55 protein-coding genes and 1 tRNA gene (2 of these 56 cut by a window edge) are annotated in these 54,510 nt (G+C 71.9%); 29 read left to right on the forward strand and 27 right to left on the reverse strand.

Going from position 1 to position 54,510, the window contains the following annotated elements; all coding sequences use genetic code 11:
• The 4 genes from acs to ACFYYJ_RS00795 all read left to right on the forward strand — a co-directional run.
• A protein-coding gene (acs, locus tag ACFYYJ_RS00780; RefSeq protein ID WP_389127535.1) for an acetate--CoA ligase crosses the window boundary here: on the forward strand, positions 1 to 303 show its 3' portion. It extends 1,695 nt beyond the left edge of the window; the window shows 303 of its 1,998 coding nt (coding positions 1,696-1,998); its start codon lies beyond the left edge, outside the window; it ends in the stop codon at positions 301 to 303.
• Between the two features lie 202 nt (positions 304 to 505).
• Positions 506 to 1,915, forward strand: a complete 1,410-nt coding sequence (gene nhaA, locus ACFYYJ_RS00785; RefSeq protein ID WP_389127537.1) for a Na+/H+ antiporter NhaA — start codon at positions 506 to 508, stop codon at positions 1,913 to 1,915.
• A gap of 72 nt (positions 1,916 to 1,987) precedes the next feature.
• On the forward strand, positions 1,988 to 2,446 hold the full coding sequence (locus tag ACFYYJ_RS00790; RefSeq protein WP_389127539.1) for a phage holin family protein: 459 nt from the start codon (positions 1,988 to 1,990) through the stop codon (positions 2,444 to 2,446).
• Positions 2,443 to 3,411, forward strand: a complete 969-nt coding sequence (locus ACFYYJ_RS00795; protein WP_384749751.1) for an alpha/beta fold hydrolase — start codon at positions 2,443 to 2,445, stop codon at positions 3,409 to 3,411. Before ACFYYJ_RS00790 ends, ACFYYJ_RS00795 begins: the two co-directional genes overlap by 4 nt.
• 354 nt (positions 3,412 to 3,765) lie before the next feature.
• Here the strand turns inward: ACFYYJ_RS00795 and ACFYYJ_RS00800 are convergent, their stop codons facing one another.
• The 3 genes from ACFYYJ_RS00800 to nth form a co-directional block, all read right to left on the reverse strand.
• A complete protein-coding gene (locus ACFYYJ_RS00800; protein ID WP_385126369.1) occupies positions 3,766 to 4,968 on the reverse strand; it encodes a MarP family serine protease in 1,203 nt (400 codons plus the stop codon).
• Between the two features lie 13 nt (positions 4,969 to 4,981).
• Positions 4,982 to 5,704, reverse strand: coding sequence for an NUDIX hydrolase (locus ACFYYJ_RS00805; RefSeq protein ID WP_385126368.1), 723 nt, complete (start codon positions 5,702 to 5,704; stop codon positions 4,982 to 4,984).
• Between the two features lie 106 nt (positions 5,705 to 5,810).
• On the reverse strand, positions 5,811 to 6,650 hold the full coding sequence (gene nth / locus ACFYYJ_RS00810; protein WP_385126410.1) for an endonuclease III: 840 nt from the start codon (positions 6,648 to 6,650) through the stop codon (positions 5,811 to 5,813).
• A 338-nt stretch (positions 6,651 to 6,988) separates the two neighbouring features.
• On the opposite strand from nth, the gene ACFYYJ_RS00815 reads away from it, so the two are divergent.
• Positions 6,989 to 7,663 (forward strand): Crp/Fnr family transcriptional regulator, encoded by a 675-nt coding sequence (locus tag ACFYYJ_RS00815; protein WP_003981529.1) that lies wholly within the window; start codon positions 6,989 to 6,991, stop codon positions 7,661 to 7,663.
• 124 nt (positions 7,664 to 7,787) lie between these two features.
• Positions 7,788 to 8,603 (forward strand): nucleotidyltransferase, encoded by an 816-nt coding sequence (locus ACFYYJ_RS00820; protein ID WP_389127543.1) that lies wholly within the window; start codon positions 7,788 to 7,790, stop codon positions 8,601 to 8,603.
• On the opposite strand, the gene ACFYYJ_RS00825 is transcribed toward ACFYYJ_RS00820, so the two are convergent.
• The 4 genes from ACFYYJ_RS00825 to ACFYYJ_RS00840 all read right to left on the reverse strand — a co-directional run bounded on the left by ACFYYJ_RS00825 (position 8,600) and on the right by ACFYYJ_RS00840 (position 11,239).
• On the reverse strand, positions 8,600 to 9,448 hold the full coding sequence (locus tag ACFYYJ_RS00825) for an MBL fold metallo-hydrolase (protein WP_385126364.1): 849 nt from the start codon (positions 9,446 to 9,448) through the stop codon (positions 8,600 to 8,602). The genes ACFYYJ_RS00820 and ACFYYJ_RS00825 overlap by 4 nt on opposite strands.
• Positions 9,445 to 10,401, reverse strand: a complete 957-nt coding sequence (locus ACFYYJ_RS00830; protein ID WP_385126363.1) for an NUDIX hydrolase — start codon at positions 10,399 to 10,401, stop codon at positions 9,445 to 9,447. Before ACFYYJ_RS00830 ends, ACFYYJ_RS00825 begins: the two co-directional genes overlap by 4 nt.
• A 209-nt stretch (positions 10,402 to 10,610) precedes the next feature.
• Entirely contained in the window at positions 10,611 to 11,081 is a 471-nt protein-coding gene (locus ACFYYJ_RS00835; protein ID WP_385126362.1) for a RidA family protein, read from the reverse strand.
• The gene (locus tag ACFYYJ_RS00840) at positions 11,078 to 11,239 is read right to left on the reverse strand and encodes a DUF4177 domain-containing protein (protein WP_007264966.1); all 162 of its coding nucleotides are present in this window, start codon (positions 11,237 to 11,239) and stop codon (positions 11,078 to 11,080) included. The genes ACFYYJ_RS00835 and ACFYYJ_RS00840 overlap by 4 nt, the downstream gene beginning before the upstream one ends.
• Positions 11,240 to 11,292: 53 nt before the next feature.
• Here ACFYYJ_RS00840 and ACFYYJ_RS00845 point away from each other — a divergent pair, with 53 nt between their 5' ends.
• Entirely contained in the window at positions 11,293 to 12,276 is a 984-nt protein-coding gene (locus ACFYYJ_RS00845; protein ID WP_385126361.1) for an ArsA family ATPase, read from the forward strand.
• Positions 12,273 to 13,562 carry an ArsA family ATPase gene (locus ACFYYJ_RS00850; protein WP_385126359.1) on the forward strand — a complete coding sequence of 430 codons (1,290 nt, stop codon included), beginning with the start codon at positions 12,273 to 12,275 and terminating at the stop codon, positions 13,560 to 13,562. Before ACFYYJ_RS00845 ends, ACFYYJ_RS00850 begins: the two co-directional genes overlap by 4 nt.
• Before the next feature lie 29 nt (positions 13,563 to 13,591).
• On the opposite strand, the gene ACFYYJ_RS00855 is transcribed toward ACFYYJ_RS00850, so the two are convergent.
• Entirely contained in the window at positions 13,592 to 13,942 is a 351-nt protein-coding gene (locus ACFYYJ_RS00855; RefSeq protein ID WP_030648100.1) for a WhiB family transcriptional regulator, read from the reverse strand.
• A gap of 397 nt (positions 13,943 to 14,339) precedes the next feature.
• Between ACFYYJ_RS00855 and ACFYYJ_RS00860 the strand changes: the two genes are divergently transcribed.
• Positions 14,340 to 16,601, forward strand: a complete 2,262-nt coding sequence (locus ACFYYJ_RS00860; protein WP_385365007.1) for a transglycosylase domain-containing protein — start codon at positions 14,340 to 14,342, stop codon at positions 16,599 to 16,601.
• Positions 16,602 to 16,685: 84 nt separating this feature from the next.
• Here the strand turns inward: ACFYYJ_RS00860 and ACFYYJ_RS00865 are convergent, their stop codons facing one another.
• Complete coding sequence (locus ACFYYJ_RS00865; protein WP_384596514.1) at positions 16,686 to 17,147, reverse strand: GatB/YqeY domain-containing protein; 462 nt, start codon at positions 17,145 to 17,147, stop codon at positions 16,686 to 16,688.
• Positions 17,148 to 17,214: 67 nt separating this feature from the next.
• Here ACFYYJ_RS00865 and ACFYYJ_RS00870 point away from each other — a divergent pair, with 67 nt between their 5' ends.
• From ACFYYJ_RS00870 to ACFYYJ_RS00880, 3 genes are all read left to right on the forward strand, one after another.
• Positions 17,215 to 18,153 (forward strand): metallophosphoesterase, encoded by a 939-nt coding sequence (locus ACFYYJ_RS00870; RefSeq protein ID WP_385367000.1) that lies wholly within the window; start codon positions 17,215 to 17,217, stop codon positions 18,151 to 18,153.
• 34 nt (positions 18,154 to 18,187) lie between these two features.
• On the forward strand, positions 18,188 to 18,895 hold the full coding sequence (locus tag ACFYYJ_RS00875; RefSeq protein ID WP_385126355.1) for a Pr6Pr family membrane protein: 708 nt from the start codon (positions 18,188 to 18,190) through the stop codon (positions 18,893 to 18,895).
• Between the two features lie 39 nt (positions 18,896 to 18,934).
• Positions 18,935 to 19,008: transfer RNA gene (locus ACFYYJ_RS00880), tRNA-Pro, on the forward strand.
• A gap of 136 nt (positions 19,009 to 19,144) precedes the next feature.
• Here ACFYYJ_RS00880 and ACFYYJ_RS00885 read toward each other — a convergent pair.
• Both ACFYYJ_RS00885 and ACFYYJ_RS00890 read right to left on the reverse strand, forming a co-directional pair.
• Positions 19,145 to 20,716 carry a M4 family metallopeptidase gene (locus ACFYYJ_RS00885; RefSeq protein ID WP_389128042.1) on the reverse strand — a complete coding sequence of 524 codons (1,572 nt, stop codon included), beginning with the start codon at positions 20,714 to 20,716 and terminating at the stop codon, positions 19,145 to 19,147.
• Positions 20,717 to 20,928: 212 nt separating this feature from the next.
• On the reverse strand, positions 20,929 to 21,969 hold the full coding sequence (locus ACFYYJ_RS00890) for a M4 family metallopeptidase (RefSeq protein WP_389127548.1): 1,041 nt from the start codon (positions 21,967 to 21,969) through the stop codon (positions 20,929 to 20,931).
• Between the two features lie 174 nt (positions 21,970 to 22,143).
• Here ACFYYJ_RS00890 and ACFYYJ_RS00895 point away from each other — a divergent pair, with 174 nt between their 5' ends.
• Genes ACFYYJ_RS00895 through ACFYYJ_RS00910 form a run of 4 tightly spaced genes read left to right on the forward strand, consistent with a single transcriptional unit; the run spans position 22,144 to position 26,429 of the window.
• Positions 22,144 to 22,839 carry an RNA polymerase sigma factor gene (locus ACFYYJ_RS00895; protein ID WP_385126351.1) on the forward strand — a complete coding sequence of 232 codons (696 nt, stop codon included), beginning with the start codon at positions 22,144 to 22,146 and terminating at the stop codon, positions 22,837 to 22,839.
• Entirely contained in the window at positions 22,836 to 23,696 is an 861-nt protein-coding gene (locus ACFYYJ_RS00900) for a hypothetical protein (RefSeq protein WP_389127550.1), read from the forward strand. Before ACFYYJ_RS00895 ends, ACFYYJ_RS00900 begins: the two co-directional genes overlap by 4 nt.
• Before the next feature lie 15 nt (positions 23,697 to 23,711).
• Positions 23,712 to 24,239, forward strand: a complete 528-nt coding sequence (locus ACFYYJ_RS00905) for a hypothetical protein (protein WP_389127552.1) — start codon at positions 23,712 to 23,714, stop codon at positions 24,237 to 24,239.
• Positions 24,240 to 24,281: 42 nt separating this feature from the next.
• A complete protein-coding gene (locus tag ACFYYJ_RS00910) occupies positions 24,282 to 26,429 on the forward strand; it encodes a bifunctional polysaccharide deacetylase/glycosyltransferase family 2 protein (protein WP_389127554.1) in 2,148 nt (715 codons plus the stop codon).
• On the opposite strand, the gene ACFYYJ_RS00915 is transcribed toward ACFYYJ_RS00910, so the two are convergent.
• The 3 genes from ACFYYJ_RS00915 to ACFYYJ_RS00925 all read right to left on the reverse strand — a co-directional run bounded on the left by ACFYYJ_RS00915 (position 26,426) and on the right by ACFYYJ_RS00925 (position 28,520).
• Entirely contained in the window at positions 26,426 to 26,929 is a 504-nt protein-coding gene (locus ACFYYJ_RS00915) for a DUF5956 family protein (protein ID WP_385364464.1), read from the reverse strand. The genes ACFYYJ_RS00910 and ACFYYJ_RS00915 overlap by 4 nt on opposite strands.
• Before the next feature lie 93 nt (positions 26,930 to 27,022).
• A complete protein-coding gene (gene codA, locus ACFYYJ_RS00920) occupies positions 27,023 to 28,324 on the reverse strand; it encodes a cytosine deaminase (RefSeq protein WP_389127556.1) in 1,302 nt (433 codons plus the stop codon).
• A gap of 28 nt (positions 28,325 to 28,352) precedes the next feature.
• Positions 28,353 to 28,520 carry a hypothetical protein gene (locus ACFYYJ_RS00925; RefSeq protein ID WP_385126342.1) on the reverse strand — a complete coding sequence of 56 codons (168 nt, stop codon included), beginning with the start codon at positions 28,518 to 28,520 and terminating at the stop codon, positions 28,353 to 28,355.
• 87 nt (positions 28,521 to 28,607) lie between these two features.
• On the opposite strand from ACFYYJ_RS00925, the gene ACFYYJ_RS00930 reads away from it, so the two are divergent.
• Positions 28,608 to 30,413, forward strand: a complete 1,806-nt coding sequence (locus ACFYYJ_RS00930; RefSeq protein WP_389127558.1) for a prolyl oligopeptidase family serine peptidase — start codon at positions 28,608 to 28,610, stop codon at positions 30,411 to 30,413.
• A gap of 107 nt (positions 30,414 to 30,520) precedes the next feature.
• Positions 30,521 to 31,321 carry an SURF1 family protein gene (locus ACFYYJ_RS00935; RefSeq protein ID WP_385364461.1) on the forward strand — a complete coding sequence of 267 codons (801 nt, stop codon included), beginning with the start codon at positions 30,521 to 30,523 and terminating at the stop codon, positions 31,319 to 31,321.
• Positions 31,322 to 31,397: 76 nt separating this feature from the next.
• On the opposite strand, the gene ACFYYJ_RS00940 is transcribed toward ACFYYJ_RS00935, so the two are convergent.
• The 7 genes from ACFYYJ_RS00940 to ACFYYJ_RS00970 form a co-directional block, all read right to left on the reverse strand.
• Positions 31,398 to 32,477, reverse strand: coding sequence for a hypothetical protein (locus ACFYYJ_RS00940; RefSeq protein ID WP_385126338.1), 1,080 nt, complete (start codon positions 32,475 to 32,477; stop codon positions 31,398 to 31,400).
• Positions 32,474 to 33,250, reverse strand: coding sequence for a SigE family RNA polymerase sigma factor (locus ACFYYJ_RS00945; protein ID WP_385126336.1), 777 nt, complete (start codon positions 33,248 to 33,250; stop codon positions 32,474 to 32,476). The genes ACFYYJ_RS00940 and ACFYYJ_RS00945 overlap by 4 nt, the downstream gene beginning before the upstream one ends.
• Positions 33,251 to 33,420: 170 nt before the next feature.
• Positions 33,421 to 34,494: an aspartate-semialdehyde dehydrogenase gene (locus ACFYYJ_RS00950; protein ID WP_385126335.1), complete on the reverse strand. Its 1,074-nt coding sequence runs from the start codon at positions 34,492 to 34,494 to the stop codon at positions 33,421 to 33,423.
• Positions 34,491 to 35,765, reverse strand: coding sequence for an aspartate kinase (locus ACFYYJ_RS00955; RefSeq protein ID WP_385126334.1), 1,275 nt, complete (start codon positions 35,763 to 35,765; stop codon positions 34,491 to 34,493). Before ACFYYJ_RS00955 ends, ACFYYJ_RS00950 begins: the two co-directional genes overlap by 4 nt.
• 138 nt (positions 35,766 to 35,903) lie before the next feature.
• Entirely contained in the window at positions 35,904 to 36,551 is a 648-nt protein-coding gene (locus tag ACFYYJ_RS00960) for a DUF5063 domain-containing protein (RefSeq protein ID WP_385126333.1), read from the reverse strand.
• On the reverse strand, positions 36,544 to 37,143 hold the full coding sequence (gene recR, locus ACFYYJ_RS00965) for a recombination mediator RecR (RefSeq protein WP_376656601.1): 600 nt from the start codon (positions 37,141 to 37,143) through the stop codon (positions 36,544 to 36,546). Before recR ends, ACFYYJ_RS00960 begins: the two co-directional genes overlap by 8 nt.
• Before the next feature lie 60 nt (positions 37,144 to 37,203).
• Positions 37,204 to 37,545, reverse strand: a complete 342-nt coding sequence (locus tag ACFYYJ_RS00970; RefSeq protein ID WP_376656600.1) for a YbaB/EbfC family nucleoid-associated protein — start codon at positions 37,543 to 37,545, stop codon at positions 37,204 to 37,206.
• Between the two features lie 255 nt (positions 37,546 to 37,800).
• Between ACFYYJ_RS00970 and ACFYYJ_RS00975 the strand changes: the two genes are divergently transcribed.
• Positions 37,801 to 38,547: an SLATT domain-containing protein gene (locus ACFYYJ_RS00975; RefSeq protein WP_389127563.1), complete on the forward strand. Its 747-nt coding sequence runs from the start codon at positions 37,801 to 37,803 to the stop codon at positions 38,545 to 38,547.
• A 252-nt stretch (positions 38,548 to 38,799) separates the two neighbouring features.
• On the opposite strand, the gene ACFYYJ_RS00980 is transcribed toward ACFYYJ_RS00975, so the two are convergent.
• The 3 genes from ACFYYJ_RS00980 to ACFYYJ_RS00990 all read right to left on the reverse strand — a co-directional run bounded on the left by ACFYYJ_RS00980 (position 38,800) and on the right by ACFYYJ_RS00990 (position 41,851).
• Positions 38,800 to 39,450, reverse strand: coding sequence for a hypothetical protein (locus tag ACFYYJ_RS00980; protein ID WP_385126330.1), 651 nt, complete (start codon positions 39,448 to 39,450; stop codon positions 38,800 to 38,802).
• Positions 39,451 to 39,684: 234 nt separating this feature from the next.
• Positions 39,685 to 40,350 carry a GntR family transcriptional regulator gene (locus tag ACFYYJ_RS00985; RefSeq protein WP_385126328.1) on the reverse strand — a complete coding sequence of 222 codons (666 nt, stop codon included), beginning with the start codon at positions 40,348 to 40,350 and terminating at the stop codon, positions 39,685 to 39,687.
• Positions 40,351 to 40,495: 145 nt separating this feature from the next.
• A complete protein-coding gene (locus ACFYYJ_RS00990; RefSeq protein WP_389127566.1) occupies positions 40,496 to 41,851 on the reverse strand; it encodes an aspartate aminotransferase family protein in 1,356 nt (451 codons plus the stop codon).
• A gap of 207 nt (positions 41,852 to 42,058) precedes the next feature.
• On the opposite strand from ACFYYJ_RS00990, the gene ACFYYJ_RS00995 reads away from it, so the two are divergent.
• The 9 genes from ACFYYJ_RS00995 (at position 42,059) to ACFYYJ_RS01035 (ending at position 51,167) form a co-directional block, all read left to right on the forward strand.
• Positions 42,059 to 42,712, forward strand: a complete 654-nt coding sequence (locus tag ACFYYJ_RS00995; RefSeq protein ID WP_385126326.1) for a DJ-1/PfpI family protein — start codon at positions 42,059 to 42,061, stop codon at positions 42,710 to 42,712.
• Between the two features lie 148 nt (positions 42,713 to 42,860).
• The gene (locus tag ACFYYJ_RS01000) at positions 42,861 to 43,340 is read left to right on the forward strand and encodes a MarR family winged helix-turn-helix transcriptional regulator (protein WP_389128044.1); all 480 of its coding nucleotides are present in this window, start codon (positions 42,861 to 42,863) and stop codon (positions 43,338 to 43,340) included.
• A gap of 176 nt (positions 43,341 to 43,516) precedes the next feature.
• A complete protein-coding gene (locus ACFYYJ_RS01005) occupies positions 43,517 to 44,545 on the forward strand; it encodes an alpha/beta hydrolase (RefSeq protein WP_389127569.1) in 1,029 nt (342 codons plus the stop codon).
• On the forward strand, positions 44,538 to 45,812 hold the full coding sequence (locus tag ACFYYJ_RS01010) for an acyltransferase (RefSeq protein WP_389127571.1): 1,275 nt from the start codon (positions 44,538 to 44,540) through the stop codon (positions 45,810 to 45,812). The genes ACFYYJ_RS01005 and ACFYYJ_RS01010 overlap by 8 nt, the downstream gene beginning before the upstream one ends.
• 115 nt (positions 45,813 to 45,927) lie before the next feature.
• Positions 45,928 to 47,190 (forward strand): sensor histidine kinase, encoded by a 1,263-nt coding sequence (locus ACFYYJ_RS01015; RefSeq protein WP_389127573.1) that lies wholly within the window; start codon positions 45,928 to 45,930, stop codon positions 47,188 to 47,190.
• On the forward strand, positions 47,187 to 47,858 hold the full coding sequence (locus ACFYYJ_RS01020) for a response regulator (RefSeq protein ID WP_385126320.1): 672 nt from the start codon (positions 47,187 to 47,189) through the stop codon (positions 47,856 to 47,858). Before ACFYYJ_RS01015 ends, ACFYYJ_RS01020 begins: the two co-directional genes overlap by 4 nt.
• Before the next feature lie 88 nt (positions 47,859 to 47,946).
• Entirely contained in the window at positions 47,947 to 49,299 is a 1,353-nt protein-coding gene (locus ACFYYJ_RS01025; protein ID WP_385126319.1) for a sensor histidine kinase, read from the forward strand.
• Complete coding sequence (locus tag ACFYYJ_RS01030; RefSeq protein ID WP_385126317.1) at positions 49,296 to 49,955, forward strand: response regulator; 660 nt, start codon at positions 49,296 to 49,298, stop codon at positions 49,953 to 49,955. The genes ACFYYJ_RS01025 and ACFYYJ_RS01030 overlap by 4 nt, the downstream gene beginning before the upstream one ends.
• Positions 49,956 to 49,964: 9 nt before the next feature.
• On the forward strand, positions 49,965 to 51,167 hold the full coding sequence (locus ACFYYJ_RS01035) for a cytochrome P450 (protein ID WP_385359808.1): 1,203 nt from the start codon (positions 49,965 to 49,967) through the stop codon (positions 51,165 to 51,167).
• A gap of 8 nt (positions 51,168 to 51,175) precedes the next feature.
• Here ACFYYJ_RS01035 and ACFYYJ_RS01040 read toward each other — a convergent pair whose 3' ends face one another.
• Positions 51,176 to 52,753 carry an ABC transporter permease gene (locus tag ACFYYJ_RS01040; protein WP_389127576.1) on the reverse strand — a complete coding sequence of 526 codons (1,578 nt, stop codon included), beginning with the start codon at positions 52,751 to 52,753 and terminating at the stop codon, positions 51,176 to 51,178.
• Positions 52,750 to 53,643 (reverse strand): ATP-binding cassette domain-containing protein, encoded by an 894-nt coding sequence (locus ACFYYJ_RS01045; protein ID WP_385126312.1) that lies wholly within the window; start codon positions 53,641 to 53,643, stop codon positions 52,750 to 52,752. The genes ACFYYJ_RS01040 and ACFYYJ_RS01045 overlap by 4 nt, the downstream gene beginning before the upstream one ends.
• Before the next feature lie 75 nt (positions 53,644 to 53,718).
• Here ACFYYJ_RS01045 and ACFYYJ_RS01050 point away from each other — a divergent pair, with 75 nt between their 5' ends.
• Positions 53,719 to 54,210 carry a GbsR/MarR family transcriptional regulator gene (locus tag ACFYYJ_RS01050; RefSeq protein WP_385126407.1) on the forward strand — a complete coding sequence of 164 codons (492 nt, stop codon included), beginning with the start codon at positions 53,719 to 53,721 and terminating at the stop codon, positions 54,208 to 54,210.
• A gap of 126 nt (positions 54,211 to 54,336) precedes the next feature.
• On the opposite strand, the gene ACFYYJ_RS01055 is transcribed toward ACFYYJ_RS01050, so the two are convergent.
• Positions 54,337 to 54,510: the end of a diacylglycerol kinase gene (locus tag ACFYYJ_RS01055; RefSeq protein WP_385126406.1), read on the reverse strand. Its footprint extends 651 nt past the window's final position; 174 of the gene's 825 nt are visible here — the last part of the coding sequence; its start codon lies off the right edge, out of view — the gene reads right to left on this strand; it ends in the stop codon at positions 54,337 to 54,339.

Consider the following 54,510-nt stretch of genomic DNA (forward strand, 5'->3'; position numbering starts at 1 on the left):
AACGACGAGACCACCGGCCAGGCCATCGTGGCCTTCGTCATCCTGCGCGGCAGCGCCTCGGAGACCGAAGGCCTGGTCGCCGAACTGCGCAACCACGTGGGCGCCACCCTCGGCCCGATCGCCAAGCCGAAGCGGATCCTGCCGGTCCAGGAGCTGCCGAAGACCCGCTCGGGCAAGATCATGCGCCGTCTGCTGCGCGACGTGGCCGAGAACCGCGCCGTCGGCGACGTCACCACGCTCGCCGACTCCTCGGTGATGAGCCTGATCCAGAGCAAGCTGCCGAGCGCCTCCAGCGAGGACTGAGACACGACGAAAGGGGCACCCGGCGCGCCGCGCCGGGTGCCCCTTTCGCGCATAAAGTGATGATCACCGGATATGCCCTCGCGTACACCCTGTAAAATCTGCAAAGCGTAAAACCAAGCATGAAAACCACAGGGTGCGCCGGGAAGTCTGGTCGGCAACGAGCTTCGCCATGCCGTCCAACCGACCCCGGAGGTGCCCCGCTGTGGCCACGCCCGACCGCACCGATCGCCAGAGCCGCAAGTTCCTCGGTCTGCTCTCGCTGCCCGAGCGGCGCTTCGTCGCCGATGCCCTGCGCACCGAGACAGTCGGCGGTGTGCTGCTGCTCGTGGCCGCGGTCGCCGCCCTGATCTGGGCGAACACCCCGGGCCTGGCGGAGAGCTACCAGACCGTCAAGAACTTCCACATCGGCCCCGCCGCCCTCGGCCTGGACCTCTCGATCCAGCACTGGGCCGCCGACGGTCTGCTCGCGATCTTCTTCTTCGTGGCGGGCATCGAGCTCAAACGCGAGCTGGTCGCGGGCGACCTGCGCGACCCCAAGGCGGCCGCCCTCCCGGTCATCGCCGCCCTCTGCGGCATGGCGGCACCGGCCCTGGTCTACGCCCTCGTCAACACCCTCGGCAACGGCTCGATGGACGGCTGGGCCGTCCCGACCGCCACCGACATCGCCTTCGCGCTCGCCGTCCTCGCGGTCATCGGCACCTCTCTGCCCTCGGCGCTGCGCGCGTTCCTGCTGACCCTCGCCGTCGTCGACGACCTCTTCGCGATCATCATCATCGCGGTGTTCTTCACCGAGCGGATCGACTTCCTGGCGCTCGGCGGCGCGTTCGTCGGCCTGGTCCTGTTCTGGTTCCTGCTGCGCCGGGGCGTCCGCGGTTGGTACGTCTACGTCCCGCTCGCGCTGGTCGTCTGGGGCCTGATGTACAACAGCGGGGTCCACGCCACCATCGCCGGCGTCGCGATGGGCCTGATGCTCCGCTGCCACACCAGGGAGGGCGAGCAGCACTCCCCCGGCGAACACATCGAGCACCTGGTACGGCCGATTTCGGCCGGCCTCGCCGTACCGCTGTTCGCGCTCTTCTCCGCCGGCGTGTCCCTCTCCGACAAGGCCATCGCCGAGGTCTTCACCCGGCCCGAGACCCTCGGCGTGGTCCTCGGACTGGTCGTCGGCAAGGCCGTCGGCATCTTCGGCGGCACCTGGCTGGCCGCCCGCTTCACCAAGGCCGAGCTGAACGAGGACCTCGCCTGGCCCGACGTACTGGCCGTGGCCTCGCTCGCCGGCATCGGCTTCACCGTCTCCCTGCTGATCGGCGAGCTCGCCTTCGCCGGCGACCCCGTGCTCACCGACGAGATCAAGGCCGCCGTCCTGATCGGCTCGCTCATCGCCGCGGTCATCGCCTGCGTCCTGCTCAAGCTCCGCAACCGCAAGTACAGGGCTCTCACCGAGGCCGAGGAGCGCGACGACGACCAGGACGGCATCCCGGACATCTACGAGGAGCACAACCCCGCGTACCACCTGCGGATGGCGAAGATCTACGAGGAGAGGGCCGCGGAGCACCGCCGCAAGGCCGAAGCGGCGGCCGGGGCCAGCAACGAGGCCGACCGTCCGGCATGATCTGACTGACGACGGAGGACAGCCGCCGGCGACACACGAAGCAGCCCGGCAGACGACAAGAGGGAGAGAGCGATGACCGCAGTGGACCAAGGGGCGCAAGGAGCCGAGCGCACGCTGGGCCAACTGGTCGCCTCGGCCACCGCCGAGATGTCCGCCCTGGTGCACGACGAGATCGCCCTCGCCAAGGTGGAGATCAAGCAGGACGTCAAGCGCGCGGGCATCGGCAGCGGCGCCGCGATCGTCGCCGGAGTGCTGCTCCTCTTCTCCCTGCCGGTGCTGAGCTTCGCCGCGGCCTACGGGATCCACAACCTCGGACTCGGCCTCGCATGGTCGTTCCTCATCGTCGGCGTGGCGTTCTGGGTGCTCGCGGCCGTGATCGGGCTGATCGCCATGTCCAAGTTCAAGAAGGTCAAGCCGCCGGTGAAGACCATCGAGTCCGTCAAGCAGACCTCCGCGCTCCTCGGAACCGTCAAGCCGCACCCGCGGCCGGTGAGTGACCAGGCCGTGGGTGTGGCACGCTCGTCCTCATGACAGCCCCCACGCCGGACCCGAGCACTCCCCCCACCGCCGCCACGGCGGTACGGCTCGACCTCCCCGGCGGCAGAGCGGTGACGCACCGGGACGTTGCGGCCAACGGCGCCCGCTTCCACGTCGCCGAGGTCGGCGACGGGCCGCTGGTGCTGTTGCTGCACGGCTTCCCGCAGTTCTGGTGGACCTGGCGGCACCAGCTGACCGCGCTCGCCGACGCCGGATACCGGGCGGTCGCGATGGACCTGCGCGGGGTCGGCGGCAGCGACCGCACCCCGCGCGGCTACGACCCCGCGAACCTGGCGCTCGACATCACCGGGGTCGTACGGTCCCTGGGCGAGCCGGACGCCGCGCTCGTCGGGCACGACCTGGGCGGCTACCTCGCGTGGACGGCCGCGGTGATGCGGCCGAAGCTGGTGCGCCGGCTCGTGGTCTCCTCGATGCCGCACCCGCGCCGCTGGCGTTCGGCGATGCTGTCGGACTTCGGTCAGACCAGGGCCAGTTCGCACATCTGGGGTTTCCAGCGGCCGTTCATCCCCGAGCGCCGGCTCGTCGCCGACGACGGGGCGCTCGTCGGGGAGTTGATCCGGGAGTGGTCGGGTCCCCGGCTGCAGGAGTCCATCACCGACGAGGACATCGCCGTGTACCGGCGGGCCATGTGCATCCCGTCCACCGCGCACTGCTCGGTGGAGCCGTACCGCTGGATGATGCGGTCTATGGCGCGGCCCGACGGGCTCCAGTTCAACCGGCGGATGAAGCGGCCGGTGCGGGTGCCGACGCTCCACCTGCACGGCTCGCTCGACCCGGTGATGCGGACGCGGAGCGCGGCCGGTTCCGGCGAGTACGTCGAAGCCCCGTACCGGTGGCGGCTGTTCGACGGGCTCGGGCACTTCCCGCACGAGGAGGACCCGGTGGCCTTCTCCACCGAGTTGGTGAACTGGCTCAAGGACCCCGAGCCGGATCGCTGACCGACCCTCACTTAACCGGCATAACCGGTATGACGAGCATTCAATTGCCTGGCGCATAGGCCAATTGGCTCCCGCATACGGGGTTACCGACCTTGGGGCACGGGCACAGCTCGGAGTATGGGCTGGACGCACGACTACGGTGACACCGCACACGAGGACCGCTCGGCGACCGCGCCGGGCACCCACGAGAGGGCCGGCCGGCACGGCCACGACCTCCGACTCGGGATTCCGCGCATCCTGCGCCGCCGGGCCATGTGGGTCTCGGCACGCCTGCGTCATCCACGGACGTAGAGGACGTGGAGTACGCGGAGGACGCAGGCGGCGTGGACGGCTCGGGGGCCGGTCAGCGGCGGGTCAGAGGGCGCAACCCTGGCTGTCGACCCTCTGGGCGGCGGTCTTGCCGACCCTGATGTCGTCGCGGATCTCGTCCACCGTCAGCGCGTAGCCGGTGTTCGGGTCGTCGAGGGACTTCGCGAAGACGACCCCGGCCACCTTGCCGTCCGGCGTCAGCAGCGGGCCGCCGGAGTTGCCCTGGCGGACGGTCGCGAACAGCGAGTAGACGTCCCGTCGGACGGTGCCCCGGTGGTAGATGTCCGGGCCGTTGGCGTTGATCCGGCCGCGGACGCGGGCCGCGCGCACGTCGTACGCGCCGTTCTCCGGGAAGCCGGCGACGATCGCGTCGTTGCCGCTCACCGCGTCCTTGTCGGTGAACTCCAGCGCGGGCGCCTTCAGCTTGGGCACGTCCAGGACGGCGATGTCGCGCGCCCAGTCGTAGAGCACGACCTTGCCGTCGTACAGCTTGCCCTCGCCACCGATCTGCACGGTCGGCTCGCCGACCCCGCCGACGACGTGCGCGTTGGTCATCACCTTCCCGGGCGCGAAGACGAAGCCCGTGCCCTCCAGCACCTTGCTGCAGCTGGGCGCGGTGCCGACGACCTTCACGATCGAGCCCTTGGCCTGCTCGGTGACGGGGCTCCTGACGAGGTCCGGGTCAGGCGCCTGCACCTCGGGGATCGGCTCGTTCGCGAACGGGGTGAACACCTGCGGGAAGCCGTTGCGCTCCAGGGTGGAGCTGAAGTTCGAGAACCAGGTGTTGGCCTGGTCGGGCAGCACCCGCGAGACGCCGAGCAGCACTCTGGAGGTGCGCACCTCCTTGCCCAGCGTGGGTATCGAGGTACCGGCGACCAGCAGGCCGATCAGCCAGGCCACCAGCAGCATCGCGACCACGTTGACCACGGCTCCGCCGGTCGCGTCGATGACGCGCGCCGGTGACCAGGTGATGCGGCGGCGGAGTCTGCTGCCGAGGTGGGTGGTCAGGGCCTGGCCGACGGAGGCGAAGACGATGATCACGACGACGGCGATCACCACGACCGTGGTGGACACCTGGCTGCCGTTGTCCGTCACCCGGTTCCAGACCAGGGGCAGCAGGGACACGGCGATGAGGCCACCGCCGAGGAAGCCGATCACCGACAGGACGCCGACGACGAACCCCTGCCGGTAGCCGACGATCGCGAACCACACGGCGGCGACCAACAACAAGATGTCCAGCACGTTCACGTGGGTCACCGTCTCATGCGTGCCAGTCGAGCGGGACCTGTCGTGACCGGTCCCACGGACGCTCCCACCCCGCGAAGTGCAGGATCCGGTCGATCACCCCGGCGGTGAAACCCCAGACCAGGGCCGATTCGACGGTGAAACCCGGGCCCAGGTGGCCGCGCGGGTGGACGGTGGTGACCCGGTGTTCCGGGTCCGTGAGATCGGCCACGGGGACCGTGAAGACCCGGGCCGTCTCGGCCGGGTCCACGGCGCCGACCGGACTCGGAGTACGCCACCAGCCGAGCACCGGGGTCACGACGAACTCGCTCACCGGGATGTAGAGCCGGGGCAGCACCCCGAAGAGCTGGACCCCGGAGGGATCGAGCCCCGTCTCCTCCTCGGCCTCCCGCAGGGCGGCGCGCAGCGGGCCGGTGGTGGCCGGATCGCCGTCCTCCGGATCCAGGGCGCCGCCCGGGAAGGACGGCTGGCCCGCGTGCGAGCGCAGGGTGCCGGCGCGCTCCATCAGCAGCAGCTCGGGACCGCGGGGGCCCTCCCCGAAGAGGACGAGGACGGCCGACTGCCGCCCGCGGCCGTCGGCCGGGGGCAGGAACCGGCTGAGCTGCGGCCCCTGCACGCTGCGGGCCGCCTCGACGACGGGGTCGAGCCAGGAGGGCAGGCCGTCGGTGCTCACGGCGACGTCGCCGCCCGCCCGGGCTCCCGTGGCCGTTTCGTCCCGAGTATCGCTACCGCGCGTCATAGGCATCCCCGTCCGTGATCTCCCACACCGCCAAACGCGATCCGGGTGCTGATTCGTTCCTACGGCCGCGGCGCCGTTGCCGGGGCTCCGCCCCGGACCCCGCTCCTCAAACGCCGGAGGGGCTGGATTTCGCCGAGGCTGAGCCGGACTGTGCCGGGGCCGGGAGGCCCGGGTAGTCCGCGGGCGGGGTCAGGCGCTGGCCCGGTTGGCCGCCCTTCTCGTACTTGAGCAGCTTCTTCGCCTTCTCCGGGTCGGTCTCCCCCTCCCCGTACGCCGGGCAGAGGGGGGCGATCGGGCACGCGCCGCAGGCGGGCTTGCGCGAATGGCAGATCCGGCGGCCGTGGAAGACGACCCGGTGCGAGAGCATCGTCCACTCGCTCTTCGGGAAGATCGCGCAGATCTCCGCCTCGACCTTCTCCGGATCCTCCTGCTCGGTCCACTTCCAGCGGCGCACGAGCCGGCCGAAGTGGGTGTCGACGGTGATCCCCGGGACGCCGAACGCGTTGCCGAGCACCACGTTCGCCGTCTTGCGGCCCACTCCGGGCAGGGTCACCAGGTCCTCGATCCGGCCCGGGACCTCCCCGCCGAAGTCGTCCCGCAGCGCCTGCGACAGGCCGAGCAGGGACCTGGCCTTGGCCCGGAAGAACCCGGTCGGCCGGATGATCTCCTCCAGATCCTCCGGAACGGCCGCGGCCATGTCCTCGGGGGTCGGGTAGGCGGCGAACAGGGCCGGGGTCGTCTGGTTCACCCGCAGGTCGGTGGTCTGGGCCGACAGCACCGTCGCGACCAGCAGCTCGAAGGGATTGCGGAAGTCGAGCTCCGGATGGGCGTACGGATAGACCTCGGCCAGCTCGCGGTTGATGCGGCGGGCCCTGCGCACCATGGCGAGGTGCGATTCCGGCTTCGCGGCGGCCCTCGGCTTCGGCGGCTGCGACGGCTTCGGCAGCTTCGGCGCTTTCTTGGCCGAACCTTTGCCCTCGGGGGCGGGTCGGGCCCCCGCGGACACCTTCCCGAGGGCTTGTTCGCCCACGGCTGAATTTTGGGGCGCCGTCACTCCTGAGGACCCCTTGGCCTGTGCTCTCACCGGCTTATTGGACACCCGGCCAGCCTAAGGCCGGGCGCCGACACCCGCCCGGACCTCAGGTAACACCACCCCGATTGGTCTCCCACCGCACAGCACGCGCCTGCGTCCGGCATCCTTGGTAGTGATTGATCGCACTGTTTGAGCCGTCCGGCAAAATGGGGGACCGGTCCCCTGAGCTGGTCGACATAGGAGAGAGACTCGTGGACGACGTTCTGCGGCGCGCCCCGCTCTTCGCGGCGCTCGATGACGAGCAGGCCGCGGAGCTCCGCGCCTCGATGGGCGAGGTGACCCTCGCACGCGGCGACGCCCTGTTCCACGAGGGCGACCCCGGCGACCGGCTGTATGTCGTGACCGAGGGCAAGGTGAAGCTCCACCGCACCTCCCCCGACGGCCGCGAGAACATGCTGGCCGTCCTCGGCCCCGGCGAGCTGATCGGCGAGCTGTCGCTCTTCGACCCGGGCCCGCGCACCGCCACCGCCACCGCGCTGACCGAGGTCAAGCTGCTCGGCCTCGGCCACGGCGACCTCCAGCCCTGGCTCAACGCCCGGCCCGAGGTCGCGACCGCGCTGCTGCGCGCCGTCGCCCGCCGCCTGCGCAAGACCAACGACCAGATGTCCGACCTGGTCTTCTCCGACGTTCCCGGCCGTGTGGCGCGGGCCCTCCTGGACCTGTCGCGCCGCTTCGGCGTCCAGTCCGAAGAGGGCATCCACGTCGTGCACGACCTCACGCAGGAGGAGCTGGCCCAGCTCGTCGGCGCGTCGCGCGAGACCGTGAACAAGGCCCTGGCCGACTTCGCGGGCCGCGGCTGGCTGCGGCTGGAGGCGCGCGCGGTGATCCTGCTGGACGTGGAGCGCCTCGCGAAGCGTTCCCGCTGACGCCCTCGGCTTCGTGAAGGGCCCCGCCCGTACCTCGGGCGGGGCCCTTCGTGCGTCGAGACGCGGCGCCGTCGCCGGGGCTCCGCTCCGGGCCCCCCGACGGGGGGACGTGCACAGTGGCCGTATGGAGCGCAGAGGCGTGGACGCGTACGGCTTCTTCGAGCGCGAGGGGTCGCTCGGACAGGTGCAGGACGGGTTCAGGGACGTCGTCGCGGCCGCCCGCGAGCGCATCACCGAGGCGTACGGGCGCCGGCTGCACAGCGCCTACCTGTTCGGGTCCCTGCCGCGCGGGACGGCCCGCCCCGGGCGCTCGGGCCTCGACCTGCTGCTCGTCCTGCACCACGAGCCCGCGCACGAGGACCGCGACACCACCGAGGTGCTGGCCCGCGGTCTCGACGAGGACTTCGCGGAGATCGACGGGGTCTACGTCCTGCTCCACGGCAAGGACCGGGTGCTCGACGAGGCGGAACGATTCGACCTCGGCTGGTTCCTCGCCTGCCTGTGCACCCCGCTTCTCGGCGCGGACCTGGCCGAGCACCTGCCGCGCTACCGGCCGGACGGCCTGCTCGCCCGCGAGACCAACGGCGACCTGGCCGAGCTGCTGCCCGACTGGCGCGCCAGGACCCGGGCCGCGTCCACCCCACAGGAGTACCGGAAGCTGAGCCGGTCCTTCGCACGGCGTCTCGTACGCACCGGATTCACCCTGGTCATGCCCCGATGGGGCGGCTGGACCAGCGATCTCGCCGAGTCCGCGGAGATCTTCGGCCTGTACTACCCCGAGCGCGCGGCGCAGATGCGGGCCGCGGCCGCCGTGGCACTGGATCCGGTCGACGACCCGGCGGTGCCGCGCTCGTACGTCGAGGACCTCGGGCCGTGGCTCGCGGACGAGTACGCGGCCCGGCACGGCACCAAGAGCCCCCGAGGGCCCTTGGAGACCTAGAGCTCCGGGCCGCCGGGGATCAGGCCGTGCTCCTGGAGGTACTCCAACTGCGCCCGGACCGACCATTCCGCCGCCGGCCACAGGGAGCGGTCCACGTCCGCGTAGACGTGGCGGACCACGGCGTCGGGGGTGACGAAGCCGTTCTCGACCGCGGTCTCGACCTGCGCGAGCCGGTGCGCCCGGTGGGCCAGGTAGAACTCGACGGCGCCCTGCGCGTCCTCCAGCACCGGCCCGTGACCCGGCAGGACGGTGTGCACGCCGTCGTCGACGGTGAGCGAGCGCAGACGGCGCAGCGAGTCCAGGTAGTCACCCAGACGGCCGTCGGGATGGGCGACGACCGTCGTGCCTCGGCCGAGGACCGTGTCGCCGGTCAGCACCGCCCGGTCGGCCGGCAGGTGGAAGCAGAGCGAATCGCTGGTGTGCCCGGGGGTCGGGACCACGCGCAGCTCCAGCCCGCCGGTGCGGATCACGTCCCCGGCCGCGAGGCCCTCGTCGCCGAGGCGCAGCGCCGGGTCCAGCGCGCGGACCTTGGTGCCGGTGAGCTCGGCGAAGCGGCCGGCGCCCTCGGCGTGGTCGGGGTGGCCGTGCGTGAGCAGGGTGAGGGCGATCCGCTTGCCCGCCTGCTCGGCGGCGGCCATGACGGCGCGCAGGTGCCCGTCGTCCAGTGGGCCCGGGTCGATGACCACGGCCAGGTCGGAGTCGGGCTCGGACAGCAGCCAGGTGTTGGTGCCGTCCAGGGTCATCGCGGAGGCGTTGGGGGCCAGGACGTTCACGGCACGGGCGGTCGCGGGCCCGGAGGAGACCACTCCGCGAGGCTGTCCGGGCAGCGCGCCGGCGGCGGTCATCCGGTGCTCCCGGGGCGGTCGGCGGGGCGATCGGCGGGACCGTCCGCGGGTCGGTCGGCGGGACCGAGGCCGACGCGCTTGGTGAACTCGTCGTGGCCCGGCCAGCTCAGGACCAGCTCGCCGTCCTCCATCGAGGCCCGCGCCAGCACCGGGCCGAGGTCCTTGCCGCCGGCCGCCGCGAGGGCGTCCGCGGCGCTCCCGTACGGCTCCAGGGAGCGCAGGGTGGAGATGGTGGGCGGCATCATCAGCAGCTCGCCCTTGTCGTATCCGGCGGCCGCGTCGGCCGGGCGGATCCAGACGGTCCGGTCGGCCTCGGTGGAGGCGTTGCGGGTGCGCTGGCCCTCCGGGAGGGCGGCGACGAAGAACCAGGTGTCGTAGCGGCGCTGCTCGAACTCCGGGGTGATCCAGCGCGCCCACGCCCCGAGCAGGTCGGAGCGGAGCCGCAGGCCACGGCGGTCGAGGAACTCGGCGAAGGACAGCTCCCGCGCCACGAGGGCCTCGCGGTCGGCCTCCCAGTCGTCGCCGGTGGTGTCGCCGACGACGGTGTCCTCGCTCAACCCGGCGAGCAGGACGCCGGCCTCCTCGAAGGTCTCCCGTACGGCTCCGCAGACGATGGCCTGGGCGGTACGGGTGTCCGTGCCGAGCCGCTCGGCCCATTCGGCCCGGCTGGGCCCGGCCCAGCCGACCTGGTGCTCCTCGTCGCGGGGGTCGACCCCGCCGCCGGGATAGGCGTACGCGCCTCCGGCGAAGGCCATGGAGGCCCGCCTGCGCAGCATGTGCACGGTGGGACCGGCGGGGGTGTCGCGCAGCAGCATGACGGTGGCGGCGCGCTTCGGTTCCACCGGGACGAGCAAACCGTCCGCGAGCGCGCGGATGCGGTCGGGCCACTCAGGGGGGTACCACTGGCCTCCGGCGGGGGGCGGGGTGGGCTGCGCCTGCTGCTGATTCGGCATGGCGGGATGCTACGACCATCCGGCCCGATGTTCGAGGGCCTCCGGGGCTCCACCCCGTACCCCGCTCCTCAAACGCCGGAGGGGCTTGATTTCGCTGCCGTCATTCGACCGGTGCCGGTCACTGCACGGCGCTCCGCGCCCGCGCCTCAAACGCCGGCGAGGCTGGATCTTCCAGCCTCGCCGGAGCGGAGGGCCCTCCCCGGAGGGGGTCAGGCTCCGGGGACCAGTTCGACCTGGATCTCGACCTCGACCGGCGCGTCCAGCGGCAGGACCGCCACACCGACGGCGCTGCGGGCGTGCACGCCCTTCTCGCCGAGGACGGCGCCCAGCAGCTCGCTCGCACCGTTCAGCACGCCCGGCTGGGCGGTGAAGTCGGGGGCCGAGGCGACGAAGCCGACGACCTTCACGACGCGCGCGATCTTGTCGAGGTCACCGATGACCGACTTGACGGCGGCCAGTGCGTTCAGCGCGCACGTGGCGGCGAGCTCCTTGGCCTGCTCCGCCGAGACCTCGGCGCCGACCTTGCCGGTGATCGGCATGCTGCCCTTGACCATCGGGAGCTGGCCCGCGGTGAAGACGTACGCGCCCGACCGGACGGCCGGCTGGTACGCGGCCAGCGGCGGGACGACCTCGGGGAGGGTGAGGCCGAGCTCGGCCAGCCTGGCTTCTACGGCGCTCATGCCTTCTCCCGCTTGAGGTAGGCCACGAGCTGCTCGGGGTTGTTCGGCCCGGGCACGACCTGGACGAGCTCCCAGCCGTCCTCGCCCCAGGTGTCCAGGATCTGCTTGGTGGCGTGGACCAGCAGCGGGACCGTCGCGTATTCGAACTTCTTGGTCATGGGAGCGAGGGTAGTGCCTGCGGTCCGGGGCGAAGGAATTAGGCTCGGACGCTGTGAGCAGGCTCCAGGTGGTCAGCGGCAAGGGCGGCACCGGCAAGACCACGGTCGCCGCGGCACTCGCGCTCGCCCTCGCACGCGAGGGCAAGCGGACTCTTCTCGTGGAGGTCGAGGGCAGGCAGGGCATCGCACAGCTCTTCGGGACGGAGGCGCTCCCCTACGAGGAGCGCAAGATCGCGGTGGCGCCCGGCGGCAGCGGCGAGGTCTTCGCCCTCGCCATCGACGCCGAACGGGCACTGCTGGACTACCTCCAGATGTTCTACAAGCTCGGCTCGGCCGGCCGCGCGCTCAAGAAGCTCGGCGCCATCGACTTCGCCACGACCATCGCCCCCGGGCTGCGCGACGTGCTCCTGACGGGCAAGGCCTGCGAGGCGGTGCGGCGCAAGGACCGGGCCGGCCGGTTCGTCTACGACCACGTGGTCATGGACGCGCCGCCGACCGGGCGGATCACCCGCTTCCTGAACGTCAACGACGAGGTGGCGGGCCTGGCCCGGTTCGGGCCCATCCACAACCAGGCGCAGGCCGTCATGAAGGTGCTCAAGTCCCCCGAGACGGCCGTCCACCTGGTCACCCTGCTGGAGGAGATGCCCGTCCAGGAGACCGCGGACGGGATCGAGGAACTGCGCGCGGCCGGGCTCCCCGTCGGGCGCGTCGTCGTGAACATGGTGCGCCCGCACCATCTGGACGAGGACACCCTGCGCTCCGCCGCCGAGGACCATCGCGCCGGGGTCGCCCGGGCGCTGTCCCGCGCGGGGCTCGGCGGCGCGCGCCGCGGCGGGCTCGCCGAGCGGCTGGTGGAGCCGCTGCTCACGCAGGCCGCCGAGCACGCGAGCCGGGTGGAGCTGGAGCGCGAGCAGCGCGTCGTACTGGGGGACCTGGGCATGCCGACGTACGAACTCCCGCTGCTCGGCGCGGGGATGGACCTGGCGGGGCTGTACGAGCTGGCCAAGGAACTGCGCAAGCAGTCGGTGGGCGAATGAGCGAGGGGGTGGACACGGTGGCGCTGGACTCTCCGCCGCGACTGGAGGTCGACGGACTGCTCGACGACCGGGGGACGCGGATCATCGTGTGCTGCGGCGCGGGCGGGGTCGGCAAGACCACGACGGCCGCGGCGCTCGGCGTACGGGCGGCCGAGCGCGGGCGGAAGGCGGTCGTGCTGACCATCGACCCGGCGCGGCGGCTCGCGCAGTCGATGGGGATCGACTCGCTGGACAACACCCCGCGCGAGGTCGGCGGCGTGGGCGCCGACGGCGGCGGGCTGCACGCCATGATGCTGGACATGAAGCGGACCTTCGACGAGATCGTCGAGGCGCACGCGGACGGCGAGCGGGCCCGGGCCATCCTCGCCAATCCCTTCTACCAGTCCCTGTCGGCCGGCTTCGCGGGCACGCAGGAGTACATGGCGATGGAGAAGCTGGGGCAGCTGCGGGCCCGGGACGACTGGGACCTGATCATCGTGGACACCCCGCCGAGCCGGTCGGCGCTGGACTTCCTCGACGCGCCGAAGCGCCTCGGGTCCTTCCTGGACGGGAAGTTCATCCGGGTGCTGATGGCGCCGGCGAAGGTGGGCGGCCGGGCGGGGATGAAGTTCCTCAACGTCGGCATGTCGATCATGACGGGCACCCTGAGCAAGCTGATGGGCGCCTCGCTGCTGAAGGACGTGCAGACCTTCGTGGCCGCCATGGACACGATGTTCGGCGGCTTCCGGACCCGCGCGGACGCGACCTTCCGGCTGTTGCAGGCTCCCGGTACGGCCTTCCTCGTGGTCGCCGCGCCCGAACCGGACGCCCTGCGCGAGGCCGCGTACTTCGTGGAGCGGCTGGCCGCGGAGAAGATGCCGCTGGCCGGTCTCGTCCTGAACCGGGTGCACGGCAGTGGTGCCGACCAGCTGTCCGCGGAACGGGCGTTGGCCGCCGCGGAGAATCTTGAAGACGGCGGCATTGTCGATCAGGAGTCCGGGAAAGCTGGACTTCGTGACCCGGCCGACGACGGCTCCCCCGAAACCGACAACGGCGATCCGACCCACGTGTCCCACCCGTCCGACGGTTCGGCCGTCGTGGACGGCATCACCGCAGGACTGCTGCGCCTGCACGCGGAGAGGATGCAGGTGATCGCGCGTGAGCAGCGCACACGCGATCGCTTCACCTCACTGCACCCCGAAGTGGCGGTGGCCGAAGTGGCCGCCCTGCCCGGCGATGTGCACGACCTCGCCGGGCTGCGGGCCATCGGAGAGCGACTCGCGGCCGGGGTACCGGCCGGAGCGTAGGCGTTCGTACGACGTGGTGGCCGTGTGGTCTACCCGGCTGCCGCGTACGTCTCGTACGGAACGTCGATCTCCGCGTCTGCATCCATGGTGAGGATGCCCGTGCTGCGCTCGTACTCCGTGCGGGCGGTTTCGAGCAGCCGTCGCCACGAGGTGACGGTGGGACGCCGGCGCAGCAGCGCACGTCGTTCCCGCTCGGTCATTCCGCCCCACACGCCGAATTCGACGCGATTGTCGAGCGCATCGGCCAGGCACTCGGTCCGCACCGGACATCCGGTACACACCGCCTTGGCCCTGTTCTGTGCCGCTCCTTGAACGAACAGTTCATCCGGATCGGTAGTGCGGCAGGCTGCCTGCGCACTCCAGTCGGTAACCCAGCCCATCCCGGCGCCGTCCTCTCCCGAATCGAGGCTCCCCCACGGCGGTAGCGGCATATTCACCGCTGCCAGTTGAGGACGTTACGGAAGGCGAGCACAGTGCAACACCCCCGACGGGCCCAATCTTGAATGGTCCGAACGGACTATGGGTAAGCGGCAGATCACCCGACGGAGTGATCCGGCGACATGCCCGACCATTCCGGCGATTCGGATGAAATCGGCGGGGCATCGCGAAGGCGCAGTCACGGTAGGGAGCGGGATTCGGACATGAGTCCACCCCATTCGGGAAGGGTGAAAATCAAGCCGAGGGGTTGATGTCCCGCCGGACTGCTGTGACAGTTGGGGTCAGCTTAGGCCAAGGCATTCGCGTGTGTCCGGCGAATCAGAACGTAGGCTGCCCCCCATGGGAAAGAAGCGCTCGGGCGGCGGGCTCACGGGGAGCCAGCAGGCCGCCAAGTTCCTCGGTGTGTCCGTCCTCTCCGGAGTTGTGCTGGCCGGCATGGCGATTCCGGCGGCGGGGGCCCTGGGGCTCGCGGCCAAGGGCACGGTAGAGGGATTCGACGAGATCCCGGCCAATCTCAAGACGCCGCCGCTGAGCCAGCGGACCACGATCCTGGACGCCGAAGGTGGCTTGATCGCCACCGTCTATTCGCGCGACCGGCAGGTCGTCCCGCTCACGGCGATCTCCCCGTACATGCAGAAGGCGATCGTCGCCATCGAGGACTCGCGTTTCTACGAGCACGGTGCGATCGACCTCAAGGGCATCCTGCGCGCGGTCAACCGCAACGCCCAGGAGGGCGGCGCGGCACAGGGCGCCTCGACGCTCACCCAGCAGTACGTGAAGAACGTGTTCGTCGAAGAGGCCGGCGACGACGAGACCAAGGTGCGCGAGGCGCAGGAGAAGAGCCTCGGGCGCAAGATCCGCGAGCTGAAGTACTCGATCCAGGTCGAGGAGGAACTCGGGAAGAAGAAGATCCTCGAGAACTACCTCAACATCACCTTCTTCGGCCAGCAGGCCTACGGCATCGAATCCGCGGCCCAGCGCTACTTCAGCAAGCCGGCCAAGGACCTGACCCTGGAGGAGTCCGCGCTGCTCGCGGGCGTCGTCCAGTCGCCGAGCCGGTTCGACCCCGTGAACGACGTGACCGAGGCGACCAAGCGCCGCAACCTCGTCCTCCAGCGGATGGCCGACATCAAGGACATCTCCCAGGCGGAGGCGGACGCGGCGAAGGCGAAGCCGGTCGCGCTGAAGGTGACCAGGCCGAAGAACGGCTGCATCACCGCGGCCAAGGGCGCCGGGTTCTTCTGCGACTACGTGAAGAGCTTCTTCCTCGACAACGCCGCCTTCGGGAAGACCCGCGAAGAGCGCGCGAAGGTCTGGAACCAGGGCGGCCTGACGGTCCGTACGACCCTCGACCCGCAGTCGCAGGACTCGGTCAACGAGTCCATCAAGGACCACGTGGACCAGGACGACAAGGTCGCGACGGCCGTCACCCTCGTCCAGCCCGGCACCGGGCGCGTCCTCGCCATGGGACAGTCCAAGCCGTACGGCTTCGCCAAGAACGAGACCACGATCAACTTCTCGGTGGACAAGAAGATGAGCGGCTCGAACTTCGGCTTCCCGACCGGTTCGACCTTCAAGGCCATCGTCGCGGCGGCCGCCATAGAGCGTGGGGTGGCGCCGACCAAGACGTACCAGTCCCCGTACGACATGTACTACCCGAGCCCGGTGCAGACCTGCGGTGACAAGCCCTGGGTCAACACCAACAAGGAGCGGGTGGAGAACGAGAGCGAGTCCGAGGTCGGCCCGTACGGGATGAAGGAGGCGATGGCCAAGTCGGTCAACACCTACTTCGTGGAGATGATCTCCGAGGTCGGCGTGTGCCCCGTCACCGACATGGCCACCAAGATGGGCGTGGTCCCGGCCAACGGCGCCAAGCTCCCCGAGGTCCCGTCCATCGCGCTCGGCACCGAGGGCATGTCCCCGCTGACCATGGCCAACGCGTACGCCACCTTCGCCAACCGGGGCGTGTACTGCACCCCGGTCGCCATCGAGTCGATCACCGACGCGCACGGCAAGGCGCTGACGGTCCCCAAGTCCAAGTGCGACCGCGCGATGAGCGAGAGGACCGCCGACACCATCAACTCGCTGCTGCTCGGCGTGGTCGACTCCGGTACCGGCCAGCAGGCGGGTCTGACCGACCGGCAGAGCGCGGGCAAGACCGGTACCACCGAGAACCGCTACAACGCCTGGTTCGTCGGCTACACCCCGAACATGTCCGGCGCGACATGGGTCGGCTCCGGCGGCACCAAGCAGGTGTCGATGGAGAACATCACCATCGGCGGCCAGTACTACGACAAGGTCTTCGGCGGTGGCCTGCCCGGCCCGATCTGGAAGCAGGCGGTCTCGGGCGCTCTCTCCGGCCGTGAGGCCCAGAGCTTCGTCTCGGTCAACATCCCCGACACGTCGAGCCCCGTGGTCGGCGGCAGCAAGCCCAGCACGGGCAAGCCGAACAGGCCGGGCAAGCCCGGCCGCGGCGACAACAAGCCCGGCGAGGGACAGCCGGGCGGGGCGACGGCCGCCGGAGCCGGCGGCGGCCCGGGCGGCACCGACCCGCTGGGCGGGATCACGCTCCCGCCGGGCGTCATCGGCGGCCGCGACTAGGCGGCGCGCGACAGTACGGAAAAGGGGAGGGCCCCCGCCGGATCCGGAGTCGGATGCGGCGGGGGCCCTCCCCTTTTCGTACGACTAGGACAGGTGCTTCTTCACGGCGGCGGCGACACGCCCGCCCTCCGCGAGACCCGCGACCTTCGGGTTCACGATCTTCATGACGGCGCCCATGGCGCGCGGCCCCTCGGCGCCCGCGGCCTTGGCCTCCTCGACGGCCTGCGCCACGATCGCGTCGAGCTCGTCGTCACCCAGCTGCTTGGGCAGGTAGGTGTCGAGGAACTCGCCCTCCGCGGTCTCGCGCGCGGCCTGCTCGGCCCGGCCGCCCTGCGCGAAGGCCTCGGCGGCCTCGCGGCGCTTCTTCGCCTCCTTGGCGATCACCTTGAGGACTTCCTCGTCGGAGAGCACACGGGCTTCCTTGCCCGCGACCTCCTGGTTGGTGATGGCGGAGAGGGTCAGTCGCAGGGTGGACGAGTGCAGCTCGTTCCGCTCCCTGATGGCGGTCGTGAGGTCTTCCTGGAGCTTGGCCTTGAGCGTGGTCATGCAATGAGTCTGCCAGGTACGGGGGCGGTGGCGCCCACCCGTTTTCCGCGTCTGCGACGATGGCCCCATGCGTGCGCGTTACGGAGTACCCCTGAAGGCGGCTGCCGGAATCGCTGCGGTCGGGGCCGCGGGTGTGGCCTACGCCGCCGGTTTCGAGGCGCGGTCGTTCCGCCTGCGCCGGGTGACGGTCCCGGTCCTCCCGCAGGGGATGCGCCCACTGCGCATACTGCAGGTCTCGGACATCCACATGGTCCGCGGGCAGCGCAAGAAGCGCGCCTGGCTGCAGTCGCTGGCCGGGTTGCGCCCGGACTTCGTCGTGAACACCGGCGACAACCTCTCCGACACCGAGGGCATCCCCGAGGTGCTCGACGCCCTCGGTCCGCTGATGTCCTTCCCCGGCGTGTACGTCTTCGGGTCGAACGACTACTACGGGCCCCGGCTGCGCAATCCCGGGCGCTACCTGATCGAGAAGGCCCAGGGCCGGCACGGGCTGAACGGCAACAAGCCGGTCGTCGGCGCCGTCCACAACCCGTGGGAGGAGATGCGGGACGCCTTCGACGCGGCCGGGTGGATGAACCTCACCAACACCCGGGCTCGGCTGAAGCTGGACGGCATGGAGCTGGCCTTCACCGGTCTGGACGACCCGCACATCAAGCGCGACCGGTACGAGCGGGTCGCGGGCGGCCCGGAAACCGACGCCGACTTCTCGGTCGCCGTGGTGCACGCCCCCTACCTGCGCGTCCTCGAAGCCTTCACGGCCGACCGCTACCCGCTGATCCTCGCCGGCCACACGCACGGCGGGCAGCTGTGCATCCCGTTCTACGGGGCGCTGGTCACCAACTGCGATCTGGACACCAAGCGGGTGAAGGGCCTGTCCACCTACGACGCGGACGGGCAGCGCTCGTACCTGCACGTCTCGGCGGGCTGCGGCACCAACCGGTTCACCCCCGTGCGCTTCGCGTGCCCGCCGGAGGCGACACTGCTGACGCTCACCCCCAAGGCGTAAGGGTTCCTCACCCCTCCCCCGGTACGTTGATGCGATGACCTCACCGACGTACGTCGTCCAGGCGGTCTTCCGCGCCCTGATCGCCGCCGCGGCCGTGGTGGGGGTCGCCATCGAGCTCACGCACGGCAGCGTCCCCGTCGTCCTGAGCTTCTTCACCATCTGGACGAACATCGCGGTCGCGGTCGTCTTCTCGCTCTCGGCCGTCCGCGCCTGGCGGCGCCGCCCGGACGTCGCCCCCCTCCACCGGGGCGGCGTCCTGCTCTTCATCCTGATCACCGGGCTGGTCTTCCACCTGGTCCTCGCGAACGCGTCGAGCCCCTTCAACGTGCTGGCGGAGCTGAACGAGCTGACCGGGGCGAAGGCCGTCGCCAACCAGCTCCTGCACACGGTCACCCCCGCCGGCGCGGTCCTGGACTTCCTCCTCCTCACCGCCCCGGGCACCCTGCGCCCGCGCCACGCCCTCCAGTGGTTGGCGTACCCGCTCGCGTACGTGACCTTCGCGCTGATCCGCGGCGCCCTACTGGCCCCCGGCGCGAAGGCCCGGTACACGTACCCCTTCATCGACGTGGCCCAGTACGGCTACGCCCGCGTGGCCCTGAACGCGCTGGTCCTGGGCCTCTTGTTCTACGCCCTCGGCCTCGCCCTGGTCGCGGCGGACCGCTACCGGCCGGGGTCCCCGCTCGCCCCGCGCCCGGCCGATGAAAACCGGATTTCGTCTCAGGCCGCGGGTCCGCTAAAGTAATCGATGTCGCCAGGACAGCACACGCTGCAAGGCGGCGATCGGGGTGTAGCGCAGCTTGGCAGCGCGCTTCGTTCGGGACGAAGAGGTCGTGGGTTCAAATCCCGCCACCCCGACAGAGTAAGACCAGGTCAGGGGCCTGATCCGCGAAAGTGGATCAGGCCCCTGATTGGCGTTTCCGGTCTTGATCGACGACCCCCGCGCCCGGGGCGGAGTCGCCGCCGGGCGCGGGGGTCGTCGTGGGTCAGGGCGTCACTTGACGTTGACGGCCTTCCAGGCCGCCGCCACCTGCTGGTATTCGGTGCCGGTCGTGCCGTAGAGGTCGGCCGTCGCCTGGAGGGTCGCCGTGCGGGCGCCCGCGTAGTTGGTGGTCGACGTCATGTAGGTCGACAGCGCCTTGTACCAGATCTTGTAGGCCTTGGTCCGCCCGATGCCGGTGACGGTGGAGCCGTCGTAGGTCGGGGAGTTGTAGGACACGCCGTTGATCGTCTTCGCCCCGCTGCCCTCGGAGAGCAGGTAGAAGAAGTGGTTGGCGACGCCCGAGGAGTTGTGGACGTCGAGCCGGCCGACGGTCTTCGACCAGTAGTCGGCGGAGGCGCCGTCCTTGCTGGGCTTGTCCATGTAGCGCAGCGGGGTGCCGTTGCCGCGGATGTCGATCTTCTCGCCGATGAGGTAGTCGCCGATGTCGGAGGGGTTGTTCGCGAAGAACTCCACCGAGGTGCCGAAGATGTCGCTGGTGGCCTCGTTGAGGCCGCCGGACTCGCGGCTGTAGTTCAGCTTGGCGGTGGCGGCGGTCAGGCCGTGGCTCATCTCGTGGCCGGCGACGTCCAGCGAGGTCAGCGGCTTGGAGTTGCCCGCGCCGTCGCCGTACGTCATGCAGAAGCAGTTGTCGTCCCAGAAGGCGTTGACGTACGCGTTGCCGTAGTGGACGCGGGAGTACGCGGCCTTGCCGTCGCCGGCGATGCCGTTGCGGCCGAGCTCCGACTTGTAGAAGTCCCAGGTCACGGCCGCGCCGTACTGGGCGTCGACGGCGGCGGTCTGACGGTTGGACGGGGTGCCGTCGCCCCACTTGTCGTCGGCGTCCGTGAAGAGGCTGCCGGTGCCGGAGGTGCCGCCGTTCAGGTCGTACGTCTTGTGGCCGCCGCGGGCCGAGTCGGTCAGGTCGTACGACGAGCCGTTCTGGGTGGTGCCGATGGTCACCGTGCCGGAGTAGGCGCTGGTGCCGGTGCCGCTGTCGATGGCCTCGTACGCCCAGAGCTCGGCGCCCGTGGCGGCGTCGGTGATGACGTGGCGCTCGCTCGGGGTGCCGTCGGGCTGGGTGCCCTTGATCACGGCCTCGTAGGCGAAGACGGGGGTGCCGGTCGCGGCCCAGACCACCTGGCGGGCACCGGCGGGCGCGGCCTTCAGGGAGCGGGCGGCGGCGGGGGCTATTCGGGCCTCGGTGCTCTTGGTGGTCTTGCGGCTGCCGTCCTTCTTCTGGTGGACGACCAGGTCGCCGCCGAGGACGGGCAGGCCGGCGTAGGTGCGCTCGTAGCGGGTGTGGACCGTGCCGTCCGCGTCCTTGACCACGTCGCGGGCGACGAGGCGCTCCTCGTCGGTGAGGCCGATGGCGCGCGCGGTGCCGGCCGCTTCGCCCTGCGCGGCCGAGATCGCCTGGGCGCGTGCGGAGTCGGACTGCGTGAGGGCGGTGGCTCCGGCCTCGCGCTCGGCGGCGGCGTTGGCGGGGCCGCTCTGGACGGCGAGCGCGACCATCGCCGCGGACCCTACGAGGGCGGCGGTGCGCAGCACGCGGGTCCGGTTGTTGGAGGTGGGGGTAGAGGACATGTGGTGGGTCACTCGTTCTCCTTCGTTGCCGTGGGGGCGGCTGCGACATTGCCAGGAAGGGACGAGGGATTGACAGGTATGCAACAAGAATTTGACCTGTTGTTGTCCGTTGAGAGGACTCCGACGTCCGCTCAACGGTCAAAAACGGAACATTCCGCTTGGCCCCGGGGCCGGTTGGACCCCGGGGCCGAGTGCGCGATGGTGAGCGACCGTCAGACTCCGGGAATCTGGCGCGCCTTGAACGCCGCGCGGACCGAATCCGCCGCGCCCTTGCCGTACATGCGCTCGGCCGTGGCGACCGTCTTCAGGGCCGCGTCCGTGAAGCTCGTGTCCGGCGCGAAGCCGAACTGGGCGTTCACGATGATCCGGTCGGCGGTTCGGGCCCCGAGCGCGCCCCTGATGTCGAAGAGCGCGCGCGACCAGATCTCGCCGTCCGCGTGGACCTCGCCCACCCGGTCCGCGTAGACCTTGGAGCCGTCGATCCGGCGCAGGCAGTGCGGGGCGTCGCTGTAGGGGACCGAGTCCCAGTCGGCGACGCACGCCAGGTCCGTCTTGCGGGGCCAGCCGTAGCGGGCGTCCGCGTTGGCGCCGACCTCGACGGCCAGGTAGTCGCCGAAGGCCTCGCCGATCGCGCCGGCCTCCGGGGAGCCGCCGAAGCCGGGGACCTGGGCCTCGTGGACGGCGTGGCCGTACTCGTGCACGATCACCTCGGCGTCCTCGGCGTCGTCGACGCCGCCCTTGCCGAAGCGGATCTCGTCCTTCTTGTCCGTGAAGAAGGAGTTGTCCGCTCCGTACTGGTTGATACGGACCGGCTGCGCGCGGTCGTTGGCCCCGGGAAGCTCCGAGCCGAAGCCCAGCCCCTGGAGGTACTCCTGCGCCTCGTTGACCCAGAAGTAGGCCATGACCTGCTCGAACTGGTCGTCGTGGCGGTCGTACGAGGCCGCGTCCGCGACCTTCGCGGACGCGCCGGTCTCCGACCTGACGCGGACCCACTTGCCCGAGAGCCCGCCGCTCGCGTCGAGGTTGCGCAGGGCTGTCGTGACGTAAGCGGAAGCGGGCACCGCGGTGGCGAAGTCCTTGGCGTCGGCGAGCGTCTGGTCGCCGGAGGACTGGACGGGGTTCACCATGAAGACGCGGCCCTGGGGGAGGGATGCGTCCTGGACGGACGCGGACGCCGAGGCGGGTGCGGCCAGGGCGAGCGCCACGGTGGCGGTGGCCGCGGCGATCAGGCCGCTGGGTATACGGCGAGGCATGAACATCCTCCTGTTGAGGGCGTGATGTGCCGGAAGAACGTGCGTGGCGTGGTGCGGACGTGATCCTTGCTCAAGCGGGCGGGATTTGGCCAGGGCCCGGCACCGTGCTTCCTCGCGCGAACATCAGGTGATATCCGGCCCTTCGGATGAACTGCCGGATTCATCTGACGCATCATGTCCCGCGTGCACAGTGCGGAGGAGTTCGGCGGAGCCGACAACGAGGCAGGACGCCCGGGAGACATGTCCCGGGAGGTCAGAGCGGCTCAACAGGGGGACGAGGCGGCCTTCCGGGCACTCTTCCGGCAGGTGCAGCCGGGGCTGCTGCGCTATCTGACCGTGCTGGTCGGGGAGGAGGCCGAGGACGCCGCCTCCGAGACCTGGTTGCAGGTCGCCCGTGACCTGGGGACGTTCCACGGGGACTTCGACGGGTTCCGCGGCTGGGTGACCGCGATCGCCCGCAACCGGGCGCTCGACCTGCTGCGTCGGCGGAAGCGGCGTCCCGTGGCCGATCTGCCCGTCGAGTACCTGCTCGACCGGCGGGCCCCCGAGGACACCGAGTCGAGCGCGCTGGCCGGCGTCGCCACCGACGACGCGCTCGCGCTCATAGCCCGGCTGCCCCGCGACCAGGGCGAGGCCGTGCTGCTGCGCGTGGTCATGGACCTGGATGCGGAGAGCGCGGCGCGGGTGCTCGGCAAGCGCGCCGGGGCGGTGCGCACGGCCGCGCATCGGGGCCTTCGCAAGCTGGCCGGCCTGCTCGAACAGCGGAAACAGCGGGAAGCGGAACCGGGCGGCGCTCAGCAGCCGCTCGAAGGCGGTTTCGCCCCAGGAGTGACACCGACGACGTCTCCGACGCTGAAGGATGCGAGATGAGCACCAACCGATCCCGCCGGATCGACCGCGACACGGCCGAGCGACTGCTCGCCGGCGCGGGGGCCGGCGCCGCACCCGGTCACGCCGCCCTCGCCGAACTGCTCGCCGCCGTATCCGCTCCCGCCACGTCCGCTCCCGTGGGCGGCGGTGAACTGCCCGGCGAGCAGGCCGCCATGGCGGCGTTCCGCTCTGCCCGTCTCACACCCGTTTCATCCCATGCGGTGGCTTCTGTCGCCCGCCGCAAGCGGAGGATGCGCACCCCCGCGATGCTCGTGGGCGCCGTGGCGGCGGCCACCCTCGGCGGTGTCGCCGTCGCCGCCGGAACGGGCCATCTGCCCGCCGCCCTGGGCGGCAAGCCCGTGAGCAGCGCCCCCGCTCCGATCACCTCCAAGCCCGTCCCCAAGCGCGCGGAGCCGACCGCGGGGACGCTCGCCGACGCGGCGGAGGCGCTGCCCGCCGATCTCGCCGAGCTCTGCCGTGCCTACGCCGCGGACAGCGCGCCCAGCCTGCGCAAGCCCGCCGATTTGCTGGCCGAGCGCCGGTTCGCCCCGCTGGTCGCCGCGGCCGGAGGGCCCGCCGCCGTCGCGGGGTACTGCGCGCCGGCCCTGGGCGGCGGCCAGGCGGGGACGCCCGACGAATCCCCGGAACCGCAACCCACGGACGGGAAGCGCGGCTCCTCCCCGAAGCCCGAGAAGAGCGACAGGGGCGGCAAGGGCGGCAAGCCGGAAGCGACCAAGCGGCCCGAGGACCCGGTGCCGGCCCACACCACCGGCCCCCGCCCGAGCGACAAGCCGGACGCCTCCCCGACGCAGCCCCAGCACCGCAACGACGACCCGGCCAACGGCCACACCCCGTAGAGGCAGACCCCACCGATGCGACCACAGCCGGGTTACACGGACCACGACACGCTGGAGCTTCCACGGATCACCGTGGGCTCCCCGAACGCGGCGGAGCCGGCCGAGGCGAGCCCCGTCTTCGTGGACTCCTCGGGCCGTCGCCAGCGCAGGGTCCGCCGGCTGGGGTGGCTGCTCGTCGTGCCCGCGGTCGCGTACGTGGTCCTCGTACTCAGCTCGTTGTTCGGCGGGCCGGCGCTCCGCTCGCCGTTCCTGCCCGCCCCCCGCGGTGTGGACGCCGCCCCGAGCAAGGCGCCCGCCGCCGAGCCCCAACCGTCCGCCTCCGCCGCACCGCGCCGCTCGGCCACCCCGGCCGCGGCCGCCTCCCAGGTCCCCGCGCCCCCGACCCCCGACAAACCCGCGCCCGGGAACGGATCCGGTACCGCCCCCACCACGAGACCCACCACGGCCCCGACCGGGCCCGCGCCGATCCCCGGCTCGAACGGCCACGGCAGGCCGACGGCCCCGCCGGGTCAGGGCGGCGGCAAGCCCACCGCCAAGCCGTAGCCCCCGCCGGATCCCCTACCCCAGCCAGGAAGCACCCCTCCCGTGTCGAACAACCGGCGCCGCCGCCTCCCCCGCGGGCGGCACAGCACGGTGCGCAACGTCCCCCTGCGCACCCACTGGCTGCTGCTGACCGCCCTCGTCCTCACCCTCTCGGCGGCCCTGCTGCTCCAGGGCTATGCCCAGCACATGTTCGACAGCACCCCCGACGGGGCGGCCCGCGAGACCGGTTCGTCGGCGGCCGTGCCGGAGCAGATCCGCTCCGGCGGCCCGGTCGTCGAGGGCGCCGCCGGGCGCGTGGCCGGTCCCGGGCCCCGCACGATCGCCCTGACCTTCGACGACGGCCCCGACCCCGTCTGGACCCCGAGGATCCTGGACGTGCTGCGCCGCAACCAGGTGCACGCGACCTTCTTCACCGTCGGCACCCAGGTGTCCGCCCATCCGGAGTTGGCCCGGCGGATCGTCGACGAGGGCCACCAGATCGGCGTCCACACCTTCACCCACACCGACCTCGGCGCGGCCTCCGCGTGGCGGCGCTCGCTGGAGCTGCGCGAGAGCCAGCTCGCCATCGCCGGAGCCGCCGGCGTCACCACCCCCTTGCTGCGGCCTCCGTACTCCTCCACCAACGAGGCGCTGACCGACGCCGACTGGGAGACCGTCGTGCAGGCCGGGCAGAAGGGCTACCTCACCGTCCTCACCACACAGGACAGCGAGGACTGGCGCCGCCCGGGCATCGAGAAGATCATCGCCAACTCCACTCCCAAGGGAACCGACGGCCAGATCCTCCTGATGCACGACGCGGGCGGCGACCGCTCGCAGACCGTCGCGGCACTGGAACAGCTCTTGCCCGACCTCAAGAAGTCGGGCTTCCGCTTCACCACGGTGAGCGAATCCGTCGGCCTCCCCTCCCCCGTGAAGCCCGCCTCGACCGCCGACGAATGGCAGGGAATGGCGCTGATCAACGCATTGCGCGCCAGCGGCTGGGTGCTCGACCTGCTCGGCTGGCTGCTGTGGGCGGCCGGCGCCATCAGCGTGCTGCGGGCGATCGCCGTGTTCGTCGCCGCGCGCCGTCATGTCCGTATGCGGCGCAGGCCGTGGGGCAGGCCGGTCACCGAGCCGGTCAGCGTCATCGTCCCCGCCTACAACGAGAGCGCCGGCATCGAGGCGGCCGTCCGCTCGCTGCTCGCCCAGGACCACCAGGTGGAGGTCATCGTCGTGGACGACGGCTCCACCGACGGCACCGCCGACATCGTCGAGGCCCTGAACCTGCGGGGCGTGAGGGTCATCCGTCAACAGAACGCCGGTAAGCCCGCCGCGCTCAACACCGGCATAGCCGCCGCCTCGTGCAACCTGGTCGTCATGGTGGACGGCGACACCGTCTTCGAGCCGGACGCCGTCCGCATGATCGTCCAGCCCTTCGCCAACCGCCGGGTCGGGGCCGTCTCCGGCAACGCGAAGGTGGTCAACCGGGGCGGCCTGCTCGGACGCTGGCAGCACATCGAGTACGTCGTCGGCTTCAACCTCGACCGGCGCCTCTTCGACCTCGCCGAATGCATGCCCACCGTGCCCGGCGCGGTCGGCGCGTTCCGCCGCGAGGCCCTGCTGCGCGTCGGCGGGCTCAGCGACATCACCCTCGCCGAGGACACCGACCTCACGATGGCGCTGTGCCGGGACGGCTGGCGGGTGGTGTACGAGGAGCGGGCCATCGCCTGGACCGAGGCTCCCGCCACGCTCGGCGCCCTGTGGAAGCAGCGCTACCGCTGGTGCTACGGCACCCTGCAGGCCATGTGGAAGCACCGTGACGCCCTCACCCAGCGCGGGCAGGCCGGGAAGCTGGGCCGGCGCGGGCTGCTCTACCTGCTGATGTTCCAGGTGCTGCTACCGCTGCTCGCGCCCGTCGTGGACGTCTTCGCCGTCTTCGGCCTGGTCTTCCTCGACCCGGTCCGCATCGTCGGCCTGTGGTGCGCCTTCCTGCTGCTCCAGACCCTGATGGCCCTGTACGCCTTCCGCCTCGACGGAGAACGGCCCGGGCCGCTGTGGAGCCTGCCGCTCCAGCAGTTCGTCTACCGCCAGCTGATGTACCTGGTCGTCATCCAGTCGGTGTTCACCGCGGTCGCGGGATCACGTCTGCACTGGCAGCGGATGGAGCGCTACGGGAGCCTCCAGGTCCCTGCGAACCAGTCCGCTCCCTAGGCGAGGGCTTCCAGTTCCGCCCGTACCAGGGTCATGAACTCCGGCGAGGCGGTCCGGGCGTCCACCCCGCGTTCGGCGGCCAGTGCGTCGAGCCGACCGAGGAGTTCGTCGAGGGTGCCGAAGGGGCCGACCGGGCGCAGCAGCCAGAGCCGGCCGCCGGGTCGGGGCGGCAGGCCGAGGGCGGCCACGGCCGCGTCGGTCTCGGCGTCGAGTTCGTGCAGGTCGGCCTCGGGGAGCGGAGCGGCCTCGACGCCGGTGATGTGGCCGTGGCCGTCCAGGGAGGTCTCCACCGCCCAGTGCGTGGACCGGTCGGGGATCCAGGTCCGGGCGGCCGGGGGCCACACGTACGGGAGGAACACCCAGCGCAGTTCCTCCGGCGCGGGCTCCCAGCCGAGCACCTCCAGCTCCCGCATCTCGGGGAGCCGGTCCGGGTCCAGTTCGCTGCGGCCGGTGCGGCGCAGTGCGAGCGGGTGCGGCGTTCCGTCCTCGTCCCACGACATGCGGGCACGCTATCCGACGCGGTCCGTCGGGTCGGCCATGCCGCGCCCCGCCGCGCCGCCCGCGACGTACGCGACGTACGCGGTCGCGGGGCGTCAGCGTGGGCGGCGGCTGAAGTCGACCTCCGACGGGGGTTCTCCCGGCCAGTTGAGACGGGTGGGCGCGGGCGGGGTCTCGGCGAGGACGGTGCCGCGCGAGACCACGTACCGGGGGCGGACCTGGCGGCGTACCGCTTCCTCGGGGGAGGGGGCCGGGAGCAGGACGAAGGAGGCGGGGGCTCCGGCGGTGATGCCGTACTCGGCCTCCGACAGGCCCAGTACGCGGGCCGCACGGTCCGTCACCATCGAGAAGGCGACCGGGACTTCATCCGCCCCGGTGAGCTGGGCGGCGTACAGGCCGACGAGGGCGGTCTGGAGCGGGTTGGCGGTGCCGAGCGCGTTCCACGGGTCCATGACGTCGTCGTGGCCGAAGGCCACGTTGACCCCGGCCGCCAGCATCTCCTTGACCTGGGTGAGGCCGCGACGCTTGGGGTAGGCGTCGAAGCGGCCCTGGAGATTGAGGTTGGCGAAGGGGTTGGAGACCAGGTTGATGCCGGAACGGGCCAGCAGGCGCTGGAGTTTGAAGCTGTAGGCGCCGCTGTAGGAGCCCATGGCCGTGGTGTGGGAGGCGGTGGCGCGTTCTCGCAGGCCCGAACGCAGCGCGAGGGTGGCCAGCACCTCCACGAACCGGGACTGCTCGTCGTCGATCTCGTCGCAGTGCGCGTCCACGCGCAGCCCGTGCTCCTCGGCGATGGCGAACGCCGTCCGCAGGGAGGCCACGCCGTCCTCGCGGGTGTCCTCGAAGTGCGGGATCGCGCCGACCACGTCCGCGCCGCGTGAGACCGCCTCGCGCAGCAGGGCCTCGCCGTCCGGGAAGGAGACGATGCCCTCCTGCGGGAACGCCACGATCTGCAGGGTCATGAGGTCACGGACCCGGTCGCGCACTTCGAGCAGCGCGTCGAGCGCGGTGAGGGAGGGGTCGGTGATGTCGCAGTGGGTGCGTACGTGGAGCACGCCGTTGGCCGCCTGCCAGCGCAGCACCTCTGTGGCCCGCGCGATCACGTCCTCACGGGTCAGGTTCTGCTTGCGCTCGCTCCAGCGGGCGATGCCCTCCCAGAGGGTGCCGGAGGCGTTGGGGCGGGGTTCGCCTGCCGTCAGGGCGGTGTCGAGGTGGATGTGCGGCTCGACGAAGGGGGCGGAGAGGAGGCAGCCGCGGGCCTCGACGAGGATGCCCGTGGCGGGCGGTTCCTTCTGGTCGTCGTACGGAACCACCCGCGCGATGCGGCCGTCCTCCCCGACCTCGACGTCGGACAGGCCATCTGTGTGCAGCAGCCGGGCGCCCCGGACGATCATCCGCATGGCGCCAGCCTAGGACCGTCCTGCGGATTCAGCCCCGCTTGGCGTTGGCCTTCTGCTGCATGCCGCGCGTCTTCGCGGCGGATGACTGGATGTCCCGGTTCGCGGCCTTGGCCCGGGCCTCCGCCGCCGTGTTCTTCGCGATGGCCCGCTCGGAATCCTGGTGGCTGTGGTGCCCGGTGTGGGCCTTCTTCGCCATGATCGTTCCTCCTTGGGGTGCGAGTTCCACTGTGCGCCCGTATGGAGCAGTCGGCATCCCGGGGCCCGCGGCGGCCACAATGGGCGCATGACCAGCGACAGCGAGATCACCCCCGAGATGCCCGACTGGGAGAAGCGTTTCCGGGCGCCGCGCGTCGGCCTGCCCGACTGGGCGGAGGACGCCCCGGACCGATCGCTCTTCGTCTCCAACGCGACCGGAACCTTCGAGCTCTACGCCTGGGACCGCGCCACCGGCGCACAGCGGCAGGCCACCGACCGCCCCAACGGCACCACCGACGGCACCCTCTCCCCCGACGGCGAGTGGATCTGGTGGTTCTCCGACACGGACGGCGACGAGTTCGGCACCTGGGTGCGCCAGCCCTTCGCGGGCGGCTCCGACGAGCCCGCCACGCCCGGCCTGGAGCCCTCCTACCCGGCCGGGCTGGCCATCGGCCGCGACGGGACGGCGGTCGTCGGCCGCTCCACCGACGAGGACGGCTCGACCGTCCACGTGGTCCGCGCGGACGGCACCGAGCCCGTCGTGATCTACCGGCACCGCGAGTCGGCGGGCGTCGGCGACCTCTCCTACGACGGGACGCTCGTCGCCGTCGAGCACACCGAGCACGGTGACGCCATGCACTCCGCGCTGCGCGTGCTCACCCTCGACGGCGCCACCGTCGCCGAGCTGGACGACTCGCGGGGCGGGACCGAGGAGCTGGGCCTGGAGGTGCTCGGCTTCGCGCCGATCGCGGGCGACACCCGGCTGCTCGTGGGCCACCAGCGGCGCGGCCGCTGGGAGCCGATGGTGTGGGACGTGGCGACCGGCGCCGAGGAGGAGCTGGCGATCGACCTGCCCGGCGACGTGAGCGCCGAGTGGTACCCGGACGGCTCCGCGCTGCTGGTCGAGCACGGCTTCGAGGCGCGCAGCGAGCTGTGGCGCTACGACCTGGCCGCGCGGGAGCTCGTACGCGTGGACACGCCCGCGGGGACGGTGTCGGGCGCGACGGCGCGGCCCGACGGGACGGTGGAGTACCTGTGGTCCTCGGCCGCGGAGCCCTCGTCTGTGAAGTCCACCGCGGGCGGGGTCGTCCTGGACCCGCCCGGCTTCCGGCCGCCCGGCTCGGTGCCGGTGGAGGACGCGTGGGTGGAGGGCCCGGGCGGGCGGATCCACTCGCTCGTGCAGCGGCCGGTCGGCCACGGTGAGGGCCCCTTCCCGACGGTGTTCGAGATCCACGGCGGACCGACCTGGCACGACAGCGACGCCTTCGCGGCGACCCCGGCGGCCTGGCTGGACCACGGCTTCGCGGTGGTCCGGGTCAACTACCGGGGCTCGACGGGCTACGGCCGGGAGTGGACGGACGCCCTCAAGCACCGGGTCGGCCTGATCGAGCTGGAGGACATCGCGGCGGTCCGGGAGTGGGCCGTGTCCTCGGGCCTCGCGGACCCGGCGCGGCTGGTGCTGTCGGGCGGCTCCTGGGGCGGGTACCTGACGCTGCTGGGGCTGGGCATGCAGCCGGACGTCTGGGCGGTGGGCCTGGCCGCGGTGCCGGTCGCGGACTACGTGACGGCGTACCACGACGAGATGGAGGCGCTGAAGGCGCTGGACCGCACCCTCTTCGGGGGCACGCCGGAGGAGGTCCCGGACCGCTTCGAGGCCTCCTCGCCGCTGACGTACGTGGACTCGGTGAAGGCGCCCGTGCACATCGCGGCGGGCGTGAACGACCCGCGCTGCCCGATCCGGCAGATCGACAACTACGTCGACCGCCTGGCGGCACGCGGTGCGGTCCACGAGGTGTACCGCTACGACGCGGGACACGGCTCGCTGGTGGTGGAGGAGCGGATCAAGCAGGTCCGGATGGACCTGGAATTCGCACTGAAGCACCTGCCGCGCTAGGCCGTCCCGTTCGGATCCTGCGGGCGGCGCGGGCCAGGCAAGATCCGGAAGGGACGGCCCAGGGGCCCGCCCGGGAGTCTCCGGTGCTCCCCCCGTACCGTGGTGGGGTGCACCGGTTTCTCCTGACCCCGCGTTGGTGGGGGATCAACGTCTTCGTCGCGCTCGCCGTCCCCTTCTGCCTGTTCATGGGGTCCTGGCAGCTCGGCCGCTTCGAGGACCGCGTCGACAGCCACCGGGAGGCGAGCGCCGAGCGGCCCGCGGACCGGGTGGCCGCGCCGCTGGATTCGCTGCTCCCGGTGGACACGAACACCTCCGGACGCCTCGCGTCCGCCTCCGGGACGTACGGGGAGCAGCTGCTGGTCCCCGAGCGGCTGCTCGGCGGCGAGTCCGGCTTCTACGTGCTGACCCTGCTGAAGACCGACTCCGGCAAGGCCGTCCCGGTGGTCCGGGGCTGGCTGCCGGGGGCGGCGGACCCGGCGAAGGCGCCGGCCGCGCCGACGGGCCGGGTCGAGGTGACCGGGGCGTTGCAGGCCTCGGAGAGCTCCAGCAGCAAGGGCGTGCACGCGGCGGGCGGGCTGCCGGCCGGGCAGTTGGGCGTGATCGGTGCGGCCTCGCTGGTCAACATCGTCCCGTACGACCTGTACGACGCGTGGCTGACGGTGCAGACGCCTGTGGACGGCATGCTTCCGGTGCCGGCGCAGGCGCCGGTCAACACCGGGCTCGACCTGAAGGCCTTCCAGAACCTCGGCTACACCGGCGAGTGGTTCGTCTTCGTCGCCTTCGTGCTGTTCATGTGGGTACGGCTGTACAGGCGCGAGGTGGAGACCCTGCGGGACGCCGAGGCGGGGCTGCTGCCCGAGGCCCCGCCGGCCGAGGCGGGGGCGGCTGCCGGGGCCGAGCGGGGCTGAGCGGTATCGCCCGCGGCCCTGCCGCCGGGACTCCGTCCCGGACCCCGCGCCTCGAACGCCGGCGGGGCCGGATTCGCTACGGCTTGGTGCTCACCGGGATCGGGGCCGTGCGGTAGATCGTGCCGCCGCACGCCTGGGGAATGGTCGTCTGCGTCGTCGGGGAGCCAGGCTGCGGGGTGTGGGAGACCTCCACACCGGCCGGGGCCGCCGGGGGCGTGACGCCCGACTGGTCCTGTCCGGGGACATCCGCCGCGCCGGGCACCGTCGCGGGGCCGGCCGGGGGCTTCGGGTTGGCGCCCGAGGTCGCCTCCGTACAGGGCTCGCCGGACGGCACCCACGCGAAGCGGACCTCGTACGCCGTGTTCGGCGGCAGCGCCAGCACCGTGGCCTGGTTCGCCGGATCCGGCAGCAGTCCGCTCGCCGGGTCCCCCGCCGTGTGGCCGACGACGGGAACCGCCGCGCCCGCACCCGTCGCGGAGCCGGCCGCCGTGACGGTGTCCGGGCCGGTGACGGCGCAGCCCTGCGCCGACAGGTTGGTGACCTTGAAGCTGCCGTACACCTTGCCGTCGGGCTCCGGGGCGCGGGCCGAGCCCACCACGCCCAGCTGCGCGGCCCCGCATCCGGGCAGGCCCGGTGCGGCCACCGGGGGCAGCGGGCCCGGGCCCACGACCACGCCGCCCGAGCCGCCGGGTCCGGCCGAGCCGGCGCTTCCGGACGGGCCCACCGTCGCTCCGCCCGCCGAGGCGCCCGCTGTGGCGCTGGGCTGCCCGGTGGTGCCGCCCGTGACGGGGCCGGTTCCGGTGGAGTGGGTGGACTTGGGGGTGGCTCCCGAGCCGTTCTGGTGCGGATCGGAGGGTTTGATGCCCGGCTTGGCGCCGGAGGAGGAGTCGTGGCCCGCCATCGTCGAGTGGTCGGGGTTGGTGCCCTCGCCCGACGTCAGGTGCATGGCCACCGGGATCGCGGTCCCCGCGAGCAGCGCCACCGACGCCGCGCCGATGAGGACCTGGCGCTTGAGGGCCCGACGCGCCGGGACCGCGTACCGCAGTCGCTCGAGCGCGTCCTCGGAGGGCTCCAGGCCTTCGACGGCCCCGCGCAGCAGGCCCCGCAGCGCCTGCTCGTCGCTCGCGCCGCCCGGCACGGTGTGGTCGTCCATCATGACTGCGCAGCCTCCATCGCCACCCGCAGCGCGGCAATGCCCCGCGATCCGTACGCCTTCACCGAGCCGAGGGATATCCCCAGCGTCTCGGCGACCTGGGCTTCCGTCATGTCCGCGAAGTAGCGCAGTACCAGCACCTCGCGCTGGCGGCGCTGGAGTCCGCGCATCGCCCTGATCAGGTCGTCCCGTTCCAGCTGGTCGTAGGCGCCCTCTTCGGCGCTCGCCATGTCCGGCATCGGCTTCGACAGCAGCTTGAGGCCGAGGATGCGCCGGCGCAGGGCGGACCGCGAGAGGTTCACGACGGTCTGGCGCAGGTACGCCAGGGTCTTGTCCCGGTCGCGGACGCGGTTGCGGGCCGAGTGCACGCGGATGAACGCCTCTTGGACGACGTCCTCGCAGGAGGCGGTGTCGTCGAGGAGCAGCGCGGCGAGGCCGAGCAGCGAGCGGTAGTGCGCCCGGTAGGTCTCGGTGAGGTGGTCGACCGTGGTGCCGGCCACCACTTCCTTCACCTCGCCCGCCGCACCCGCCTCGGCCGTGCCGCTCCCGCCGGCGCCCGCGTCAGCGCTTTCGCGCGGTGCGGGCACGAGGCCGCTCGGGGTCGGGACGGCGGGCCGAACGGGCGTCTCGGGGGGCCCGACCGGCGGGACGGGCACGATCACGGGGACCCCACCGAGGGTCTTGCCGGACGTGCCGGGTGCGCGCAAGCCCCGGCGCGAAGGGATGATCCCGGTGCGCGCCGGAAGGACTGCCAGTTCGAGGAGTGCCTCTGCCACGCCTGTAGGACACCCGTCCCCCCGTCAGGGTTGTACGCGCGAGGCTGCCGGCCCGGCGAAATCCCAATTGCCCTCATGCGTACCCGCTCTTCCCGATTGCCCCGCCCTATCGAGACGGCAGTCGGGCCATCACCTTGATCAAGGGATCAGGTCCGATCCTACAAAGCGAATTACGCAAATTCACCTGTGATCAGTTCCGCGATCTGAGTGGCATTCAGAGCGGCGCCCTTGCGGAGGTTGTCCGCGCACACGAAGAACTCCAGCGAGTGCGGGTCGTCGAGCGAGGCCCGTACCCGTCCCACCCAGGCGGGATCCGTCCCGACGGCATCCGCCGGGGTCGGGAACTCCCCCGCCGCGGGATCGTCGACGAGCACCACGCCGGGCGCGGTGTCCAGGATCTCGCGGGCGTGCACGGCGTCGACCACGTTCTCGAACCGGGCCCGTACCGTCAGCGAATTCCCGGTCAGTACGGGCACCTGTACGCAGGTCACCGCCACCGGGAGCCGGTCCAGCCCGAGGATCCGGCGGGTCTGCGCCCGTACCGCCAGCTCGTGCGAGGACCAGCCGTCCTCGCGCAGCTCACCGGACCACGGCACGACGTTGAGGGCCAGCGGCGCCGCGAAGGGGCCGGTGTCCTCGCCCACGGCGGCGCGTACGTCCCCGGGCTGCTCGCCCAGCGAGGTGCCCGCGACCAGCGACAGCTGGCGGCGCAGCGTCTCGGTGCCGGCCCGACCGGCGGCGCTCGCGGCCTGGTACGTGGAGACGGCCAGCTCGGCGAGGCCGTACTCGGCGTGCAGCGCGCCGAGGGAGGCGATCATCGCGGCGGTCACGGTGTCCGGGGCGGCGACGATCCCGCGCGGGCGCATCCGTACGGCGTGGGCGTTGATCTCGGGCACCACCAGGGGCACCTCGGGATCCTCCCGGAAGGCGTCGGACTGGTCCACGACGACGGTGCCGCGCGCGGCGACCACGGGAGCCCAGCGGGCCGAGATGTCGGCCGGGGTCAGGAAGAGGGCGACGTCGCCCACGCCGAAGCCGTCGAAGGCGTCCTCGGTGAGGGCGAACACCTCTGTTTCCTCCGCACGGACGGCCAGCATGCGGCCGGCCGAACGCGCGGAGGCGATCAGGCGGATCTCGCCCCAGACGTCCGCCCGCAGGGACAGCATCCGGAGCAGGACGGTGCCGACCGCTCCGGTCGCCCCGACCACGGCGAGCGCCGGGCCGGAGGACCGGGCGGAGGTCATCGTCCGGTGCCTCCGTAGACGACGGCCTCGTCGCTGTCGGAGTCGAGACCGAAGGCCGTGTGCACGGCGCGGACGGCCTCGTTGACGTCGTCCTGGCGGGTCACGACCGAGATGCGGATCTCGGAGGTCGAGATCAGCTCGATGTTGACGCCCGCGTCGGACAGCGCCTGGAAGAAGGAGGCGGTGACGCCCGGGTTCGTCTTCATGCCCGCGCCGACCAGGGAGATCTTGCCGATCTGGTCGTCGTAGCGCAGGGAGTCGAAGCCGATCTGGCCCTTCGCCTTCTCCAGGGCGTCGATGGCCTTGTGGCCCTCGGCCTTGGGGAGCGTGAAGGAGATGTCGGTGAGGCCCGTGGAGGCCGCCGACACGTTCTGCACGATCATGTCGATGTTGATCTCGGCGTCCGCGATGGCGCGGAAGATCGCCGCGGCCTCGCCCGGCTTGTCCGGGACGCCGACGACCGTGATCTTGGCTTCGGAGACGTCGTGAGCGACTCCGGAGATGATGGCGTGCTCCACCTGGTCGTCCCCTTGCGGCTTCTCGTTGCTGACCCAGGTGCCGCGCAGTCCGGAGAAGGACGAGCGGACGTGGATCGGGATGTTGTATCGGCGTGCGTACTCGACACAGCGGTGGAGCAGCACCTTGGAACCGGAGGCGGCGAGCTCCAGCATGTCCTCGGAGGAGATCCAGTCGATCTTCTTGGCCTTCTTCACGACGCGGGGGTCCGCGGTGAAGACGCCGTCGACGTCGGTGTAGATCTCGCAGACCTCGGCGTCCAGCGCGGCGGCGAGCGCCACGGCGGTGGTGTCCGAGCCGCCGCGGCCCAGGGTGGTGATGTCCTTGGAGTCCGCGGACACGCCCTGGAAACCGGCGACGATGGCGATGTTGCCCTCGTCCAGCGCGGTGCGGATACGGCCCGGCGTGACATCGATGATGCGCGCTTTGTTGTGGACCGAGTCGGTGATGACGCCTGCCTGGCTACCGGTGAACGACTGGGCCTCGTGGCCCAGGTTTTTGATCGCCATGGCCAGCAGGGCCATGGAGATCCGCTCTCCGGCGGTCAGCAGCATGTCGAATTCGCGCCCGGCAGGCATCGGGGATACCTGCTCGGCGAGATCGATCAGCTCGTCCGTCGTGTCGCCCATCGCGGACACCACGACGACCACTTGGTGGCCGTCCTTCTTGGCATCCACGATCCGCTTGGCGACGCGCTTGATGCCCTCGGCATCGGCTACGGAGGAGCCTCCGTACTTCTGCACGACAAGGCCCACGTGCGCTCCTCGCTCAGTCCGTCTCATTGCTGGTGCAGTCTAACGAGCGACCGGGATCCGACCGCCTCGTACCACATCATGAGACGAACGGACCAAAGGATGAGTTCCCCCGGCCGCGGCACGGCCGGCGGCTCGCGGTCACTTGCGGCCGAGGCCGCCCAGCTCCTCGGCCATGACCTGGCCGGCCTGCTCCGCCAGGTCGTCCTCGGTCAGGTCCTCGTCCGTGTCGAGGCCGTCCAGGGCGGCGAGCGGCTGGTTCAGGCGTACGTGCGCGATCAGCGACTGGAGGGCGCGCAGGGTGGCCGAGGCCGTCGGGCCCCAGTTGGTGAAGTACGAGAACTGCCACCACCACAGCGCCTCGGTGACGCGGCCCTCCTGGAGGTGGATGAGGCCGTGCCGCAGGTCGGCGACCACGTCGGCCAGGTCGTCGGAGATCCGGTGCGCCACCGGGGCCTTGCGCGGCTCGTACGGGTCGAAGACCTCGGAGTAGACGTCGACCGGCTCCAGCATGATCGCGAAGCGCTCGCGCAAATCGTCCACGTCCGGCTCCGGGCCCAGGTCGGGCTCGTAGCGTTCCTCGGGCAGCACGTCCTGGTACGCGCCCAGCCGGCCGCCCGCCAGCAGCAGCTGGGAGACCTCCAGGAGGAGGAAGGGCACGGCGCTGTCCGGGTCCTCGCCCTTGGCCACCTCGGTGACCGCGACGATGAAGGACTCGATCTGGTCCGCGATCGAGGCCGCGAAGTCGTCCGGATCCTGTCCCAGGGCGTGCAGCGTTGCGTCAGACATCGAGAAGTCGCCTTCCTTCAAAGGCCCGCCCGAGCGTGACCTCGTCCGCGTACTCCAGATCTCCCCCGACGGGGAGCCCGCTGGCCAGGCGGGTGACCTTCAGGCCCATGGGCTTGATCATGCGGGCGAGGTAGGTGGCGGTCGCCTCGCCCTCCAGGTTCGGGTCGGTGGCCAGGATCAGCTCGGTCACCTCGCCGTCCGCCAGTCGCGCCAGCAGCTCGCGGATGCGCAGGTCGTCGGGGCCGACGCCCTCGATCGGGCTGATCGCGCCGCCGAGGACGTGGTACTTGCCCCGGAACTCGCGGGTCCGCTCGATCGCGACGACGTCCTTCGGCTCCTCGACGACACAGATGACCGTGGTGTCGCGGCGCGGATCGCGGCAGATGTTGCACCGCTCCTCCTGCGCCACGTTCCCGCACACCGCGCAGAACCGGACCTTCTCCTTGACCTCCAGCAGCGCGTGCGCGAGGCGGCGGACGTCGGTGGGCTCGGCCTGCAGGATGTGGAAGGCGATCCGCTGCGCGCTCTTGGGCCCGACGCCGGGCAGCCTGCCCAGTTCGTCGATCAGGTCCTGGACCACGCCTTCGTACAACGGACTGCCTTCTTTCTTGGTCGGTGTGCCGGTCGGTGTGCGGTCGGTGTGCGGTCGGTACTAGAACGGGAGGCCGGGGATGCCGCCGCCGCCCAGACCCTGGGCGAGGGGGCCCAGCTTCTGCTGCTGCAGTGCCTGCGCATTCTCGTTGGCCGCCTGCACCGCCGCCACCACCAGGTCGGCAAGGGTTTCGGTGTCGTCCGGATCCACGGCCTTCGGGTCGATCACCAGGGCGCGCAGCTCGCCGGAGCCGGTCACGGTCGCCTTGACGAGACCGCCGCCGGCCTGGCCCTCGACCTCGGCCTGCGCCAGCTCTTCCTGGGCCGCGGCGAGGTCCTGCTGCATCTTCTGGGCCTGCTGGAGCAGCTGCTGCATGTTGGGCTGGCCACCACCGGGAATCACAGGTAACTCACTCCATACCGTCGGGACGCTTGGTCAATCCGAGCCTACGTGCTCCCCGGGCGCCGCGCCCTACGCCGTGAGGACCAACTCTTTCGAGTGAGAGACGGGGCGCACGCGTACCTGATGGAGCCCTCCTTGTGGGCGGAAATCGCGGGATTCGGCGCCCACTGCGCGTCATTCGAAGGTAGGAAGAGCATGCGCACCATTGCGCACACGCGCACCACCACACGTCAGCGCAGGCAGAGGGAGTGCCGGGTGAGCCAGCCGGAGATGCAGCCCGAGGGGCCACCCCGGGATCCCCGCGAGGAAGGCGGCGGACCTATGGCGGCGGGCGATCTCACCGGTCGGCCCTTCCCCCTGGGGGACTGGGGCGAGCCCGCGGAGCGGCTGGACGAGCTCTACCGGCGGGTCGAGGCCGACGCGCTGCGCACCGCCGAGTGGTACCTGTCCGACCGGGCGTGGAAGCGCCGCGGTGCGCGGGTGATGCGTGTCGGCGCGGCCGCCGGCGCGATCACGGGCGCCGCGATGCCGCTGCTGGAGCTGACGGGCTCGGCGCCGGGCGCGTCCTCGTACGGGTTCCTGGCGCTGCTGCTGGGCGCGGCCTGCCTGGCCTGCGACCGGTTCTTCGGGCTGACCTCGGGCTGGATGCGGGACGTCGCCACCGCGCAGGCCGTGCAGAGGCGTCTGCAGACCCTCCAGTTCGACTGGGCCTCGGAGAACGTGCGCGAGGTGCTCGGCCCGACGGAGGGCACGGCGAGCGAGGCCGCGGAGCGCTGCCTCACCGTCCTGCGGCGGTTCTCGGAGGACGTGACGGAGCTGGTGCGGTCGGAGACCGCGGAGTGGATGGTGGAGTTCAGCTCGGGCCCGGCACCGCTGGTGATGCAGTCGCTGGGCGCGGGCGGCTCCCGACCGGACGCGTACGTCCCCCCGGCCCGCTTCCCCCTCCCCCCGGGCACCCGCCCGAACATGCCCCGCCAACGCCCCCCGGAACAACCCCGCTGACCCCCCTGGGCCCAAGCCTTCCCAGCCCCGCCGACGCTTGAGCCCCGGGGCCTTCCACCCCCGCCGACGTTCGAGGCGCGGGGTCCGGGGCGGAGCCCCGAGTCTTCTCAGCCCGCCCGGCGCTTGAGGACCGGGGTCCGGGGCGGAGACCCGGGGAACGGAGGAAGGGCGGGGCGGGGACCTGCTCCGCACAGCGGAACCCGCACCCCGCCCCATCCTGCACCCCGCACCCCCACAGGGAACCGACCGCGGTCAGCTGAAGATGATCATCGACCCCTGGCCGAGACTCCGCGTGGCCGCCGCATGCAACCCCAACCACACGTGCCGCTCCCGCGCGAACGGACTGTCGTCGTACGGAATCGGCCCCGCCGGCTCCTCCAACGACGTCGGCCGCCCCGGCGGCGCCGGCGCCGCCGGCGGATTCCCCGGGTCTATCCCGATGGCCGGGGCCACGAACAGCAGCTCCCGCAGCAGCCCCTGCGCGGACCCCAGCGGCCCGCCCCCCGCCAACAGCTCCTCGTTGGCCAGCGGCACCGCGAAGTCCACCGGGACGTACGCCCCCGCGTGGTCGTAGTGCCAGACCAGGTGCGACTGCTGCGCCGTGGGCTCGAACATCTCCAGGAGCTGCTCGTAGTCCCCGCCGAGCTCGTCCACCGGGGTCACCGGCAGCCCGCAGAGCTGGAGCAGGTACGCCCGCCGCAGGAAGTGCAGGGCGTCGTAGTCGAATCCGGCCACCGGGGCGACGTCCCCCGACAGCCCCGGCATGTACGCGAACACCGGCACGGACGGCAGTCCGGCCTCGCCCAGCGCCTTGTCGTACGAGGCGATCTCTTCCGCGAAGGGGTTGTCGGGGCTGTGGCACAGCACGTCGACAAGGGGGACCAGCCACAGGTCACAGGCCACGCGGGCTCCGATCAGTCGTTGTCGCCGATCGAGCCAGAGTAGTGCGCCGAACACACTCCGCGAAGGGGTGCGGAGAGAACCTCGGCGAACAGAGGCCCCCGCGAACCGCGCGCGAACCGGCCGGCCGCCGACCAGCCACGGCACGACCACGGCACGGCCACGGCGCGGCCACGGCACGGCCACAGGGCGCCCGCGGCAGGCCCCGGGACGCCCACGGGCACGACCCCGGACCCCTCAGAGCCCGGCGGCCCAGTCCAGCCCGTGCTGGTTGTACGCGTGCACGATCCGCCGCACCGCGTCGGCGTCCGCCAGCGTCACCGCGTCCACGAGGTCGGTGTGCCCGTCCCACAGCGCGTCCCGCAGCCGCGGATCGCGCTGGAGGTGCGGCACGGCGAAGACCCAGCACTGCACCCGGATCCGGTGCAGGAAATCGGAGATGTAAGCGTTGCCGACCAGCGCGCTCAGTTCCCGCCAGAAGCGCAGGTCGTAGCCGATCAACACTTCGAGCGAACCGCTGCGCGCCGCCTTCTGCGCCTCCTCGGCCCGGCGGCGCACCGACACCAGCTTCTCGCCGCAACCCGCCCCGGCGCCCCGCTCGGCGAGCTGGCGGAATATCCCGTCCACGACCAGCGAGCGGGCCTCCACCATTCCCCGGAAGTCGTCCACGGAGAAGACCCGCACGCGGAACCCGCGGTGCTGGACCAGTTCGAGCAGCCCCTGCGCCGACAGGTCCACCAGCGCCTCGCGGACCGGGGTCGCGGAGACCCCGTACTGCTCGGCGATCTGCTTGACGGTGAACTCGGTCCCCGGCGGCAGGCGTCCCGCGAGCACCTCGTCACGCAGCGCGTCCGCGATCTGCTGGCGAAGTGTGTTGCGGGTGACAGCTCCGCTGCCTGGCATAAGGGTCCGTCTCCTGTAGTAGAACTCCGGACACCTTAGGCCAGACACCCCGGCCGAAACCGATCGATGGGCGGTCGATATGCGGATCCACCGCCCACCTGCCGCCCGCTACGCGGACGTGGCGGGCACGAGCGACGTGGCCGGCCTACGCGGTGTGCCGGTCCGCGACCGTCAGCGCCTCGTCGAGGATGGCCAGGCCTTCCTTCGCCTCCGCCTCCGTGATGTTGCACGGGGGAACGACGTGGGTGCGGTTCATGTTGACGAACGGCCACAGGCCGGACGCCTTGCAGGCCGCGGCGAACTCGGCCATCGGCGCGTTGTCCGCCCCGGCCGCGTTGTACGGGACGAGCGGCTCGCGCGTCTCCTTGTCCCGTACGAGCTCCAGCGCCCAGAAGGTGCCGAGCCCGCGTACCTCGCCGACGGACGGGTGCCGCTCGGCGATCTCGGCGAGCGCGGGGCCGATCACGTTCTCACCGAGGTGGGCGGCGTGCTCGACGACACCCTCCTCCTCCATCGTGTTGATGGTGGCGACGGCGGCGGCGCAGGCCAGCGGGTGGCCGGAGTACGTCAGTCCGCCCGGGTAGGGGCGGGTGGCGAAGGTCTCGGCGATGGCGCCGGAGATGGCGACGCCGCCGAGCGGCACGTACCCGCTGTTCACGCCCTTGGCGAAGGTGATCAGGTCGGGGGTGACGTCCCAGTGCTCGGCGGCGAACCACTTGCCGGTACGGCCGAAGCCGGCCATGACCTCGTCCAGGACGAAGACGATGCCGTGGCGGTCGCAGAGTTCGCGCACGCCCGCGAGGTAGCCGGCCGGCGGGGTCATGATGCCGGCGGTGCCGGGCACGCTCTCCAGGATGATCGCGGCGATGGTCCCGGGACCCTCGAAGGCGATGGTGTCGGCGAGGTGGGCGAGGGCGCGCTCGCACTCCTCGGCCTCGGTGGTGGCGTGGAACGGCGAGCGGTAGAGGAACGGGCCCCAGAAGTGCACGACGCCGGCGGCGGCCGTGTCGGAGGGCCAGCGGCGCGGGTCGCCGGTGAGGTTGATCGCGGCGGCGGTGGCGCCGTGGTACGAGCGGTAGGTGGAGAGCACCTTGGCGCGCCCGGTGTGCAGGCGGGCCATGCGGACGGCGTTCTCGACGGCCTCGGCGCCGCCGTTGGTGAAGAAGATCTTGTCGAGGTCGCCGGGGGTCCGCTCGGCGATGAGGCGTGCGGCCTCGGAGCGGACGTCGACGGCGAAGCCGGGGGCCAGGGTGCACAGGCGTGCGGCCTGCTCCTGGATCGCGGCGACGACCTTGGGGTGCTGGTGGCCGATGTTGGTGTTGACCAGCTGGGAGGAGAAGTCGAGGAAGCGGTTGCCGTCGTAGTCCCAGAAGTACGACCCCTCGGCCCCGGCGACGGCGAGCGGGTCGATCAGGGCCTGGGCGGACCAGGAGTGGAAGACGTGCTTCCGGTCGGCGTCCTTGACTTCGGCAAGGGTGTGCGGGGCGGAGTGAGGGGTCATGTCGTCACGCTAGAAGTGTGCAGGTGGGGGGCGATATCGGCGGACTGTATGGGGGTGGGGGGCGGGTCTCGGCAGTCTGTCGGTATCGGACCGCCGGAGGCCCTCTATTGACAGCATCCTGTCGATAAGACAGAATGCTGTCATATCGATGCTCCAGCCGTTTCTCACCGCTCTCGCACCTCTCCCACCTCACCGGAGGCGAAGAACATGAACGAGACGACGCACGACTCCCGACGGGAATCCGACCGCAAGCCGGTCCACCTGGCCGTCTACGACACGTACGCGGACTGGGAGACCGGCCACACCACGGCCCACCTCACCCAGCGCGGCCACGGGATCCGCACGGTCGGCACGGCCGCCGGGCAGCCGGTGACCACCATGGGCGGTGTGCGGATGCTGCCCGACATGGCACTGTCCGAGCTGCGGCCGGAGGACTCCTCGCTGTTGATCCTCACCGGGGCCGAGCTGTGGGACGCGGGCGACGAACTGGCGCCGTTCGCGGCGAAGGCGGCGGAGTTCCTGGCCGCCGGGGTCCCGGTCGCGGCGATCTGCGGGGCCACCGCCGGGCTCGCGCGGGCGGGCGTACTGGACGACCGGGCCCACACCAGCGCGGCCTCCTTCTACCTGGCGCCACAGCCCGGGTACGGGGGCGCCGAGCGCTACGTCGAGGCGGACGCGGTCACGGACGGGGACCTGATCACGGCGGGGCCGACGGAACCGGTGGCGTTCGCCCGGGAGGTCTTCGCGCGGCTGGACGTGTACGAGCCGGACGTGCTCGACGCGTGGTACCGGCTGTTCCACGACTCGGACGAGAGCGCGTTCCCCGTGCTGATGGCGGCCACGGAGTCGGGCGATGCCTGAGTCCGAGTCCGAGTCCGGGTCCGAGTCCGGGCCTGAGCCCGATCCCGTGACCGAGTCCGTGCCCGATCCCGTGGCCGAGTCCGAGTCCGAGTCCGTGCCCGATCCCGTGGCCGAGTCCGAGTCCGTGCCCGATCCCGTGACCGACGGCGTGCCCGAGCCCGGATCCCTGCGGGCCCGTCAGGATCTGCTGAGCCGCACCGCACTCGGGGTGTTCCGGCTGAACGGCCAGTTCCTCTCCGTCTCGGAGGAACTGGCCCGGCCGGCCGGGCTGACCGCGGCCTGGTGGCAGGTCCTGGGCGCGGTGCTGCGCGAACCCCTCCCGGTGGCGGGCATCGCCCGTGCGATGGGCATCACCCGGCAGAGCGTCCAGCGCATCGCGGACCTGCTGGCCGCGAAAGGCCTGGCGGAGTACGTCCCGAACCCGGCCCACCGCAGGGCGAAACTGCTCCGCCCTACGGAAGAGGGGCGCGCTGCGATCGCCCGCATCGGCCCGGGCCACGCCTCCCTGGCCACTCGTCTGGAGGCCGAACTGGGCGAAGCCGCCTTCGCGGAAACGGCCCGCGTCCTGGAACGCCTCTCGGCGGCCCTCGACACGGTGACCGCTCCCTCCGGCCCCGTCGACGTCTGAGGCGCGAAGTCACGCGAAGAACACCGACCTTGGAGCTCTCAGGTACCCCTCGTCATACCTGAGAGCTACGTGCGAACACGGCTCCCCAGCGTGACGCCGACGACGGGCCCTGATTTCTAACTTCGGTTCAAGAGAAGAGCGCGGAGTGCTCTTCCGGACCGAAGGAAGAAGACATCATGGCGGCGCGGGGGACGGGCACGGCGGGAACGGCAGGCGCGGCACGAACGACAGGCACGGCAGACGGGGCACCGACGGCGGGTACGAGGAGCGGTAGTCGCGGCCGCAGGCGTCGCACCCTGCTGGCCGCGCTGGTCGCCTCGGCGGTCATATTCCCGGTCTCCGCCGCCGCCTCCGCCGACGTCCCCGCTCCCCCACCGGCCGCGTTCGCCGAGGACGCCGCACCGCACAGCCGGTACGCGGCCAACCGCGCCGGTCTCGCCGAAGCGGCCCGGATGGCCGAGGAGGCGGGCCGGACGGGCCGGGCCGCCAGGCTCCGCGCCATGGAGGCGGACGGCACGGCCCAGTTCCTCGCCTTCGACGGCCGCGGCAGGGGGCGGGCCGTCGAGGTGCTCGGGGATCTGGAGAGCGCCGACCGGATCGCCGTTCTGGTGCCCGGTTCCGATACGACCCTGGACACCTACCAAAGGTTCCGTGCCGGGGCCGTCGCCCTTGGGCAGCGCCTCCAGGCCGAGCATCCACGCTCCGCCGTGGTGGCCTGGCTCGGGTACGACACCCCCGGCACGGTCAGTACGACCGTCCTGACCGCCGACCGGGCGGACGAGGCCGCATCCGAACTGGCTCCTTTCCTCAACCGGTTGACCGGCATGACCGCGCCCGGCTCACGGCTCTCGCTGCTCTGCCATTCGTACGGATCCGTGGTCTGCGCCCGTACGCCGACCGGGCCCGCGGTCACCGCCATCGCGCTGTTCGGCAGCCCGGGCACGGGAGCCGAGTCCGCCGACGAGCTGCCGACGGGCGCCCGCGTCTGGGCCGGGCGCGGCGGCGCGGACTGGATCTCCGGCGTCCCGCACGTGCGGCTCGGCGGGATCGGCTTCGGGGCCGATCCCGTCGACCCCGCCTTCGGGGCCTGGGTGTTCGCCGCGGGTCCCGGCGGGCACAGCGACTACCTCAAGCCCGGCACCGAGTCCCTCGACGGCCTGGCCGCGATCGTCCTCGGTACCGCCCCGGAGGGCCGCCATGCGTAAGCTCCGCGCCCGTTGGGCCGTTGTGGCCGCCCGGATCGATGAGGGCACCCCCGCCGACCGGGACCGGAGCGTGGATGCGCTGCGGGCCGTCGCGATCCTGGGCGTGGTCCTCGGGCACTGGCTCGTCACCGCGCTGACCACCACCGACGGCGGTCTGAGCACCACCAGTCCGCTGGCGCACATGCCCTGGCTGGCCCCGGTGTCCTGGGTGTTCCAGACCCTGGCCGTCTTCTTCCTGGTCGGCGGTCAGGTCGCGGCCAAGGGCTACGCCTCGGCGCGGGCCCGCAAGTGCTCGTACCGCACCTGGGTGGGGCAGCGGCTGGGGAGGCTCTTCCGGCCGGTCGCGGCCGTGCTCGTGCTGTGGGCCGCGGTCGCGGCCGGGATGCTGATCGGCGGTGTGGAACCGAGCACCGTGTGGACGCTGCTGAGGCTCGTCCTGTCGCCGCTGTGGTTCCTGCTGGTGTTCGCGGCGCTCACGGCGGCGACGCCGCTGGTGGCACGGCTCAGCCCGGTGTGGCCGGCGGCCGTGGTCGCGGGGGTGGACGTGTGGCGGTTCGGGTTCGGGGGGCCCGAGTGGGTCGGCTGGGTGAACGTGGGCGCCGGCTGGCTCGTCCCCTACGCGCTGGGCGCCGCCTGGGCCTCCGGCTCGTTCGCCGGCCGCCGCTCACCGGCCCTGCTCCTGGGTGGGGGAGCCGTGTCCGCTGCCGCACTGGTCCTCTGGGGCGGGTACCCGGCGTCCATGGTCGGTGTCCCCGGGGCCGCGGTGTCGAATCTGAACCCGCCGACGCTCGCGGCGGTCGCCTTCGGCCTGGCCCAGTGCGGGCTGGCGCTGCTCGTGCGCGAGCCGTTGGCACGGGCCATGCGGCGGCCGGCCGCCTGGGCGAAGGTGGCCCTGGTGAACCTCTCCGCGATGACGGTCTTCCTGTGGCACCAGACCGCCATGATGGCCGTCACCTCCCTCGGGCTGCTCGTGTCCGCCGATCTGCCCGGGCTGCACACGGTGCCCGGGTCCCCGGGCTGGATAGCGGCCCGCCTGCTGTGGCTGCCCGTCTTCGCCGCGGCCCTGACGCTCTGCTGGGCCGCGTTCCGGGCCTACGAACAGGGCGCCCGTCCCCGGCGGCGCCCGGACCGCGTGGTCACGGCCTCCGGCCCTTCCCTGCCGTCCGGACCGACCGCGCCCGCACAGGCGGGCCCGGCTGCCCGCGCCGCGCATGAGCACCGGTCCCCGCTCGCCCACGTCTCCGGCCGGGGAGCCGTCCATGTCTAGGCTGGCCCGTGTGATCACACAGCCCTCGCCCCCGACCGACCGTGCGCATCCCGGCAGCGTTCGGGAAGGCTCCGACGGCGTCGCCCACACGGGCCGTTGGTCGCGCTTGCAGGCGGTGGCGATTGAGCTGACCAGCATGGACCGGGATCCGCTTCCCCCGCTGTCCCGGCCCCACTGGCTGGCCCGGCTGCCCCATGTGGTGGTCGTCTACCTGGCGTTGTTCTTCGGTTTCCTCACCACGGAGCAGCTTCAGGAGCACTACCACGTCACGGGCGGTCCACCGCTGGTCCTCGCGATCGCGACGGGCGTCTCCATAGGCCTCGCGATGTTCCGCCCGATCGCGGCGTGGTGGCTCGGCCTGCTCTCCGCCGGCCTCATCGCCTGGTTGATCCACGACCAGGTCGGACCGGGGCAGAGCTGGCCCTGGATGCCGGGCGGGATCTTCGCGTTCGCCCCGGTGCTGCTGCTGGTCGCCCTCAGGGTGCCGGCGCGGGTGACCGTCTGGGTCACCGGTGTCACGCTGGCCCTCACCGGGCTCGCCGAGCTGGCCTTGAAGCCGGAGCGCAGCGCGACCACGCTCCCGAGCACCGCTCTCCTCTTCGGCTTCGTCGCACTCCTCGGCTACGCGCTGCGCGCCCTGCGCCTGGCCCGTGGCGAGCTGGTCGAGCAGGAGACCCTCACCGAGGAGGAGCGGGCCCGGCGCACCCTGCTGGAGGAGCGCAGCCGGATCGCGCGCGAGCTGCACGACGTCGTCGCGCACCACATGTCCGTCATCTCGATCCAGGCACAGGTCGCCCCGCACCTCGTGGAGAATCCGTCCGAGGAGCTCAAGGAGAACCTGGCGGGCATACGGGAGAACGCGCTGGAGGCCCTGACGGAGCTGCGCCGGGTGCTGGGCGTGCTGCGTTCCGAGCAGCCTGACGATCCGGCGAGCCCCCATCATCCGCAGCCCACCCTGGCCGAGCTGGACGGCCTCGTGGACAACGTGCGGGGGGCCGGGCTCGACGTCACCGTCGAAGTGGCCGGGGTGCGAAGGGCGTTGACTCCGGGCGCGGAACTGACCGCGTACCGCATCGTCCAGGAGGCGCTCAGCAACTGCCTGCGTCACGCGCCCGGTTCGCGGGTGGAGGTCGGTATCGCGTACGGGCCGCGCGAGCTGCACCTGTGCGTCGCCAACTCCGCGCCGACCCGGCCGGTCCCGCCCTCGCACGGCGCGGGGCACGGGCTGCTGGGGATGCGGGAGCGGGCGGGCATGCTGGGGGGCGAACTGGCCGCCGGCCCGTGCCCCGACGGCGGGTACGAGGTGTCCGCCGTACTTCCGATGGATGCGCCGTCGCCGCCCGGCGGTTCCTCCCCCGAGCCGAAGAGGACATCATGACCACCCCGATCAAGGTGATGATCGCCGACGACCAGATGATGGTCCGGCAGGGCTTCACCGTGCTCCTCAATGCCCAGCCGGACATCGAGGTGGTCGGCCAGGCCGTGGACGGTGCCGATGCCGTGGCGAAGGTCGCCGAGCTGGCGCCGGACGTGGTCCTGATGGACATCCGCATGCCGGGGATGGGCGGCATCGAGGCCACGTCCGTCATCACCGGTGTCGCGGGATCCGAGGTGAAGGTGCTCGTGCTGACCACCTTCGATCTCGACGAGTACGTGTACGAGGCGCTGCGGGCCGGAGCCTCCGGCTTCCTGCTCAAGGACGCGTCGGCGGACCAGCTCGCGGAGGCGGTGCGGGTGGTCGCGGCCGGGGAGGCGCTGCTGTCGCCGAACATCACGAAGCGGCTGATCACCGAGTTCTCCCGGCTGGGGGCGCCGCGAGCGCCGTCGCGGGCGCGGATCGACGAACTGACCGGTCGGGAGACCGAGGTGCTGTCGCTGGTCGCCCAGGGCCTGTCCAATGCGGAGATCGCCTCGCACCTGACCGTGGCGGAGCAGACGGTGAAGACCCATGTGGGCCGGATCCTGGTGAAGCTGGGACTGCGGGACCGCACTCAGGCGGCGGTGTTCGCGTACGAGACGGGTCTGGTCCGTCCCGCGGGCTACTGATCTGCCCCGGGTAGTACTTGAGGGGGACGCCGGGAAATCCCCATCTGCGGCGACGCGGGCTACGGGATCGCGGACCTACGGTTCTGCTATGACCGAGACGACCACCGGGGGGACAGCCCGGACACCCGAGTTCCGACTGGCATCGGGGGTGATCGAGACCCTGCGCCAGGACCTCGTCACGAATGCCTTCGCCTACCGGCCGCTGCCGCTCCAGGAGACGCCAGGGCGGTTCGTGCGGCGCCTTCCCCGCCCGATACGCGCGTACTTCCCGTGGACGCGGTACGCGATGGTGGGGGCGCTGGCGCTCTTCATCATCGTGTTCACGGCGGGCTCGCAGTCGAGCTACCTGGGGGATGCCGGCGAGCTGCTCATGGGGATGATGGCCGCGGCCCCGGTCGTCATGACGCTCGTCCGGCCGGTGGCCGCGTGGTGGGCGGCGGTCGCGCTGACACTGGTGTTCGCCGCGCTCGGCGGTGGCTCGAGTTGGCCGTGGACCCCGGGCGGCTTCCTCGCGTACGTCGCCGTGATGGTCCTCGTCACCTTGCGGACCGGGCCCCGGGTGGCGGCCTGGATGTGGACGCTGACCCTCGCGCTGGGTTTCGCCGTCTCGGTGGTGTTCAGGAACGGCTCCGGGTACGGGTACGGGACGAATCTGCCCGAGATGGCGGTGACCTCGGCCTTCGCCCTGGTGATCGCGAGCAGCATCCAGATACGCCGGCACGCCAAGGCGGAGGTGAGCGCGCAGCAGGAGGTCACGGCGGTCGAGCGGGACAGGCGGACGCTGCTGGAGGAGCGGACGACGATCGCGCGGGAGCTGCACGACGTGGTGGCCCACCACATGTCGGTGGTGGCGATCCAGGCGGAGGCGGCGCCGTACCGGGTGAAGAACCCGCCGCCGGAGCTGGAGGCGGCGTTCGTCACCATCCGGGAGAACGCGGTGGCGGCCCTGACCGAGCTGCGGCGGGTGCTGGGCGTGGTGCGCTCCGCGGACTACGAGGCGCCGGACGCCCCGCAGCCGACGCTGGCCTCGCTGGACGGGCTGTTGGCCAATGTGCGCGAGGCCGGGCTGAGCGTGGAGAAGACGGTGACGGGCGCGGTGCGGGAGCTGCCGCAGGGAGTGGAGCTGTCGGCGTACCGGATCATCCAGGAGGCCCTGAGCAACACCCTGCGGCACGCGCCCGGCGCGGTCGCCGGGGTGGAGGTCAGCTACGTACTGGGCGGGTTGGGGATACGGATCGTCAACGAGGCGCCGACCGGGGACGTGCGGCCCTCGCCGGGCGCGGGGCACGGGATCACCGGGATGCGGGAGCGGGTGGCCATGTTGGAGGGGGAGATGACGGTCGGTCCGACGGCCGGAGGGGGGTATGAGGTGGCGGTGTTCATACCCGTGCCGAGTCGGCCGGCTCCGGCCCCGGCGGCGCCCGAAGAGGGTTCGGCATGACGATCAGGGTGCTGATCGTCGACGACCAGATGATGGTGCGCGAGGGGTTCTCCGTCCTGCTCAATGCCATGGAGGGCATCGAGGTGGTCGGTGAGGCGGTCGACGGCCGGGAGGCGGTCGCGCAGGTGGCGGCGCTGCGGCCGGACGTGGTCCTGATGGACATCCGGATGCCGGAGATGAACGGGCTGGAGGCGACACGGGAGATCGTGGCCGCGGACACAGACGCGAAGGTGCTGGTCCTGACGACCTTCGACCTCGACGAGTACGTGTACCAGGCGCTGCGGGCCGGGGCCTCCGGGTTCCTGCTCAAGGACGCGTCGGCCCGTCAGCTAGCGGACGGGGTGCGGGTCGTGGCCGCCGGGGAGGCCTTGCTGGCGCCCTCGGTGACCAAGCGGCTGATCTCGGAGTTCTCGAAGCTCTCGGAGGCGCGCAGGTTCACCGATCCGGCGGGGGTCGGGGAGTTGACGGAGCGGGAGACGGAGGTGCTGGTACTGATCGCGCAGGGACTGTCCAACGCGGAGATAGCCGACCGGCTCGTGGTCGCCGAATCGACGATCAAGACGCATGTGAGCCGGATCCTGGTGAAGCTGGGCCTCCGGGACCGCACCCAGGCGGCGGTGTTCGCCTACGAGACCCGGCTGGTCACTCCGTCGTAGGGTGCGGGGATGGGCTTTGATCCGTGGGACGCGGAGTTCGTCGCCGATCCTTATCCGGCGTACCGGGAGTTGCGGGAGCAGGGGCGGGCCCTGTGGTGGGAGGCCACGGGGCAGTGGCTGGTGCCGCACTACGACGACGTGAGTGCGCTGCTGCGGGACCGGCGGCTGGGGCGGACCTACCTGCACCGGTTCTCGCACGAGGAGTTCGGACGCGAGGCCCCGCCGGCGGAACACGAGCCCTTCCACGTGCTCAACGGCAACGGCCTGCTGGACCTGGAGGATCCCGCGCACGCGCGGGTGCGCAGGCTCGTGGCGAAGGCCTTCACCCCGCGCACGGTGGAGCGGCTCGTGCCCGCCGTGCGGAGCCTCGCCGAGGGGCTGGTGGGGCGGCTGCTCGCGGACGGGGGCGGGGATCTGCTCACGACCGTCGCCGAGCCGCTGCCGGTGGCCGTGATCGCGGAGCTGTTGGGGATTCCGGAGGCGGACCGGGGGCTGCTGCGGCCGTGGTCTGCGGACATCTGCGGGATGTTCGAGCTCCGGCCCGACGAGGAGACGGCGCGGCGGGCGGTGCGGGCGAGCGTGGAGTTCAGTTCCTACCTGCGGGGCCTGATCGCCGAACGGCGGGCGCGTCCGGGGGAGGATTTGATCTCCGGGCTGATCGCCGCCCACGATGAGGAGGGCCGGCTCAGCGAGCAGGAGATGATCTCCACCTGCGTGCTCCTGCTGAACGCCGGCCACGAGGCGACGGTCAACACGACCGTCAACGGGTGGTGGGCGCTGTTCCGCAATCCGGCCGGTTTGGCGGACCTCAGGCGCAATCCCGAAAAGTTGTCCACAGCTGTGGATGAACTCATGCGCTACGACACGCCCCTGCAGATGTTCGAACGCTGGGTGCTCGACGAGATCCGGATCGGGGACACCGTCATCCCCCGCGGTGCCGAGGTCGCGCTGCTCTTCGGCTCCGCGAACCGGGATCCCGCGCGGTTCGCGGACCCCGACGTGCTGGACCTCGCGCGGGCCGACAATCCGCACCTGAGTTTCGGGGCCGGGATCCACTACTGCCTGGGGGCGCCGCTCGCGCGCCGGGAGCTGGAGGCCTCGTTCGGGGCGCTGCTGGCGGACGGGGTCCCGCCGCTGCGGCTCGTCGAGGAGCCGCGGTGGCGGGACGGGTACGTCATCCGAGGACTGGAGCGGTTGCTGGTCGAGTTCTGAGGGACGGTCTACAACGCGAGGTCGCGGCGGCGCAGGGCCGTGAGTCCGGCAGCCGTCAGGGCGACCGCCAGAACCGTCAGGGTCAGCAGCGGGGACCAGGACAACGACTGCGCGCCCGGGAGTTTCGGCAGGTGGGCGAAGGGCGAGAGGTTCAGGACTGCCTGCGGCAGGCGCAGCGCGGGGCCGATCCAGCCCAGTGCGAGCGCGATCCCGGCGACCGCCCAGGCGCCGGCCGCGTAGTGGGGTGCCGCTCCGAACAGCAACGCCGCGAGGGCTCCGATCACCCAGACCGCGGGGAGCTGCACGAGGGTGGCGCCGATCGTCCCCGGCAGGTCCTGCCCGTGCCCGATGCCCAGGCCGAGCCCCGCCAGCAGCAGGATCAGCGCCGATCCGCCGAAGGCCACGACCAGGTGCCCGCCGGCCCAGCGCAGTCGGCCGACCGCGTTCGCCAGCAGCGGTTCGGCGCGCTGCCCCGACTCCTCGCCGCTCAGGCGCAGTACCGACGCGACGACGTACAGCGCGGCGATCAGCCCGAACATGCCGGCCATCGTGGCGAGGAAGGCGTCGGTGAGCCCGCTCTGCCCGCCCATCCGCTCGATGATCTCCCGGGTCTTCTCGTTGCCGCCGACCAGGTCGGCCGCGCCGTCCGCCATCCCGCCGAAGACGACCCCGGCGATCAGGAAGCCCGCGCTCCAGCCGATGACGCTGCCGCGCTGGAGCCGCCACGCCAGCCCGCCCGCCGTGCCCAGCCGCCCCTCGGCCGGCCCGGGCCTGGCCGGGAGGAAGCCCATGCCCAGGTCTCGGCGCCCGGCCAGCACGTAGGCCGCGCCCGCCTGCGCCACGACGGCCGCGGCGAGCAGTACGAGCACCCACCAGCGGGCCGGGGCGAAGGCCCGTACGTTCTCCACCCAGCCGAGCGGCGAGAGCCAGGTCAGCGGCGAGGTTCCGCCCGCCGTACCGGCGTCGCCCGCCGCCTTCATCACGAAGGCGGCGCCGAGCACGGCGGCCGTGAGCCCCTTCGCGGCGCGGGCGCTCCCGGTCAGCTGGGCGGCGATGGCGGCCGCGCCGGCGAAGAGCATCCCGGTGCCCGCGAGGGCCGCCCCGAGGACGAGCGCGCCGCCCGCGCCCTGCCCGGCGAGGGCGAGCGTGACGAGCAGGGCCACGCAGGTGTTGGCGACGAGCGCGGCGAGCAGGGCCGCGGTCAGCGGGGCCCGCCGCCCCACCATGGCCGCGGAGAGCAGCTCCTGCCGGCCCGTCTCCTCCTCCTCACGGGTGTGCCGGACGACGATCACCAGGCTCATGGAGGCCGCGAGGACAGCGCCGAAGACCCCGGCGCGCCAGGCGGTCAGGCCGCCGAGGGAGTCGCTGAAGACGGGCCCGTACAGGGCGCGCATCGAGCTGTTGGCGTTCATCGAGGCGGCGGCCGCGGCGCGTTCGGCGGCGGTGGAGTACACGCTGCCCAGCGCGCCGGGCATGCTCGCCACCAGCAGCGTGATGCCCAGTACCCAGACCGGCATCATCACGCGGTCGCGGCGCAGGGCGAGCCTCAACAGGGCTCCGGTGCCGGCCAGCCGGTCGTTCCTCATCGCGCCGCTTCTTCCGTGTAGTGCCGCAGGAAGAGTTCTTCGAGGGTGGGCGGCGTCGAGGTCAGCGACCGCACCCCGGAGGCGGTGAGGGACCGCAGTACGGCGTCCAGCTTGTCGGTGTCGGCCTGGAGGCGGACCTTCAGCCCCCGCACCTCGACGTCGTGGACGCCCGGCAGGTGTGCGAGGCCGTTCGGCGGACCGGCGAGCTCGGCCGTGATCGACGTACGGGTGAGGTGGCGCAGTTCGGCGAGGCTGCCGGTCTCCACGGTGCGGCCCCCGCGGATGATGCTGACCCGGTCGCAGAGCGCCTCGACCTCGCTGAGCACGTGCGAGCTGAGCAGGATCGTGCGCCCGGCGGCGCGCGCCTCGGCGACGCAGCCCTGGAAGACCTCCTCCATCAGTGGGTCGAGGCCGGAGGTGGGCTCGTCGAGGATGAGGAGTTCGGCCTCGGAGGCGAAGGCGGCGACGAGGGCGACCTTCTGCCGGTTGCCCTTGGAGTACGTGCGCCCCTTCTTCGTGGGGTCGAGCTCGAACCGCTCCGTGAGCTCGGCGCGGCGGGCCCGGTCGAGGCCGCCGCGCAGGCGCCCGTACAGGTCGATGACCTCGCCGCCGGAGAGGTTGCGCCACAGGGTGACGTCCCCGGGGACGTAGGCGACCCGGCGGTGGAGGGCGACGGCGTCGACCCAGGGGTCCCCGCCGAGGAGTTCGGCGGTGCCGGAGTCGGCGCGCAGCAGGCCCAGCAGGACCCGGATGGTGGTGGACTTGCCGGCTCCGTTGGGGCCGAGGAAGCCGTGGACCTCGCCGGTGGTGACCGAGAGGTCGAGTCCGTCCAGTGCGTGGGTGCGGCCGAACGCTTTGTGGAGTCCGGCGACCCTGATGGCCTTCGTCATACTTCCGAACGTACGCGACTTTCACAAAATTGTGAACTTAAGGAATCGTATAAAGTTTGAAGGGTGGCGAAAGAGATGGCGGTACCGGCGGCACGGGACGAGGAAGCGGTCTCCCGCTTCGTGGAGCGGTTCGCCGCGCAGCTGACCGACGCGGGCATGCAGCGCATGGCCTCGCGCGTCTTCGCGCAGCTGCTGGCCAGCGACGGCGGCGCGATGACCTCGGCGGAGCTGGGCGAGGCGCTGCGGATCAGCCCGGCCGCGGTGTCGGGAGCCGTCTCGTACCTGACCCAGGTCAACATGGTCAGCCGCGAGCGCGAGCCGGGCTCCCGCCGGGACCGGTACGTGCTGCACAACGAGCTCTGGTACGAGACCTTCACCCGGCGGGACCAGATCCTGACCCTGTGGGAGAAGACCCTGCGCGAGGGCGCGGCGAGCCTGGGCGCCGGCTCCCCGGCGGGGGTGCGGGTCGCGGAGACGGCGGAGTTCTTCGAGTTCATGCAGAAGGAACTCCTCGGCCTGATGGACCGCTGGCGCACCCACCGCGCCACCCTCCACCCGGGCTCCTGACCCCGCGCCCCGGTAGAGGACCCGGAGAGCCCCTCACCGCCGGGGCCCCTCACCGCCAGGGCCCCCGCACCGCCGGCACCACCACGCCATCACCGCCGGGGCCTCGCCGCCGGCACCACCACGCCATCACCTCTGGCGCGGCACCGTCAGCCCCCACGCGCCCGGGCGCAGCGTCCACGTGCGGCGCCTGACCGGGCCGGTCACGGCCTGGTCCGCCCGGTAGCGGAAGTCCGGCCCCGACACCGTCACCGACCGCACCCGGGCCACCCGCGGCCCGCCCGCGCCCCCGCCCGGACCGGA

Source organism: Streptomyces sp. NPDC002467, from assembly GCF_042889825.1.
Taxonomy (GTDB): Bacteria; Actinomycetota; Actinomycetes; order Streptomycetales; family Streptomycetaceae; genus Streptomyces.

What these genes read in the sequence shown, in the direction of transcription:
- ACFYYJ_RS00925 (WP_385126342.1), bottom strand. Translation starts at nt 28,520, where the DNA reads ATGGCGAAGAAGGCCCACACCGGGCACCACAGCCACCAGGATTCCGAG.
- ACFYYJ_RS00825 (WP_385126364.1), bottom strand. Translation starts at nt 9,448, where the DNA reads ATGACCGCCGCCGGCGCGCTGCCCGGACAGCCTCGCGGAGTGGTCTCC.
- ACFYYJ_RS00860 (WP_385365007.1), top strand. Translation starts at nt 14,340, where the DNA reads ATGGGAAAGAAGCGCTCGGGCGGCGGGCTCACGGGGAGCCAGCAGGCC.
- codA (WP_389127556.1), bottom strand. Translation starts at nt 28,324, where the DNA reads ATGCGGATGATCGTCCGGGGCGCCCGGCTGCTGCACACAGATGGCCTG.
- ACFYYJ_RS00805 (WP_385126368.1), bottom strand. Translation starts at nt 5,704, where the DNA reads ATGACGCGCGGTAGCGATACTCGGGACGAAACGGCCACGGGAGCCCGG.
- ACFYYJ_RS00870 (WP_385367000.1), top strand. Translation starts at nt 17,215, where the DNA reads ATGCGTGCGCGTTACGGAGTACCCCTGAAGGCGGCTGCCGGAATCGCT.
- ACFYYJ_RS00930 (WP_389127558.1), top strand. Translation starts at nt 28,608, where the DNA reads ATGACCAGCGACAGCGAGATCACCCCCGAGATGCCCGACTGGGAGAAG.
- ACFYYJ_RS00795 (WP_384749751.1), top strand. Translation starts at nt 2,443, where the DNA reads ATGACAGCCCCCACGCCGGACCCGAGCACTCCCCCCACCGCCGCCACG.
- ACFYYJ_RS00950 (WP_385126335.1), bottom strand. Translation starts at nt 34,494, where the DNA reads ATGACCTCCGCCCGGTCCTCCGGCCCGGCGCTCGCCGTGGTCGGGGCG.
- ACFYYJ_RS00840 (WP_007264966.1), bottom strand. Translation starts at nt 11,239, where the DNA reads ATGACCAAGAAGTTCGAATACGCGACGGTCCCGCTGCTGGTCCACGCC.
- ACFYYJ_RS01045 (WP_385126312.1), bottom strand. Translation starts at nt 53,643, where the DNA reads ATGACGAAGGCCATCAGGGTCGCCGGACTCCACAAAGCGTTCGGCCGC.
- ACFYYJ_RS00990 (WP_389127566.1), bottom strand. Translation starts at nt 41,851, where the DNA reads ATGACCCCTCACTCCGCCCCGCACACCCTTGCCGAAGTCAAGGACGCC.
- ACFYYJ_RS00820 (WP_389127543.1), top strand. Translation starts at nt 7,788, where the DNA reads ATGGAGCGCAGAGGCGTGGACGCGTACGGCTTCTTCGAGCGCGAGGGG.
- ACFYYJ_RS01010 (WP_389127571.1), top strand. Translation starts at nt 44,538, where the DNA reads ATGCGTAAGCTCCGCGCCCGTTGGGCCGTTGTGGCCGCCCGGATCGAT.
- ACFYYJ_RS00995 (WP_385126326.1), top strand. Translation starts at nt 42,059, where the DNA reads ATGAACGAGACGACGCACGACTCCCGACGGGAATCCGACCGCAAGCCG.
- ACFYYJ_RS00900 (WP_389127550.1), top strand. Translation starts at nt 22,836, where the DNA reads ATGAGCACCAACCGATCCCGCCGGATCGACCGCGACACGGCCGAGCGA.
- ACFYYJ_RS00835 (WP_385126362.1), bottom strand. Translation starts at nt 11,081, where the DNA reads ATGAGCGCCGTAGAAGCCAGGCTGGCCGAGCTCGGCCTCACCCTCCCC.
- ACFYYJ_RS00850 (WP_385126359.1), top strand. Translation starts at nt 12,273, where the DNA reads ATGAGCGAGGGGGTGGACACGGTGGCGCTGGACTCTCCGCCGCGACTG.
- ACFYYJ_RS00885 (WP_389128042.1), bottom strand. Translation starts at nt 20,716, where the DNA reads ATGTCCTCTACCCCCACCTCCAACAACCGGACCCGCGTGCTGCGCACC.
- ACFYYJ_RS01050 (WP_385126407.1), top strand. Translation starts at nt 53,719, where the DNA reads ATGGCGGTACCGGCGGCACGGGACGAGGAAGCGGTCTCCCGCTTCGTG.
- ACFYYJ_RS01030 (WP_385126317.1), top strand. Translation starts at nt 49,296, where the DNA reads ATGACGATCAGGGTGCTGATCGTCGACGACCAGATGATGGTGCGCGAG.
- ACFYYJ_RS01020 (WP_385126320.1), top strand. Translation starts at nt 47,187, where the DNA reads ATGACCACCCCGATCAAGGTGATGATCGCCGACGACCAGATGATGGTC.
- ACFYYJ_RS00855 (WP_030648100.1), bottom strand. Translation starts at nt 13,942, where the DNA reads ATGGGCTGGGTTACCGACTGGAGTGCGCAGGCAGCCTGCCGCACTACC.
- ACFYYJ_RS00830 (WP_385126363.1), bottom strand. Translation starts at nt 10,401, where the DNA reads ATGCCGAATCAGCAGCAGGCGCAGCCCACCCCGCCCCCCGCCGGAGGC.
- ACFYYJ_RS00960 (WP_385126333.1), bottom strand. Translation starts at nt 36,551, where the DNA reads ATGTCTGACGCAACGCTGCACGCCCTGGGACAGGATCCGGACGACTTC.
- ACFYYJ_RS00890 (WP_389127548.1), bottom strand. Translation starts at nt 21,969, where the DNA reads ATGCCTCGCCGTATACCCAGCGGCCTGATCGCCGCGGCCACCGCCACC.
- ACFYYJ_RS00895 (WP_385126351.1), top strand. Translation starts at nt 22,144, where the DNA reads ATGTCCCGCGTGCACAGTGCGGAGGAGTTCGGCGGAGCCGACAACGAG.
- ACFYYJ_RS00985 (WP_385126328.1), bottom strand. Translation starts at nt 40,350, where the DNA reads ATGCCAGGCAGCGGAGCTGTCACCCGCAACACACTTCGCCAGCAGATC.
- ACFYYJ_RS01035 (WP_385359808.1), top strand. Translation starts at nt 49,965, where the DNA reads ATGGGCTTTGATCCGTGGGACGCGGAGTTCGTCGCCGATCCTTATCCG.
- ACFYYJ_RS01025 (WP_385126319.1), top strand. Translation starts at nt 47,947, where the DNA reads ATGACCGAGACGACCACCGGGGGGACAGCCCGGACACCCGAGTTCCGA.
- ACFYYJ_RS00875 (WP_385126355.1), top strand. Translation starts at nt 18,188, where the DNA reads ATGACCTCACCGACGTACGTCGTCCAGGCGGTCTTCCGCGCCCTGATC.
- ACFYYJ_RS00790 (WP_389127539.1), top strand. Translation starts at nt 1,988, where the DNA reads ATGACCGCAGTGGACCAAGGGGCGCAAGGAGCCGAGCGCACGCTGGGC.
- ACFYYJ_RS00865 (WP_384596514.1), bottom strand. Translation starts at nt 17,147, where the DNA reads ATGACCACGCTCAAGGCCAAGCTCCAGGAAGACCTCACGACCGCCATC.
- ACFYYJ_RS01040 (WP_389127576.1), bottom strand. Translation starts at nt 52,753, where the DNA reads ATGAGGAACGACCGGCTGGCCGGCACCGGAGCCCTGTTGAGGCTCGCC.
- ACFYYJ_RS01005 (WP_389127569.1), top strand. Translation starts at nt 43,517, where the DNA reads ATGGCGGCGCGGGGGACGGGCACGGCGGGAACGGCAGGCGCGGCACGA.
- ACFYYJ_RS00905 (WP_389127552.1), top strand. Translation starts at nt 23,712, where the DNA reads ATGCGACCACAGCCGGGTTACACGGACCACGACACGCTGGAGCTTCCA.
- ACFYYJ_RS00915 (WP_385364464.1), bottom strand. Translation starts at nt 26,929, where the DNA reads ATGTCGTGGGACGAGGACGGAACGCCGCACCCGCTCGCACTGCGCCGC.
- ACFYYJ_RS00940 (WP_385126338.1), bottom strand. Translation starts at nt 32,477, where the DNA reads ATGATGGACGACCACACCGTGCCGGGCGGCGCGAGCGACGAGCAGGCG.